The organism is Parabacteroides leei (assembly GCF_023369805.1).
Lineage (GTDB): Bacteria > Bacteroidota > Bacteroidia > Bacteroidales > Tannerellaceae > Parabacteroides > Parabacteroides leei.
The window spans coordinates 634,388-692,058 of the sequence record NZ_JAMBQG010000001.1; the positions used below are offsets into that span (position 1 = coordinate 634,388).

The window sequence follows — 57,671 nt, forward strand, 5'->3', positions numbered from 1 at the left end:
TGATACTCCGGGGACAACATCTGCCGCCCCCATCCCCATGCCTTTCAAAAGTAAGAGACCGTAGTCTTTTAGATTTCTGTTCATTTAATTGTTATTGTCTTTATTATTGAGGAATTCCTTTGTCAGATCTTCCGGAGGGATGTGTTTGCCCATCAGCTGTTGCTCCACATCGCTAAAGTCAATCCCGGAGTTTTCGAGATACTCTATCAACTCCTGGGGGGAGGTCTGTGAAAAATGCTCACCGAAATGTTTCATATCACCCTTGGCCAGATAGGCCATCGCCAGATGAAGATGCATATAAGGCATGTCGGGGTTCACCTCCATTACCTTTTGATAATATTTGAGTGCTTTCTCTATCTCTCCTTTCATATACAAAAACTGTCCTGCATGGAACAGGCTTTCGTAATCTTCCGGTAGATAATCACTTCCCTGATCCAGTACATCAAACAGGCGTTCGGTAGTGTCGATAGCAAGCTTGTCTTCTCCGTTCTCGACATAGGTTAGTGCCAGTAAAGATAGTATCCGGACATTATTCGGGAATAACTCAACAGCTTTTATCAGCGTATTGGATGCTTCTCGGTCACGGTTTGTTTCCGTACAGCACCGGATAAAGTTGATATAGGCCGCCGGTTCGTTGGTTACGATCTTTTTTCCGATAATATCTCTTAGCATACTGTATGCTCCTTCATAATCCTCCAGCTTAATATAACATTCTGCCATGAGCGGTTTGATGCGCTCCGTCATATCCGAATCAGTTTCGATCTCTTTATATACTTCCAATGCCTTTTCATAATTTTCATTCATATAAAGGCAATAAGCTTTCAGTATTTTCAGTTCGGGGTCCGAATCGTCGCAGGTAAGGGCAAAGTCGAATGCTTCGATTGCCTTGTCGAATTCAGCCTTGATGGAATAGAGACGCCCCAGTGAGAACCAATAGTCGTGCGAATAAGGATCTTTATCGATCAGTTCGTTACATATAGTAATCGCACCGTCGATATCGCCTTCCATTTCCAGGCTATAACATAACTCGTCTTTCAGGTTAAGGTTGTCCGGGAACAAAGCAATGCCACGTTTGATATAATCACGGGCTTCCTTATTCATTTCCATGTCACTTAAAAGAGGAGCGATGTATTCGAAAGCCAACTCGAGATAATCACAGTCTCTCGCCACGATGTCTTCCGTGTATTCGACTATTTTATCGTATTGGTCGAGCATACAAAAGCATTCAAGTCGTAATAAGTCGAGGTCCTGGCTGTCGGTTTCGGCAATGGTGTCGATCAAGGCAAGTGCACTGTCATAATCTTCATTATAAACATAAAAACGGCATTGTCTGATCTGCAAGTCAATATTACCCGGATGAAGTTTTAGCCCTAAGGCTAAAATTTCATCAAAGTATTTATAATCGTCCGATTCTTCAAAACTGTCCAACAGGTCACTTAGTTCGTCTGCATCGAAGTAGGGTTCTTTCCCTTTTTCGCGGGCGTCCAGGTAACGTTGTAACAGGCGTGAAATATCATCTTTTTTCATATATCAGGTAAATTCTCTTTTATCTTGTTTATTATGCTTTATCCTTCACTTTGCTCCAGGTATCTTTCAGGGATACGGTGCGGTTGAAGATCAGCTTTTCCGGCGTTGAATCTTTGTCTACGTTGAAATAACCGATACGCTGGAATTGCAGGTAATCATACGGTTTGGCATTTGCCAGGTATTTTTCTACGTAACAATTAGTAAGTATGTTTAATGAGTCCGGATTGATGATCTCTTTCATCGCATCCAGAACAGAACAGTCCTTTGCTTCGCGGATAGCAGCCAGTTCGTCACGTGGATTTTCTACTTTCCAGAGACGGTCGTATAAGCGGACTTCGGCAGGCAGGCTGTGGGCACAACTCAGCCAGTGCAGGGTACCTTTTACCTTACGGTTGCTATCGGGCATACCGCTTTTGGTATTCGGGTCATATTCGCAATATACTTCTACTACTTCGCCGGCATCATTCTTTTTGCAACCGGTACATTTCACGATATAGGCATTCTTCAGACGTACTTCCTGTCCCGGAGTCATGCGGAAAAACTTCTTCGGTGCATCTTCCATGAAATCGTCTCTTTCCATCCACAGTTCGCGGCTGAATTCGATCTGGTGGGTTCCTGCCGTTTCATCTTCCGGGTTATTGATGGCTTCCATTTCTTCCACTTTTCCTTCCGGATAGTTGGTGATGATCAGTTTGACCGGGTCAAGAACGGCCGATACACGTGTGGCACGGGCATTCAGGTCTTCACGAACGGCGCTTTCCAACAAGGCAAACTCGTTCAGGGCATCGTAAGTGGTGTAGCCGATCTTATCGACAAACTTACGGATAGATTCGGGAGAATAACCACGGCGACGGAATGCACAGATAGTCGGCATGCGGGGATCGTCCCAGCCGTCGACCAACTTTTCTTTTACCAGTGTAAGCAAGTTACGCTTACTCATCAGCGTATAACTCAGGTTCAGTTTATTGAACTCGGTCTGACGGGGACGGTTGTCGTCGAGGTCTTTACCTTCTTTCAACCAATCGATGAACAGGTCGTACAATGGGCGGTGTACCACGAATTCCAGGGTACAAAGTGAATGCGTAACGCCTTCGAAGAAGTCGCTCTGTCCATGTGCAAAGTCATACATCGGATACACTTTCCACTTATCACCTGTACGGTGGTGATGTGCGGATGTTACCACACGATAGATGATCGGGTCGCGGAAATGCATATTTGAATTAGCCATGTCGATCTTGGCACGCAATACCATAGCACCTTCTTCCACTTCTCCGTCACTCATCTTCTGGAACAAAGCCAGGTTTTCTTCGATGGGACGGTCGCGGTACGGACTGTTGATACCCGGTTGGGTAGGGGTTCCTTTTTGCTGGGCGATAACTTCCGAACTTTGTTCGTCGATATAGGCTTTTCCTTCCTTGATCAGACGGACGGCAAAATCCCATAACTGCTGGAAATAGTCGGATGCGTAATAGATGTTATTCCAATGAAATCCGAGCCATTCTATATCTTCTTTTATTGCATCGACATACTCTACATCTTCCTTTACCGGATTAGTGTCGTCGAAACGAAGGTTACAAACCCCGTTGTAACGTTCTGCCATGCCGAAGTCCAGGCAAATTGCTTTGGCGTGTCCGATATGCAGGTAACCGTTGGGTTCGGGTGGGAAACGAGTTTGTACGCGTCCGCCGTTTTTACCTTCTGCTAAATCCTTCTCAACATTTGCTTCAATAAAATTCAGGCTCTTTTTGCCTTCTTCTTCGTTCGTTCTGATATCGCTCATATCTGTTATAAATATGTTATTTCTTTTTAACGGAGCAAAGGTAGCGATTTCTTTACTTGCTACATAGCGATACAAGTTTTTTCCTATATTTGTGGCTTAATTTTATCGAACAGATTATAATACATCCGTATGGAATACTTCAATCTTCTGGTTGATTTTGTACTGCACATCGATGCTCACTTGGCAGCACTTGTATCGACTTATGGCATTTGGATATATGCCATTTTATTCCTGATCATTTTTTGTGAAACAGGACTGGTAGTAACTCCTTTTCTTCCTGGCGATTCATTGTTATTTGTGGCTGGAGCTTTAGCTGCTTTGCCGGGTAACCCGATGAATGTGCATCTTATTGTAGGGGTTTTGATCGTTGCGGCAGTGCTGGGGGATGCCTCTAACTATATAATAGGCAGACTGTTCGGGGAAAGGATGTTTAGTAATCCTAACTCAAAGATCTTTAAACAAAGTTATCTGGAGAAGACACATAAATTTTATGAAAAGCACGGGGGGAAAACAATTATTCTGGCACGTTTTGTCCCTATTGTAAGGACTTTTGCCCCGTTTGTAGCCGGTATGGGACATATGAGTTACCGGCATTTTGCTTCATACAATGTGATAGGAGGGGTGATCTGGGTGGTTCTCTTTTCGTATGCCGGTTATTTTTTCGGCGGAATGGAGATCGTTCAGAAGAATCTGGAACTTTTGATTGTCCTTATCATCTTTATCTCCATTCTGCCGGGAGTTTTTGAAGTTGTCAGAAATAAATATTTCGTTAAAACAAACTGATCAATAAGGCAATATTCAATACCGTAACCAACGTTCCCAATAATAGGAGAAGGATGGTGGTCGAACGTGAATTGACGTATACACCCATTACTTTCTTGCTCGAGGTAAGATACACCTGTGTAAAGACTGTGATCGGTAACTGTACGCTCAATAGCATCTGTGAAAGGATCAGTCCTTTGAACGGGTCACCGATCACAAAAATAATAAATAGTGCCGGGACGAACGACAGGATAACTCCTAACTTGGAGTGTAAGTCTTTATGATTATATGCTTCCCCGTAAAAGCCGGCAAAGATGGAAGCTCCTGCAATACCGGATGTGATGGTGGATGAGATACCTGCCAGTAACAGGGCAGCTGCGAAGATAACACCGGCATTGCTTCCAACGAGAGGAACCAATAGCTGTTGTGCCTGGTCGAGTTCATCGACCGTTACTTTTTCTTTGAAGAAAGTGGCGGCGGCCAGGATGATCATAGCTGAGTTGATAGCCCAACCGATCACCATCGAAAGAAGTGTATCGTAAAACTCGTATTTCAATTGTTTCTTGATCACAGACTCGTCTTCGAGGTTCCATTCGCGACTCTGGATCACTTCCGAGTGTAGGAAGAGGTTATGCGGCATGACCACGGCGCCGAGTACACTCATGATGATCAACATAGAATTCGGTGGAAACGATGGCTTTACCCACCCTTGTATGGCTTCTCCCCAATGAACGTCTACCAATGCCAGTTCATAAAGAAACGACAGTCCGATGATGGAGACGAACATGATGATCCAGCGTTCTATTTTGCTGTATGTGTTGCTGAGCAACATAATCAGGCAGGCCAGGGTAATAATGACTGCTCCGATCTTGATCGGCATGCCGAACAGCATACGCAGGGCGATAGCGCCACCCAGTATTTCCGCCAGCGAAGTGGATATACTGGCCAACATAGCAGAGCCGAGGATAGGGCGGCTGAGTGTACGGGGCAGGTATTTGTTGGTTGCTTCCGACAGGCACAGCCCGGTTACGATTCCGAGGTGGGCCACGTTGTGCTGGATGATGATCAGCATAATGGAAGAAAAGGTAACTACCCATAACAGGGCATATCCGAATTCAGATCCGGCAGCCAGGTTGGTCGCCCAGTTTCCGGGATCGATGAAGCCAACGGTGACCAATAGGCCGGGGCCAATGTATTTCAGTAAGTCTAATCCGCCGGAACGCGGTTTGTGATTGATTTTGAGTTTGTCTAGAAGTTTCATTTTTAGTCTTATCTTTTTGTTATCATTTTGCCTCGAATCCCTTTAGGGGAATGTCAGAACGAACGACGTTCGGTTTATAGCCGGATTGCTCTTTAAAGCAATGCTACCTCCTGAAAGACGCATGATCTGCCGTGAGATAGAAAGTCCGATGCCGCTTCCACCTTCCTTAGTGGTAAAGAACGGAACAAAGATATGTTCTGCTTCTTCCGGTGGGATAACCGGACCGTTATTGCTGACTTCGATGACCACGGATTCATCCGGATTGCAATAAGCTTTCAGTTCGATATGTCCGTCCGACTGTTCTCTGCCTATAGCCTGCATTCCGTTTTTCAGCAGATTTAAAACCACCTGAGTGATCAGGTTCTCGTCGGCATAAACAATCAGGTCGGCCGGTTCTATACTTATATTAATCGTTATATTAGGATAATTGTTGTGATGGCGTGCCAGATTTATCATTCTTTCTGCGAATTTCTGCACATAGAACAACGAAGGTTCCGGGGTTGGTATGTGGGTGAATTTGCGATAAGACTCTACGAATGATATCAGCGTCTTACCGGTCGTACTGATCACTTCCAACCCGTTACGTATTTCGCTGTCGGCATCTTCATGCAGAGAGAGTAGCGTGTCGCTCAGGGAGGTGATAGGGGTGACGGAGTTCATGATCTCATGGGTCAATACACGAGTCAGGCGTATCCATGAGTCGATTTCCTTGTCGTCCAGTTCGCTGTTGATGTCGTTGATTGCCAGGATGCGCACATGTTTATCCTGTAATGTCATTTCGGAGACGCGAATCGACAGGTTGACGGTTCCGCGTTCATTGATAAATGAAATCTGGTGCTTGTCTCCCGGACGTATATCGGTGATCGTCTGTTGCAGTTTTTCGTCTATGCGTGTCAGTTGTTTAACATGGGTGAATACGGAGAGACCGAGTAAACGCAAGGCCTCGTTGTTGGTTTGATAGATATTCCCTATATCATCCAGCACTATAATACCGGTATTTACAGAGTTCATGATCAACTCGTAGTACTTTTCTTTTTGCACGGCATCTGCTTTTGCCTGGAAAAGTATTTGAGTGATACGGTTTAGCGATTCGCTTACCAGTTTGTCGTTCGATGAACGTCCTCGGGTGGCATACTGGAAAGCATAATCACTATTGTCGATTGCATCGAACATAAAAGCAACCTTCTGGGCATTTCGTTTGAACAGGCTACGCATCATCTGCATGGAATACAACCAGCCGATAAAGACAAGGATGAACCATTCCCATTTATGGGTGATTGCCGCATAGGTCCCGGCTGCGGTTAGTATTCCAAACAAGCCCAGACGGAAAGTGAGACTGTGGTAGATGCCTTTTAACATAAGAATGATTGCCTGTTAGACATTATAATTCGTAGCGTTTTATTTTGTTGTATAATGTCTGACGGGAAATTCCCAACTGGCTTGCAACAAGTGACAGGTTACCATTGTACTTATCCATGGCATTTTTAATCATGTTGTATTCCATCTCCTCGAGGGTAGTAACTTCTTTCATCGGTGAATCCTTCTTACGGGGGAAATCGAAGTCGCTACTTTCAAGTGTGTCGCCTTCACTGATTATGACCGCTTTTTCGATGGTATGCTCCAGTTCACGGATATTACCGAACCAGGGCTGTTGTTTCAGCTTCTCTTTGGCCTCGGAGCTGAGACGCATGGATGGTTTACCATATATATTCGTGTATTTAGCCAGGAATATTTCGGTAAGAGGAACAATGTCTTCCGGTCGTTCACGGAGGGATGGTATTTCCACATGGATTGTATTGATACGATACAAAAGGTCTTCGCGGAACAGTTCTTTCTGTACCATCTCCTGCAGATCACGGTTCGTGGCGCAGATCAGGCGGATATTGATAGGAATAGGGGTGTTGCTTCCTACGCGGACGATACTTCTGCGTTGAAGGGCAGTCAATAGTTTAGCTTGTAAATGATAAGAAAGGTTTCCTATCTCATCCAGGAACAATGTGCCGTTGTTAGCAGCTTCAAATTTACCCGGACGATCGGCACGTGCATCGGTGAAAGCTCCTTTCATATGACCGAACAACTCACTTTCGAACAGTGTTTCGGTAATAGCTCCCATATCTACCGGAACCATTGCTTCTTTTTTACGGTTCGAGAGGATATGGATTTCCCTGGCCAGCATTTCTTTACCCGTACCGTTCTCACCGGTGATCAGAATATTGGCATCTGTTTTGGCAACCTTCTCTATCAGGTTACGGAGTTGTTGCATAGCGTTACTTTCTCCCCAGAACATACCGCTTTCTTTGGAAATGACTTGTTTATTATTTTCATGAGGGATGCCTTTGCGGTTTGCCATCCGTATGTCGTAAGCTGTTTTCAACGTTTCCAGTAACTTGGCATTGTTCCAGGGTTTTACAACGAAATCGGTTGCTCCTTCCTTTATTCCTCTTACTGCCAGGTCGATATCGGCGTAGGCCGTGAATAAGACGACCTGAACCGACGGTTCTTCTTTTTTTATTTCGGAAAGCCAGAATAACCCTTCGTTTCCGGTATTGATCCCCGCACTGAAGTTCATATCCAACAACACCACATCTACATCTTCATTATGTAATGTAGTCTTTATTTTGTTGGGGGTAGAAATCGTTATCACTTTTTCAAAACAGGTACCTAACAGCATCTGTACTGCGGTCAGAATCCCTTTGTTGTCGTCTACAACCAGTATGGTGCCTTGTTTAGCCATCGTAATAATGTATTTAGTAATGCAAAGATACAGGTTCGGTTTTATACTTCCTAACCTGTGTCTAATATTTAGACAGATAAAGTAGGAGGGGCAAACGGATAATTATCGTTTGTCTAATATTTATACACCACTGTCTAATTTTTTTACACTTCAGAGAATTAGATAAATTGTCAATCTGTTGATAAATAAAGTATTATATAGTTTGGCACGCTCTTTGCCCTTCTATAGGCAGAAAATAACACAAAAATGAAACAGATAATATTGACATCGGTTCTTTCGTTTAGCCTGGCAACAGTTGCCGTGGCCCAGGAAAAACTCTGGACAATGGATGAATGTATGCATTACGCCGTAGAAAACAGTCCTAAGGTAAAAAAACAAGCTTATACGAGCGACTCTTATAAGGCTGAGTTAAATTCGGCAGTTGCTTCATTTTTCCCGTCTATGAGTGCAAGTGTAGGAGCAAAGTATGGTTTTGGACGTTCTATTGACCCCAAGACAAATGCCTATAATAATACTTCTACCTTTAATAATGGATATGGGGTAGATGTTTCCATTCCTATCTTTAATGGTGGACAGTTGGTGAACCAGTGGCGGATGGCAAAAGCAAATCGTCAGTTGGGTATGAACGATATCCAAAAAGAGAAGGATGATTTGGCCATTAATACTATGACTGCTTTTATGGATGTGGTATATTATCAGGGAACAGTCAAACTGGCTGCCCAGCAATTGGAAGAGAACAGCCGGATCCTGTATAGAACCCGTCGCCAGGAAGAGTTGGGACTGAAAGGAAAAGCGGATGTGGCGCAGATCGAAGCCCAGGTAGCAGCAAACGATTATAACCTGACTCACCAGCAGAACTTGTTTAATACAGCTTTATTGACTTTAAAACAAAATATGAATTTCCCTTCGGATATGGAGCTGGATGTCGATACCCTGTTGCTTGATAAATCCTATGCAACCATGATGGAGTCTGTAGACGAAATTTACGGTTATGCATCCGACAATAATCCGGTTGCCTTACAGGCCAAACTGCAATTGAAATCGTATAAGATGCAATATCTGATGGCTAAAGGACGCTTGTTGCCAAGTATCTCTTTTAGTGCGGGTATTTCTACGAATTACTTTGAAGATTTAAAAGTAGACAAAACGGTTGAGGGCTACGAACCGTCTCCTTCATTTGGTAGTCAGTTCAAGAACAACCGAGGTGAATATATCTCTTTTAACCTGAGTTTTCCGCTTTTTGACGGTTTGAGCCGTCTAACCAATGTACGTAAAGCACGTAATAGTGTACGTATCGCCCAAGAACAGCAAACCGAAGTGCTTCGCCAGTTACAGACCGCTATCGAACAGGCCATCCTCGACCGTGAAGGGTATGCCAAGGAAACGATACAGATGGAAAAGAAGGCCAAGGCTGATGAAATTGCTTATCAGGTTACACTTCGCAAGTTCGAAGAAGGTCTGATGAGTCCGATCGATTTGCAAACCAGCGCTAATACACTACTCTTGTCGAAAGCAGACCTGTTGCAACGGAAACTGATGTATCTGATGAAATGTAAACTGGTTGACTATTATAAAGGTAAACCTTTGATTGAAGGCATAAATTAAGAATCAGACAGAAAAGATAGAACAGATAATAAGAAATAAAAAACATACAACCATGGATATTCAATTAGAAAAGAAAAGAGGCATTCAGAAGAAACATTTACCTTATGTGGCAGGTGGCGTTTTATTCCTTGTATTGGTCGGCTGGATCATTTTCGGCGATCATGCATCGACACTGAAAGTAGATGCCCGCGGTATCAGTATCGGTAATGTAACCCGCGAACAGTTCAATGATTTCGTCCGCGTAGACGGACAGGTACAGCCGATCACTGTCGTGCAGCTGAGCCCTGAAGAAGGGGGAATCGTGCAGGAGAAAGTAGTGGAAGAGGGAGCCCAGGTAAAGAAAGGGGATGTGATTGTCCGTCTTTCCAATTCAGGCCTCGATCTTCAGATCCTGGACGCAGAAGCACAATTGGCAGAGAAACAGAACTTTCTTCGTAATACCCAGGTGGCCATGGAGCAGGACAAGTTGAGCAACCAACTGGAAAAAGCCCAGTTGGATGTAGACATGAGCCGTGCCCGCCGTGCTTATCATCAGCAACAAAAACTGTATGAAGAAAGCCTGATTGCCAAAGAAGACTATCTGAAGGCCAAGGAAGATTACGAACTGGCAACAAAGAAATACGACTTGGTCGTGCAGCGTTTGAACCAGGATTCGATTTCCCGTACGATCCAGATGGAAGAGATGGAGACCAGTTTGGCTAATATGCGCCGTAATATCCAATTGGTACACGAACGTAAGGAGCACTTGAATGTACGTTCACAGATCGACGGTGAACTCGGTTTGCTGGATGTCGTATTAGGACAGAATGTATCTGCTGGTTTGAAGATCGGCCAGATCAACGACCTTTCTGATTATAAGATCGAAGCAATGATCGACGAACATTATATCGACCGTGTTAAACCGGGATTGAATGCAGCATTCGATCGTCAGGGTACGAGTTTCGACCTGGCCGTACGTAAGGTTTATCCGGAGGTACGCGACGGTAAATTCCGTACTGACTTTGTGTTTACCGGCGAACGTCCTGACAATATCCGTAGCGGACAGACTTATTATATCAGCCTGTATCTGGGGCAACCGACCGAAAGTATCATCATTCCGCGCGGAACGTTCTTCCAGAGCACCGGTGGTAGCTGGATCTTCGTACTCGACAAAGATGGAAAGAAAGCTTATCGCCGCAAGATCAAGATCGGCCGTCAGAACCCCCAGTTCTACGAAGTAACAGAAGGTCTGGAAGCAGGCGAAAAGGTAATCGTGTCGAGTTATGAAAGCTATAAGGATAATGAAGTCCTGATATTGGAATGATATAGCAAAATGTGAAACATGCAATTCTGACAATAACCGAATTAAATATACCCATTATAATGAAGAACATCCGCATAGCAATTCGAGGCCTCTTTAAGAAGGGCAGACATAATGATATTAAGATCCTGTCGCTGGGTATCGGACTCGCCATGGGATTGGTCTTGATAGCAAAGGTTTGCTTCGAGTTGTCGTACGATAACTTTTACCCCCAGTCCGACCGGATTTTTGCTATCCAGGAGAACTTTGGCATCGGGGGGAAGAGCCATGACGGCTACCCCCACGTCAGCGGTGGTATAGCCCCCGGTATGAAAGCCGAGATCCCCGGTGTGGAAGCGGCTACCCGTTGTGATAAAATGGGTGAACTGGTCATGAAAACACCCGATAAGAAGAAGTATACGGCTACCTTCCTGATGGCCGACTCCTGCTTCTACGACGTACTACCCCGCGAAATGCTGGGCGGTGATGCCAGGGAGACACTTTCGCGTCCCCTTTATGCCCTTGTTTCGAAAGAACTGGCCGACAAGATCGCCCCCGACGGAGCAGACGTGATCGGTAAAACTTTCGAAGTGGAGACATTCCCTGGCGTTCAGATCACCGTCGGCGGTGTGTTTAAGGATATTCCGAAGAATACGCATCTTTATTACGATGTACTTGTTTCCCTTTCCTCCTTCAAAGCCATCGCCGGATGGACGAAGGAAGATGAATGGCTGGGCGGAGACAGCTTCAACGCCTACGTCCTTCTGCAACCCGGCCTGCAGGCAAGCGATATGCTACAACCTATGGCCGAAATGCTCGACCGTCATGTCGATTCGGAGAAACTGAAGGAGCAAGGTATCACCTACAGTATCTTCCTGCGTCCCCTTGGCGAGCTCTACGCAAACTCACCGGCCACCAAGCGTATGGCCGTGATGCTGACCGCCATCGCTTTCGCCACCCTTTTTGCCGCCCTGATGAACTATGTGCTGCTGGTTATCTCTTCGATGGTGACCCGCTCGAAGGATGTGGCAATCCATAAATGTTACGGTGCGACAGGCTGGAACATCACCGACATGATCTTCTCTGAGACATTTCTCAATCTGTTGATATCCGTAACCCTCTCTACGCTCCTCGTATTCGGTTTCCGCCGGATCGTGGAAGAGCTGCTGGGCACCTCGCTGGCGTCGCTTTTCACGCCCGACACGCTGGTGATCCTGCTCGGCGTCTGCGTATTGGTGTTTCTGGTTGCCGGCCTATTGCCTTCGCAGTTGTTCGCCAGGATTCCTGTGGCGTTGGTATTCCGTTCGTACACCAACTCTCGGCGGACGTGGAAGAAAGCCTTGCTGTTCATCCAGTTCGTTGCGGTAGGTTTCCTTGTATGCCTGTTGATCGTTATTGGCTGGCAGTATAGTTTCATGGTGAATGAGAATCCCGGATACTCATACGAGAGGTTAGCTTTCTGCAACCTGGAAGGTGTCTCCCAATCCTCCCGCAAGGCACTGTTGGATGAGATCCGTAAGCAGCCTGAAGTGGAAGATGTTACGACCTGCTATGAATTGCCGGCCTTTGCCGGTTCGGGTGATATCGTCTACCGTCCCGGCACGGACGATGCCGTGGCACATTTCCAGGATCTTTACGGAACCAATGCCAACTTCGTCTCGCTGCTGGAGATGAAAGTGATAGAGGGAAAGGCCTTCGACGAATCCTTCTCCGACTCCATGCAACTCGTCATGCTGAGCCGCCAGATGGCCACCGAACTGGCCAACGTCTTCGAATGGAAAGACGGCGTGGTGGGCAAGAAGCTGGATATCGGCGGTCACGGTACGAACGATCCTTTCACCGTAGTCGGCGTTTACGATGACGTACGCATCGGCCGGATCGATCACGAAGGCATGCTCAACTCCGCCATCTTTTTCAGTAAGAGAGCCGAGCAGACCCTTGTTGTCAAATTCCATCAAAGGGATGCGCAGAATCTGGCCCATATAAGTAATGTAATAAAAGAATTTCTGCCCGACCGTGACATTAACCTTGTCGATTACCGTTTCAGCTTCACGAAGCTCTACGATACTTCGCGCATTTTCCGCGACTCGGTGATGGCCGGTGGAATCATCACCCTGGTCATCGCCTTGATCGGACTGATCGGTTACATCAACGACGAGACGAACCGTCGCGGGAAAGAAATCGCCGTACGCAAAATCAACGGGGCTACCGAGCGTGATATCCTCCGTTTGATATCGTCGGACGTTGTATGGATGGCATTGCCGGCTATTCTGATCGGTGCGGGCGCTTCGTGGTTTGCCGGTGAAAAATGGTTGCAGCAATTTTCGGAGAAGATCCCGATGAATGCGGGTCTGTTTGTCGCTGGCTCCGTGGCTGTATTGTTGGTAATCCTTGTCACAGTGGTCTACCGTACCTGGCTGGTGGCGAATGCCAATCCGGTGCTGAGCCTGAAATCGGAATAGAAATGCTAGAAAAAGGTGAAGCCAAATGACAGGTTTTGTAGGGGTGGGGTTTGCCCACCCTTTGCGACAATAATATAACAACCGGTGAAGAAGGGCGGGCAGACCCCGCCCCTACGGCCGAACCTGCCTGTTCCATTGTGACGGCGCCTGTAAGGGCGGTTCGCGAACCGCCCCTACCAACGACACTACATTCAAAACTGTCAATAACTGAACTATAAATAAAGATAGATATGAAGAATTTCAACATGGCACTCCGCTCCCTGTTCAAGAAAGGGAGGAGCAACGGGATCAAGATCCTTGCGTTGGCAGTCGGTCTGGCGATGGGACTGGTATTGGTAGCGAAGGTATGCTTCGAACGTTCGTATGATAATTTTTATCCCGACAATGACCGGATTTACCTGGTCAGATCCGACATCAACAGGGATGGGAAGAAAGACTCCTGGGGACAAGTGAGCGGAGCCATCGCTCCGGGAATGAAAGCCGAGATCCCGGAAGTGGAGTTTGCCACCCGCTACACCCGGATCGGTGAAAACAACGAGTTGATAATGACCCCCGACGAGCAATACTACACCGCCACGATACTGCTTGCCGACACCAGCTTTTTCGACATCTTCCCCCGTCCCGTATTGGTGGGAAACCCGAAAGACGCTCTGGCCCGTCCCGGCTATGTGATGATAAGCCGTTCGCTGGCCGAGAAGATGGGCGGCGTGGGTGAAGCGGTAGGTAAAACCTTCGTCCGCGACACCAACCACGGCTCCCCTTTCACCATCGGCGGCGTGTTTGAAGATATCCCCGAAAACAGCCACCTGCGCTACGATGCGGTAGCCTCACTGGCTGCTATGCCCGAATGGAGCACGACCAACTGGCTGGGAAACGACCGTTATATCGCTTACGTGAAGCTCGTGCCCGGTACCGATCCCGATGGACTGACCCCTGCTATCCAACGCATGCAGGAGCGCAACCAGGATATGGAAGGATTGAAGAAAGCCGGGGTCGACCTGTCGTACTCCATCTTCCCGTTGCAGGACATCCACAATAATAACAAGGATGTGAAGGATATGAACTATATGCTCCTTTTCATGGCAATCATACTCATCTCCATCGCCGTGCTCAATTATATACTGGTCGTGATCTCCACCCTGATCGGGCGTGCCAAGGAAGTGGCCGTGCATAAATGCTACGGAGCGTCGGGGAAGAATATCTTCGGAATGATACTCTCCGAGTCGCTTCTGCACCTGTTGTTGTCGCTGTTGCTGGCGGCTCTGCTGATCGTTATTTTTAAGGGAAAGATAGAAGATCTGTTGTCGGCCTCGCTGTCGGCGCTCTTCACGTTGCCTACCATGTCGATCCTGTTGGGCATCTGCGTGGTGGTATTTGCGGTGACAGGCTTTGTGCCGACCTGGCTTTTCATGCGCATTCCGGTGGCCTCGGCCTTCCGTAGCGTGAAAGAGTCGAAACGCTACTGGAAGCTCTGCCTGCTGTTCGTGCAGTTTGTCGCCACCGCCTATCTGGTGGCCTTGCTGGTCACCATCAGCCGTCAGTACGATACGATGATTTCGAGTCATCCCGGCTACGCTTACGAGAACCTGGTTTATTGCAATACCCGCGGTGTAGACCGGCAGGTCCGCGACCGTGCGATGGCCGAACTGCGTCGCCTGCCGCAGGTGGATATAGTATCGTGCAGCACCGAACTTCCCTTTAGTTACCCGTCCGGCAATAACGTAAATCTTCCGAACGACGACCGCGACCTGTTCAACATAGCCGACATGTATTTCGTGGGCGACAATTATTTCGACCTGATGGAAATACCTGTTGTCGAAGGCCAGGCCTTCCGTCCGGATGAGGCGAACGCCGACAAGATAATGGTGAGCCGCAAGTTTACCGAACTGATGGAAAAGACGGCCGGCTGGACGGGAAGTGCCATCGGCAAAGGCGTCATGATATCCGAGCATAGCAAGGGAACGCAGGTGTTCACCATCTGCGGCGTATTCGACGATTTCCGTATCGGCTCCCTGAAAGGCCCCGATACGCGTGCTTCCGTCTTCTTCTATGCCACCCCGGATTGTTATAATCCCCCTTCAAATATCCTGATAAAGATGAATACGATGTCGTCGGACAACCTGGCGGAAGTCAACCGTATACTTTCCGAAGCGATCCCCGGTAAGGTGGTCGAAGCCTCTGTATATAAAATGGATGTTGTCCGCCAGTATCAGGACGACCGCGACTTCCGCGATGCGATCATGATCAGCGGCATCGTCACCCTGATCATCGCCCTGATCGGACTATTGGGCTACACGGCCGACGAGACGAACCGCCGCGGCCGCGAAATAGCCATCCGCAAGGTGAACGGGGCGACGGCTGCAAGTATCCTCCGCATGCTGTCGAAAGATATCTCCTATATCGCCTTTCCCGCCCTTACTGTCGGTGTGGCAATAGCCTATATCAACGCCTCCGGCTGGCTGGAGAAATTTGCCGAACGCATTCACCTGAGTTTCTTTATGTTTATCGGTGCAGCCCTGCTGGTGTATGTAATTATCATCACTTGCGTATTGGTGCGAGCCTGGAATGTAGCCAATGAAAATCCGGTGGATAGCTTGAAGGCGGATTAGAGGGAAAAACTGCGGAATGCTGTTGTAAAATGCGCAGGGGAGGTGTATCGCCGTCACACCCCCTGCGCATTTTGCACTGGCGCTTCGACAGTTTATCAATTAAACCTGTAATTTATTGCAAACATATAATTCTGTTTAAAAATATAATACTTATATTGTAACGTCTTAAAAAACTGATATTATTAAACTGAATTTAAACATGGGAACATTATAAACAACCATTCCGTTTGCCATCGATTGATTAAATAATTCGGAATTTACGAATTATTTAACCCGTTTCCGTATTCCTATCCCTCAAAAGGATGAGGATGACCGCCCCGTAATAGAAAGTGCAGACCTGACCGGTCCTGCACCCTCGGCTATACTGACAAAACGACTGCTTTCGTAGTCTCCCTTAACTCATTGATCGAAGAAACGAAAACACGCTATAATCAGCATATAGGCTTCGCCAAAGCAAATAAAAATAAGAATGCTACTGTCTAATAAATTTACACCACTGTCTAATATTTTGACACATCGATAAAATAGCATTTGTTCTAGTTGTTTGTTTATTAATTAATTACCACTTTTGGCACACTATTTGATCTTATATAGGCATAAGAATCAACTCAAATAGAATTGTATAATTTAATAATAAAATAGCCATGATTAAAATTGAAGGATTAAGTAAGCATTTCCGTACAGAAGAGGTAGAAACAATTGCATTGAACAATATATCGATGGAAGTGAAGGACGGCGAATTCGTCGCTATCATGGGACCTTCCGGTTGCGGTAAATCTACTTTGTTGAATATTCTGGGTTTATTGGATAATCCGACTTCAGGAGATTATTATCTGGTCGATAAGGAAGTCGGCCACCTGAAGGAAAAAGAACGTACACAGGTGCGCAAAGGTAATATCGGTTTCGTATTCCAGAGTTTTAACCTGATCGATGAACTAAATGTATATGAAAATGTAGAGCTGCCTTTGACGTATCTGAAAGTGAAAGCATCTGAACGTAAACAGATGGTGAACGATATTCTGAAACGTATGAACATCAGCCATCGTGCTGCCCACTTCCCCCAGCAGCTCTCCGGAGGTCAGCAACAACGTGTTGCCATTGCCCGTGCCGTGGTTTCCAATCCGAAGATCATCCTTGCCGATGAGCCGACAGGTAACCTGGACTCAAAGAACGGCGCTGAAGTAATGCAGTTGTTGACGGAACTGAACAAAGAAGGTACTACCATCATTATGGTGACCCACTCCAAACACGATGCCAGCTTTGCCCATCGCATTGTTAACCTGTTCGACGGTAGCATCGTATCTTCAGTAAGTGAATTTATTTAATTGTGATTTTCCAGACACACATATAGTTAAATTTAAATAGAATAGACATGGACATATCCTACCTGTGAAGGCGGGATATGATTTTTACTCTCGCCCTGATTTAAGAATAATAATCCAACTAAGAATATGAATAATTTATTAAATATAAAATCGTTCCTGAAATTTCTCAGCAGGAATAAAGCTTATACAGCCATCGATGTATTCGGATTGTCCGTATCGTTGATGTTCGTTATCCTGATCGCCGTTTATACCGTGCAGGAATTGTCGGTCGATAATATTCATAAGGATAAGGATCGTATTTATGTCCTGTTTAATGATAAGGGGCCGACTACTGCTTTGCCAATAGCTTATCGCCTACAGGAACGGTATCCGGAGATAGAACAAGTCTGCCCGGTCATTACCAATAACGTGGGAAACCAGATCGTAACAAGAAACGATAAAAAACTGAGTGCAAAACCTATTCTTGTCGATTCCTGCTTCTTTAATTTCTTTTCTTTCAATTTGTTGGAAGGAGATAAAGACCGTGTGTTGGAAGACAAGGGTAATATTGTCCTTTCGCAAACCTTTGCCAATAAACTATTCGGAACGGATGATCCGGTGGGGCAAAGCATTATTATCGGCGATTCGACCTCTTATATGGTAAGCGGTATTATGGAAGATATTAAAAATTCGACCTTGCCTTATGCCGATATCGTGTTCCGTGTTGAACGGGCTAATGAATATAATTGGTCGATCAGTATGGATAATCCGGGAAATGCCGGATCGACAGTTGCTTTCCTGAAAATGAAGCCGGGAGCCGATCTGCGGCCTAAGATACCCGATATCCTCAGTTATTTTCAGGAAATGTTTTGGATTTACAAACAGGGAATGTCAAAAACGGTAGATCTGGTACCGTTGGATGAGTTATACTTTAATGATTCGAATGAATTCGGAGCCATTAATACCGGTAACAAACGTTTTGTAATCGTTTTGTTATCTGTCGGTATCCTGATTTTGATCTTTGCTATTTTCAACTACATTAATCTGACGGTTGCCCAGGCTGGTCAGCGAGCTAAGGAGATGGCAACGAGACGTCTGTTGGGATCATCGCGCGGAGAATTGTTTGCGCGTCTGATGGTGGAATCGACTTTGCTGACGGTTATCTCTTTCGGAGTAGGCTGGTTGCTGGCACATGCAGCAGTGCCTTTTGTGAACAACCTGTTGCAGACACGGATTGAATTAGGATCTACTTTTACATTTGTCTGGGTAGTAGGGGCGATCGCACTGATCTTGCTGATCAGTTTGCTTTCCGGTTTGTTGCCGGCCATATTGATCTCGTCTGTGAAGCCTATCGATATAGTACGTGGTACGTTCCGCCGGCAGACAAAGATGGTTTTCAGTAAAGTGTTCATCACTTTCCAGAATACGATAACAATTGCGATGATTGCTGCTTCTATCGTAATGATCCTGCAATCGTTCCATCTGATTAATGCACCGCTTGGATATAAAACGAAGAATATCTTGGAAATAGGTAATAACTTTGCAAATGCATCCGATCGTAATGCCGCCATCGACGAGTTCGGGCGTCAGCCGTTCGTGAAGCGTGTCGGCCTGGTTGCCGGAATGCCTCTGAGCGGAAGTAATAATTCATCCAGTGATTATGAAGGTAAGTTCCTGGGTTTCCAGCAATTTATCATGGATAGTACCGCATTTAATATGTTGGGATATGAAATTATCCGAGAGAACCATTTAGCCGAAAAGAGTTGGTATATTACCGAAAAAGGCATGAGAGATATGGAACTGCCGCAGGATGCTCCTAATTTTAGCTGGAATAAGAATGCGACTCCAATTGCCGGTATTGTCCGCGATTTTCAACAAGGTAACATTACGGATGATACTCGTCCGGCCATGCTTCGCATCGATAAACGGAGTGAACTGTATCCTTGGAGTATCCTTATCGAAGTGGAAGGGAATCCGTATACGGCTTATAAAAAAATACGTGAGATCTATAACGAAGTGTCCGGAGGATTGGATTTCGATGCTACATTTCTGGATGAACAGGTGCAGAAATCGTTTGAAGCCGAGGTACGTACCAGCAAGATCGTATCTATTTTTGCCGGGATAGCTATCTTGATATCTATGTTGGGCTTGCTGGCTATGTCGACTTATTTTATCCAGCAACGTTCACAAGAGGTTGCTATTCGTAAGGTGTTCGGTTCGGATAATCAAGGCATTTTATATCGCCTGATCAGTTCGTTCCTGATTTATGTCGGTGTTGCATTCATAATTGCAACACCGGTTATCTGGTACTTTATGAATCAGTGGTTATCCGGCTATTCATACCGTATCTCCCTGAACCCGCTAATCTTTATCGCTTCCGGTATTTTCTGTCTGTTGATTTCGTTTGTAACTGTATTTTTCCAAAGTTACAAAGCTGCCAATACCAATCCGGTGGATAGTATAGCAAGTAAGTAACTTAAGATAACTGTTTATCGAGAAAGTGGCTTCATGCCTTCATTCTATCTGTTTATCCATGATATGCAATAGGTGTAAGTATGAAGGCACTTTCTTTTTTGCCTTTATCACGATGAACCCGCAATTTTCAGGTAAAAAGCGTAAGTGTTTTTCTATAGTTCTATGTAAGCCGACACTATAGGACTATACCTGTTAGCATTATAGTCCTGCACCTGCTAGCACTATAGTATCAGTATAGGTAATACAAGCATGTTGAATTATCGAGCTTTGTTACTCCAGAGGCACCGGCACATGTAAAAAAACTAGACAGGACTGTCCAATATTTTGACAGATGTTGAATTAAGCCTGATTGTATATGGTTGATAATTAATTGTTTGTTGTTTTGGCACGCAATTTGGTTATTAGAAAGTATAGAAGATGAAATAACAAAAAACATTGTACTGATGAGAACGATATTGCGAAACTTTATTAATGTACTGCGCCGTTTCAAGATGGCGTCCTTTCTGAATATAGTAGGGTTGACTGTTGCTTTTACGGCTTTCCTGGTGATTATGATGCAAGTTAAATACGAGCAGACTTTCGACCGGTGCTATCCGACGGCTTCACGTATCTGCCGGGTGGATGTGAATCATGGAGAAAAAGATGTTTACGCATCCATATTACCCCGTGCATTGGCTGATGCTGTATTTACCTCATCTCCCCATATCGAAGGCTCTGTATTGCTAAGCCCTTCTGGTGGGGATGCGTATGTGACTGTAGGAGAGGAGAGTAACCGGAAAGGTTTTAAAGAATCGATAATTGCTTGTTATCCGGGTTTTGTCGATGTATTCCAACCTTCTATGGAGGAAGGTATTGCCACCTGCCTGGAAGATCCAGAGAAGGTACTTATCCCCGAAAGTATGGCTAAACGAATGTTTGGTAAAGAATCGGCCCTGGGAAAAGTCATTTATTGTCAGGACTATATATGGTACATGGATCAGAAAAACTTCACTGTCGGTGGTGTTTATAAAGATTTTCCTGAAAACTCACAGATGACAAATGCGATTTATACCCGGATGAAGGACGATTGGGGAAAAAACGATTGGTATTCCCAAAACTTCATGGGCTACCTTTTGCTCGATTCACCCGCATCGAGACAAGAGGTGGAAGATCAATTCAATAAGACCTTCGACTTTTCTAAATATAGTGACGGCGACCAGACTAAAATGCACTTGATCCCTATGACCGATATTTATTATATGCCCGGCCAATACGAAGATTTAACCAAAACCGGTAATCTCAGTACCATGCGGTTACTGGTATTGATCGCTATACTAATCATTATTATTGCCGGGATCAATTTTACGAACTTCAGTACCTCACTGGCACCGATGCGGATCAAGAGTATCAATACACAGAAGGTTTTGGGAAGTTCAACCGTCAGTCTGCGGACCAGCTTAGTAGTCGAGGCGATCGCTATCTGTCTGTTTTCCTGCCTGCTTTCTTTCCTGCTCACTTGGATGCTGCACAGGGCAGGTGTTCTTTCATTCGTTGAAGCGGACACGAACCTGTTTAACTACACCTCCCTGATATTTATGATGGCAGGAATAGCTGTCTTGTTAGGTACAGTAGCCGGTTTATATCCGGCATGGTACATGACCTCTTTCCAACCGGCATTGGTCTTGAAAGGTAGTTTCGGGCTATCCACTTCGGGACGGAAGTTGCGCATGATTCTGATCGGTTTCCAGTACGTCGTCTCTATCGGTTTGATTATCGGCTCCATATTCATACAACTTCAGAATAACTATATGCGTTCTTTTAGGCTCGGATTTGATAAAGATCAGATAGCTATGGTTTTTCTGAGTACCGATATGGTCGAACAGTCTGGCGATCTGCTGATGAACCGTCTTAAAGAACATGTCACCATCGAAAACGTAGGTTTTGCCAGCGACAAGGTTGGTGCCTCAAACAATTATTCGGCAAACAACTTCACCTGTAATGAAAAAGAGTTTAACTCGGAAATAATCTATTCTTCCTGGAACTTACTCGACGTCTTGGGAATACCTGTTATCGAGGGCCGCGATTTTAACCGTTCGGATGCACAGAGCGACTCCACATATACCTGTGTCTTCACCCGCAACGTACAAGAACTTGTTCCCGATATGGAACCCAATCATTTACTGAAGAAAAGCTGGATGGGTACCGGGCATGTGGCCGGCTTTATCAATGACGTAAAGATATCTTCGTTGCGTACATTCACCCGGCCGCTGGTTTTCATTGTCACCAAGCGACAGGTAACCCCGGTCTGCTACATTCGTCTGGCGGCTGGAAGTAATGTGGAAGACGCCGTAGCTCATATCCAACGGGTTATTGCCGACATCGACCCGGCGTATCCGTTCACGATAGAGTTTTACGATACTGTATTCAATAACCTCTATCATAAAGAACAGTATCTGAAAAAGATGATAACTTTGTTCAGCCTGTTGGCCATCATCCTTTCCATTGTAGGTGTCTTTGGCCTGGTTGTCTTTGAAACACAATATCGCCGGAAGGAGATCGGAGTACGTAAAGTATTTGGTGCGACAGTGGGCGAGATATTGAATATGTTCAACAAAGCTTATCTGAAGATTGTCGGTATCTGTTTCGCTATCGCCGTTCCTTTCGCCTATTACGGTGTACACAAATGGTTGGAGAACTTCTCCGACAAGACACCGATCTACTGGTGGGTTTTTGCCCTGGCCTTTGTCCTTGTGGCGGCGATCACCATGCTGACGGTTACATTCCAGAACTGGAAAGCGGCGAATGAGAATCCGGTGAACAGTGTAAAGAGTGAATAATTAAACAATAATATATTATGAATAATCTGTTAAATTTGAAATCCTTCTTTAAGTTTCTGGGGCGGAATAAAGGATACACCTTGATTGACTTGTTCGGTCTGTCAGTATCATTAATGTTCGTTATCCTGATTGCTACTTATGTGATCGGCGAGTTATCGACCGACCGCTATCATGAAAACGTTGATCGTACCTATGTGCTGACTGATGGTGATTATATGGGTTCTGCTTATCAGATAGGTTACCGCCTGGAAGAACGTTATCCGGAGATTGAAAAAGTATGTCATGTTATGACACGCATCTTTGACAAGACACCGCTTCAGAAAGGTGATATGAACCTGACTGCCAACTTGATGCTTGCCGATTCTACCTTTTTCGACTTTTTCAGTTTTCCACTGGTAAGAGGAGATAAGAATACCGTGTTGGCAGCCAGAAACTCTGCCGTGATCTCCCAGTCTTTTGCTAATCGTTATTTTGCGGATGAAGATCCGATGGGTAAAATGATTCGCATCAACGATAGGCTATCGCTGACGGTCGACGGGATTATGAAGGATATCAGCAATTCCGTTATTCCATACGAGGATATCCTTTTCCGGGTTGAAAATATCCATCTTCTGACAGGAGAGGAAGGGATGTTCGGTAACTATAACAGTTACGGGGCTACCAACGTTTTCGTGATGCAACGTGAAGGAGCCGACCTTACTGCCCGCTCGGCCGATATCCGTGAATATTTTGCAACTTTCCTTCGGTCATTTGAACAGGATAAATCGAAAGGTGTCTACTTTGTACCTCTGAAGAAACTTTATTTCTGGGAACAAAACAGCCCCTGGGGTATTTACACCATCGAACGCGGTAACTGGCAGTTCGTTATGATCCTGATGTCCGTAGGCCTGCTCATACTGATCTTCGCCATCATCAACTATGTGAATCTTACAGTGGCACAAACCGGCTTCCGTGCCAAGGAGATGGCTACCCGTCGCCTGCTGGGCTCGTCGCGTAAGGAACTCTTCTCGCGTCTGATCATGGAATCGACGTTGATGACAGCTGTTTCTTTCCTGTTCGGCCTGCTGCTAGCCTTCGTATTTTCCCCCTATGCAGGTAATCTGTTGGAAAGGAAGATCGATCTACCGGGCATGTTCACTCCATTGAACAGTATAATTATGATACTTTTGATCGCCTTCACCGGCTTTATCTCCGGGTTGCTGCCGGCTATTGTGATCTCCAATGCAAAGCCTATCGAGGTAGTACGCGGCACGTTCCGTAAGCAGACGAAGATGGTATTCAGTAAGTTCTTTATTGTTTTCCAGAACACTATTACCATCTGCCTGATTGCCGCTTCTCTTACTATGTTTTTGCAGGTGAAATATATGATTAAGGCACCTCTGGGTTACAATACGACTAATATTATCGACATAAACGGTATGGAGCTGCCTGACGAACAGACCTGTTTCACGCTTATGAACGAGCTGGAACAACTAGCCAGCGTCAACCGGGTCGGTGCCGGATTAGGTACGCCTTTCAATATGGGGATGAATTACACCTCCCGTTACCCGAACGGTAAGACGATCAGTTTCCAGATGATCCGTTGCGAGAAAACGTTTGCCGACATCCTTGGCTTCGAATTTCTGCGTGACAATCATGTGGCTAATTCCGAACGATATTTCCTCACCGAAAGCACCATGCGTGCTTTGGAATTGCCTGACAATGCCACCACCATCGATCTTACCAACTGGGGAACCCATCCGCTAGCTGGTATCGTACGTGACTTCCAGTTGCGTAATATCCTGCAAAAGAACAGCCCGATGATCATCATCCTGAAAGATAACCCGAAAAACCTCGGCGATAAGCCTTGGAATATCCTCGTAGAAGTAAATGGTGACCCTTACATTGCCCGTCGGGAAGTAGCAGACATTTTCAAACAGGTGACTGGGATGGACTTTACTGGTAAGTTTATGGATGAGCAGGTAGAAGAATCGTTTGCCATTCAGGAAAAAACACTGACGATCGTAATGATCTTTGCCGGTATCGCGATCCTAATCTCGTTGTTGGGGTTGTTGGCAATGTCTACTTACTTTATTCAGCAACGTTCATCCGAAATAGCAGTGCGAAAGGTATTCGGTTCGACCAATGCACAGGTACTGATCCGGTTGGTAAAAGCTTTTCTTACCTATGTGGCGGTTGCTTTTATTATCGCTATACCACTGATCTGGCATTTCATGAATGGATGGTTGACCGATTATTCGTATCGCATCGAACTTTCCCCTTGGATATATATCGTTGCCGGACTGTTTTGCCTGATCATTTCTTTTGTCACAGTTTTTATACAGAGTTATCAGGCTGCTATATCCAATCCGGTAGAAAACATAAAAGATAATTAGACGGATTCATGGTTTGTTTGGTCTAATTATTGTACATCAGTGTCCAAATTTTAGACACATCCGGCAAGGTACTATATTTGTAACATGTGTTTGTCTGTTTTTTGACACAGTGTTTGGATCAAATCAGTCATAAATAAACTATTAGATATGAAAACTATTATTCGGAATTTTATTAGTGTATTACGTCGTTTCAAGATGGCAACCATACTTAATATCTTGGGATTATCTGTGGCTTTTGCCGCTTTTATGGTGATAATGATGCAAGTGGACTATGATAAGAACTTCGACACGTTCCATAAGAAAGCGGATAATATCTACCGGGTCGAACTACAATGGGATAAGACATCGACACAAGCTGTCGTGTCGCGTCCGATAGCTGATGCTTTTATCAATTTTTCCCCGCATATCGTTGCAGGGGCGCTTACTTATCCATTTTATAATGAAACATTTTATTCTGTTGATAAGGGAGGGGAGAAAAGCTCCTATCTGGAACCAACCATGACTGTTTATCCTTCCTTTACGGATGTCTTTGATTTTGAAATACTGGAAGGTTCGGTAGAGGTCCTGAAAGAACCGGGAAAGATGCTGATCCCTGAAAGTATGGCACAGAAATTATTTGGAAACGAGCCGGCGGTCGGTAAGCAGATCACGGCAAAAGAGAGTAAAGGGAGGTTAGCCGGCCTTTTCACTACACCGGAAGGCAATTACACGATAGGCGGCATTTACCGCGATCTTCCTCTTAATAGTATTATCCAGAATGCTGTTTTTATAAAAATGGATGATAAACAGGATTTACATGATTGGGGTAATTCGAGTTATAATTTTTATATCCGGCTCGATAATCCTGAGTCGGCAAAGGATCTGGTGAGCGATTTTCTGGCCTATTATAAAGAGAATGATCTGGGGAAAAATATGTCGTGGTATTCCGGTGAGCCTAATTTCCGTCTGACCCGTTTGCCGGATATACATTATGCTACGGATGTAACTTTCGATATGGCTCCCAAATCGAGCCGGCAAACGGTACTGGTGCTTTTTGCCATTGCATTGGTTATTCTGATCATTGCAGGTATAAATTTCACCAATTTCAGTACGGCGCTGACACCTATGCGGGTGAAAAGTATTAATACGCAGAAGGTATTGGGTAGTTCGGACGGTGTACTGCGCTTTTCACTATTAATGGAGGCTATTTGTGTCAGTGTGGTGGCTTATTTACTGGCCTTGTGGATGGTCTATATAGCAGGCAGTGGCCCGATAGCGAAGTTGGTGGATGCAGATATGTCTTTGGCCGCTCATCCGTTGTTACTTTCCGTAACGGCTTTGATCGCATTGCTGACCGGACTATTGGCAGGCTTGTATCCTTCTTATTATATGACTTCTTTTTCTCCGGCGTTGGTTCTGAAAGGAAGTTTCGGTTTGTCACCGAAAGGTCGAAGGTTACGTAATGTACTTATTAGCGTACAGTTTATTGCCTCTTTTGCATTGATCATCGGTTCGATGTTTATGTATCTGCAGAACCATTTTATGCAAAGTAGTCCGCTAGGCTATGATAAGGATGAAGTGATCGTGACGAACCTGACGGCACCTGTTTTGAAGAGTTCGGATGCTTTCAGCAGCCGGTTAAAGTCTTTTTCGGGTATAGAGGATGTCACTTATGGCGAGTTTATGCTGTCTAGCCAGGATCAGTATATGGAGTGGGGACGCGAATTGAATGGCGAGATTATACAGTTTCAGTGCATGCCGGTAGATCCATCGTTTCTTAAGGTTATGAATATATTTGTGATTGAGGGGAGAGGTTTCCGTGAGGAGGATGCTTTAACGACTGACGGGGTTTATATCTTTAACGAGAGGGCAAAAAAACTATATGATATGACTCTGGGGGATAAGATATATGGAGCTGAGATAGCAGGTTTTATTCCGGATATAAAGTTCGCTTCGTTCCGTACGGAAGTGACTCCTATGGCTTTTTATGTACGTGGTAAAGGATATAGCGGAGGTGCTGCGTATGCTTATATTAAGGTAAAGGCCGGTTCTGACCTGCCGGCAGCAATGAGTCATGTAAAGAATGTATTGAATGAGATTCATCCGGATTATCCATTTGATGTGAAGTTCTTCGACCAGGTCTTAAATACTTTGTATGAAAAAGAGGAAAGTCTGAGTTCATTGATTACGCTGTTTAGTCTGATCGCGGTGTTTATTTCAATGGTCGGGGTGTTTGGCCTGGTGGTATTCGACAGTCAGTACAGGAAGAAGGAGATCGGCATACGGAAAGTAATGGGCTCGACTACCTCCGAGATCCTTGTGATGTTTAATAAAACATACATATATATATTATGTATCTGTTTTGTTTTGGCTGCTCCGGTTGCTTTTTATGCAATTAATAAATGGTTGGAGAATTTTATGTACAAGACTCCTGTTTATTGGTGGGTGTTTATTCTTGCTTTCCTTTTGGTTTCTCTGATTACGATCATTACGGTGACTTTCCAGAACTGGCGGGCGGCCAGTGAGAATCCGGTGTTCAGTATCAAAAGTGAATAATATATTGATGAATATGCAACGTTCCAGAATTTATTACGTTTCTATATTACAGATAGAGTTGTTTTGACTGACAACCTTAAATTGGAATAATAATTTGGGTGTATATGAAAACTATTTTAAGGAACTTCATCAGCGTACTTCGCCGTTTCAAGATGGCGACACTTCTAAACGTATTAGGATTAAGCATCGCTTTTACTGCCTTTATGGTGATAATGATGCAGGTGAATTATGACTACACATTCGACTCCTGCCAGCCGGAGGCCAATTCGATCTATCGGATGGATATGGATTTCCAGGGGAGTATGAGTGCGGTTATCAGTCGCCCGTTTGCAAGGGGATTTACGGAATCATCTCCGCATGTGAAAGCCGGAATGATCATGTCGTCTTGGAACTCCGAGTTGTTTTATAGCGTGGAACAGGGAGGAGAAAGGAAGAACTTCAAGGATCCCGTTGTAAATACGACATCCGGAATTACCCGTGTCTTTCATTTTGATATGGTGGAAGGGAATGAGACGGCGCTCGATCAACCGGAAACAGCTATAATCCCTGAAAGTATGGCACGCCGCTTGTTCGGAAATGAATCGGCCATAGGTAAGCGGCTGATGAGCGCGGAATCCGAAAATACGCTGGTAACGATCAGCGGTGTCTTTAAAGACTTCCCTCGTAACTCCTCTGTCCGGAATATTATTTACCGGCAAATGTCTGATAAAGAAAATTATAATGAGTATGGCAACCAGAATTATTTCTTTTTCTTCCGTCTGGACGATCCTTCCAACATAGAAGTTGTCAAAGATAACTTCAAAAAGAACTTTGATGCCTCCCTGCAATTCGGGAAAGATTTCAAGTGGGAGAAAGATGGCATCGAGCTCCGTTTGACGCCGTTACCTAAGTTACATTTTCTGACGAATGTTTCTTTCGACTCCATGCCGAAAGCCAGCCGGCAGACGATGCATGTACTATTTGCGATCGCTTTTGTCATCCTATTGATTGCCGGTATCAACTTTACCAATTTCAGTACAGCCCTGACTCCGATGCGTATCAAGAGTATCAATACGCAGAAAGTATTGGGCAGTCCTGATAGTGTGCTCCGGACGAGCTTGTTGGCGGAAGCCGTCATTGTAAGTATCATAGCTTATCTTATTTCGTTGGGTTTGTTGTTTGTTGCCGGACATACTTTTGTAGCATCTCTGGTAGATGCCGACATGTCCTTTTCGGTGCAGTCGGTTCTCATTATGACAACGGCTGTTATTGCGGTGGCAGTAGGTGTATTGGCTGGTATCTATCCCGCCTGTTACATCACTTCTTTCCCGCCGGCGTTGGTATTGAAAGGCAGTTTTGGTTTGTCCCCGAAGGGGCGCGTGCTTCGAAGCGCGCTGGTAAGTATCCAATTTGTCGCTTCATTTATCCTGATTATCAGTTCCCTGTTCATGTATTTGCAGAACCGGTATATGCAAAATACTCCTTTGGGATACGATAAGGACGAACTGATCGTGATCGAATTGAACAGCAAAGTCAATAAAAACCAGAGCGTCCTGACCAGTGAGGTGAAGTCGTTTTCCGGAATAGAAGACATCACTTATGCGGAGCAGGTTCTGTCCAGTCGTGACTTTTATATGGGATGGGGACGTATGTATAAAGACCAGGATATCAATTTCCAGTGCATCCCTGTTTCTCCTTCTTTCCTGCGTGTGATGGGAATCGAGGTGACGGATGGCCGTGATTTCCGTCCCGAAGATGATTTGAAAGAGAACGGCTGCTATATTTTTAATGAGAAAGCCCGGGAGATGTATAATTTGGAATTGGGAGAGAAGATCGATGGCGATGAGATTGTCGGTTTCATTTCGAACGTCAAATTCGCATCTTTCCGTAATGAAGTATCCCCGATGACTTTTTACGTATGGGGTAAATACAGATGGGGACAGGAAGTCGACAGTAAATATTATGCAGCCGCCTACGTAAAAGTGAAGGCGGGCAGCGACTTGCGGGCTGCCATGAAACATGTGCAAGTCTGTTTAACCAAGATAGATCCGATTTATCCTTTCAAAATAACCTTTTATGACGAGATCCTGCAGCAGACCTATGAAAGGGAATTGAAGATCAGTAACTTGATCACCTTGTTCAGTGTTATTGCCATCTTTATCTCCATTGTTGGTGTATTCGGTTTGGTTGTATTCGAGAGTGAGTACCGTCGGAAAGAGGTGGCTGTCCGTAAAGTATTGGGATCGTCTACTTCTCAGATACTGGTCATGTTTAACAGAAGCTACCTGATCATTCTTGCTGCTTGTTTTGTGCTGGCTGCTCCGGTTGCTTTCTATGGTATGTATCGTTGGCTGGAAAACTTCGCTTATCGTACACCGATGTATTGGTGGGTATTCTTGCTGGCTTTTATGATCATATCTGTCATTACTTTCATTACGGTCACTTTCCAAAACTGGCATGTAGCGAACTCCAATCCGGTAGAAAGCATAAAGTCTGAATAACGAAGTCTTTATCCGCATTTCTTTTCAGTGTCTAATAATTTTACACTTGTGTAAAATTATTAGACACTGTTGTTTAGATGGTTTTGTGTAATATGTTGATATATAATTTAATATGTTTTTGGCATGCGATTTGAATGATTGAATGTAAATACAAATAATATGAAAACGATATTAAGAAACTTTCTGAGTGTATTACGTCGGTTCAGGATGGCAACCTTTTTGAATGTAGCCGGACTGGCTGTAGCCTTTGCTGCTTTCATCGTTATTTTGATACAGGTGAACTATGAACGTAGTTTTGATCGTTGCCATCCGACTGCCGATCGGGTATACCGTCTTGAATTGACCCAGACTGGTACTTTTGGATTGATCTTACCGCGTGCTTTTGTAGAGTCGGTCATCCAGTCGTCGCCCCATATCGAAGCAGGTAGTTTGATCTATCCCTACAACCCTGCTGTCTATTTTTCTGTTGTGGAGAACGGGCAGAAGATCGGTTACCGGGAGCTGGTACAAACTTGTCATCCGGATATAGCCAGAGTTTTCGATTTCCCGATCATCGAAGGGGATCGCGATTGCCTGAATGATCCGGAAAAAGTGATTTTGCCTGAGAGTATAGCCCGTAAGATGTTCGGTAACCAGCCGGCTGTGGGAAAAGCACTTCATGCGGAAGAAAGTGTACAGACGAAAGATAATCGTGAATTTACGATAGGAGCGGTCTATAAGGATTTCCCTGGTAATACTCAGATGCGTAACCTGATCTATACAGCTATCGGTGAAACCTATCAACGGGATAATTTCGGAGCAAGTAATTATGTTTGTTATCTGTTATTGGATAGTCCTGAATCGGCACAGACCGTAGTGGATAATTTCAATACCAACTTTGATTTCTCCAAAGTAGATAAGGGGGAGGATGTACGTATCAAACTGACTCCGTTGACAAGTATCTATTATATGAACGAGAGCCAGGACGGAACGATCTTCCGGAGTGGTAATAAAGAAGTGACCATGTTACTGTTCTTCATCGCTTTATTGATTATCATTGTGGCTGCTATCAACTTTACGAACTTCAGTACATCACTGACGCCGATGCGTATCAAGACTATCAATACCCAGAAAGTATTGGGTAGCCCGGATGCCGTATTGCGTCGTGCCCTGCTGGCGGAAGCAGCTATCATCAGTATAGTCTCCTGGCTGTTGAGCTTGTTCGTTGTGTGGATATTGGGACGTACGGAAGCCTTGCCTTTCGTGGAAGCAAACCTGGCAATAGTAAACAACCTGCCCGTTATATTACTGACCGGCGTTGTCGCTTTGTTTACCGGGATCATTGCCGGGTTGTATCCGTCATGGTATGTGACCTCTTTCCCACCGGCATTGGTATTGAAAGGTAGTTTCGGACTTTCACCTTCCGGGCGCAAATTGCGTACGGTCCTGATAGGTATTCAGTTTATCGTTTCTATTCTGTTGATCATCGGTGCCAGCTTTGTCCGCCTTCAAAACAATTATATGCGTGGATATTCTTTGGGATTCGATAAGGATCAGATCGCTATTGTCCGTTTGAGCGGAGAGATCTATAATAAGTCGCATGAAACGTATGTGAATCGTCTGAAAGAATATTCGGGAATCGAAGATGTGGCTTTTGCCATGGAAAAAGTAGGTTCGAAGGATGGTTATAGTACCAATGGCGGTTATGTAAAGGAAAAAGAGTTCCACTTCTTCATGATTCCTGTATCACATAATTTCCTGCGTGTCATGGGGATTCCGGTCGAGGAAGGACGTGATTTCTCGTCTGCAGACAAACTGTCGGAAGATTTTGTGTATATCTTTAACCATGCGGCTAAGATAGAAATGAACATGGAAGCCGGTGATCAGATCACATCGTGGGTAACCGGCCGTATTGTAGGTTTGACCGGCGATGTGAAGTTTACTTCGCTCCGTAACGGAGAAAATAATATCGCTTTTGTGACAGGAAATATACCTTATCCTTTGACTGTTTCTTATATCCGCCTGAAAGCCGGAACGGATATACGCGGTGCCGTCTCCCATATCCGTAATACGATGGCTGATATAGACCCGTCTTATCCGTATGATATAGAATTTTATGATGAGATATTTAACGAGTTATATCATAAGGAAGAGAATTTACGCAGCCTGATCACGGTGTTCAGTATATTGGCTATTATTATATCGCTTGTAGGTGTCTTTGGATTGGTTGTATTCGAAACCCAATACCGCCGGAAAGAGATCGGGATTCGTAAAGTACATGGTGCGACGAATAGGGAGATATTGGAGATGTTAAACCGCTCGTATATTTATATTGTCATGATCTGTTTCGTGCTGGCTGTTCCGGTAGGCTACTATGGCATTAAAAAGTGGTTGGAAAGCTTTGCCTATAAAACACCGATATATTGGTGGGTTTATTTACTTGCACTGGCCATTGTATTGGTTATAACTATTGGTACAGTTACATTCCAGAGCTGGCGGGCTGCCAATGCAAACCCGGTAAACAGTTTAAAGTCCGAATAAGAAATCGATCCCCCTATTTCTCTTCGAATGAGGGGATCGGTTTCTGATTATTCTTGTACCATTCTCTGAAAGTTTGTCCGACCTGTTGTTTGAAAGCACGGCTGAAGCTGGATGCATGCGTAAAACCGACCTTTTCTGCAATCTGCTCCTGGGTCAATTCCGGATGGGTGTGGATCAGTTCCTGCGCAAACTCGATGCGTTTCTGGTTGATAAAATCAGAAAAGCTACATTGATATTCCTGGTTGATAAGTCGTGAAATATACGTCCGGTTTGTTTTGAGCATCCAGGCGACATTTTCTATATGGAGGTTATTTTGCAGGAATATTTTTTCTTCATCGATGATTTGATTGAATCTGGGGAGAAGTTTGTAATGAGATTTTTGAGAAATATCCGTCTCGTCATCATTCTTATTTATTGGAGTAATATCTGATTTATGATCCGACAGTTCAACCTTATATTCTATGTGGTATATATCATATCCCAGATAATAAAAAATACCTGTCCACATAATTAGTAATAAGGATATTATAACCGGATTATGAACAAAAGACAGGTGATCTCCCACTTCTGCTATAAAGGAAATGAGGGCAGAAAGGAATATACCGGACAGAATAAGATACCTCGTATTAATATATTTGTGTTTTGTATCTGTGTTTAATTTATAATGACGACATTTACGGTAGATCAGATAAATGAAAATATAAGCCGCTAAACCGGTAACTTGTATACCAGTAAAGAATACTTCAGGAATTTCGGTTGTATGCGTGTAACCGGAATTTTCTTCATTTCCAAAGCGAAGGCCCCATATTAAGGCGTTGGCAGCAATCAACAAAGTACATACAATCCATCTATTTTGTGGACAAACGTTTCTTTTCCCATTACCAAGTAAGGTCAATGCCCAGAAAAGGCAGACAAAAAATGGTAATAACAGAATATAGTTATGTAGCATATACGTATACTGTTTATCAGATTTTACAGTGATAAGACTTATCCTTTCAGTTTCTCCAGATATTCTGTAGGAGACATTTTTTCGATACTCGAGAAATACCGGTAAAAACTGGAACGCGAAGTGAATCCACATTTGAACATAAGTTCTTTTACCGTGCAGTTTTTGTCTAATGCTGCCTGCTCCTTGAAATATTGGAGTCGTATGAAATTAACATACTCCCTGAAACCTGAAAAGCCATTGTAACGCAGAACATTAGTGAGCCTATGTTCGTTAGTCTCCAGATCGTTCAGCAAGTTCAACAAGGAATATTCCGGATCGATGAACGGTTTCCGGTCTTTCATCAGTGTTTGCAATTGCTTGCTCAGTTCAAGTGTCGTGATAGATATTTCTATATCCCGTACAGCTTCGACCTCTTCTGATTTCAGTTGTTCAACCGGATCAGGAGGAAGCGACAGCGGGTTTTCATTTCGTAAATAAAGAATATTCAGGCAGAGTAAAGGTACAATGACCAGATATCCGAATAAATTAAAGCTCAGTCCCGTTGTACCCAGCATCAACCATATATATCCGGACATGATAATTCCGAAACAACTCATATAAATAATAGTGGAACGGTTCTGTTTACGACGGATAGGTATCCAGCGTTTCAGGAACAGAAACAAAAAGTTTACGGACGGAGTGATGACGCTGATAATAAAAAGTATTATCCTTAATTTTACATCCGGCTTGTCAGAGTATTTCAGAATATCGGGGAAAGAATCCAGTTTCGTATACTGGCCGTTAAATAATTGATAACAGCAGGCAATGCACGTAATAAGTATAATCGGTATACAAAAGTTCGTGATTCGCGACAATGTCAGCCACCCCGGTTTCAGGGAAGCAAGAGGGAACAATGAAAAAAACTGGAAAAATATGACGGTGCGTACCATGTGCCATATCGACAGATGATCTAGTAATAATACAGCCCGGCCAGGTAGTCCGTCAACCCCTTTTACATACAGATAAATCCATTCGATATTGTCAAGTAACAATAATATAGATAAAGTAATTGAGAGTATACCCCATGCTCTTTGCATTTTGTTATCAGAAGCGTGTCTCAGGACTATCGACCCCATAACCAATCCTATTGCATCAAGCAGTATTTCGGTACATAGTACATGAATATTAACCATTATCTCTATTTTATTTCGGCTCACAAAGATAGTTGTTCCAATAAAAAAAGGAAATTTGGGACGGTCTAATAGTGTCCCATTTTGTTGGGATTTCTTGAAATGGGACACTATTGGGTATGAAATATAGTCTATACCATTCCATTTTCATGTGTGATGGCTAACGATTGGTGAAGGTATAAAACAAAAAAAGGATACTCTTGTGGAGTATCCTTCATACTGATATAATTAAATAATGTCAGTCAATTAATTTTTAGGAAGTGCTTCTTTCACTACCATTGCACGGCCTGCATATTCTGCACCGTTCAATTCGTTGATCGCTTTCTGTGCTTCTGCATTTTCGGGCATTTCAATAAAGGCAAAACCTTTAGATCTTCTTGTGTCACGGTCAACAATAAGTTTCACAGAATCAACAGTTCCATACTCTTCCATAACTTCTCTCAAATCTGATTCCCCAACATTATAACTGAGGTTTCCAATGTACATGTTCATAAATATAAATATAAAAAATTAATAATTCGACAATAAAACTTTAGGAGGGTCTTAATTAGAGATGGAAATGCTCAATGTTTATAACTGAGGAGATACATATGAAAATCAGATCGAAATAAATCTCTTATTGTTCGTGATGCAAAGGAACGGAAACAAATTGGATAAAACACTATACTTTCTGATTATTATCCGATAATACATTATTATTATGAAATAAGGCCATAAATTGTATTATTGTCCTGAAGGAGAGAGATTGTATATAAAACAAAAAAGGATACCCATTTCTGAGTATCCTTTATACTGATATATATTAAAATAATGTCAGTCGATTAATTTCTGGGAAGTGCTTCTTTTACAACCATTGCACGGCCTGCATATTCTGCACCGTTCAATTCGTTGATTGCTTTCTGCGCTTCTGCGTTATCCGGCATTTCAACAAAAGCAAAACCTTTAGATCTTCTTGTGTCACGGTCGATAATTAATTTTACAGAATCAACAGTTCCGTACTCTTCCATAACTTCTTTCAAATCTGATTCCCTAACGTTATAGCTAAGGTTTCCAACATACATGTTCATAAATATAAAAATAAAAAAATTAATAATAGCGGCAACAGATGTTCAATATGCTTTCAAACTTCTTGTTGTTCGCGTTGCAAAGGAACGGAAACTATTTGGATAATGAACTATAGTTCCTCAATATTATTTCGCAAATATATTTTTTTGTGAAATAAGACCATTAATTAAGAGGCGGTTTTGAATTTGTTGTTTGGTTCAATCGTAGAAAAATATGAACCTACTTTTGGCTTGATCCAAAAGTAGCCAAAAGATCAAGGCTGCACCTGGTTCGCTACTCCGCATCCTGCGTTCGCTGTCGCCTCCGAACTCGCTTCGCTCAGACAGCGGATGCTCCGGCCGCTCACTCCGGCTGCTGCGTTTAACGCTCGCCATCTGAGGCCTTTCATAGGAAGCGGAGCTTCCTCTTTGGATTGCCGATACCGTCTGTTAAAGTCGAAAACACCTGTTGTATTATAAAGGTGTCGGTATCGGCCATCCCCAAAGAACGCTTTGCGTTCTCTGACAGGCCTTCGGCGGGTGAGCGTCCGCGAAGGGGAAAGACGAAGCGACTCGGAAAAATCCGCTGTTTGAGCGAAGCGAGTTTCGGATTTTTCAAGCGTAGTCTTTCACCGTAGCAGCGAAGCCGGTGCAGCCTTGAACTTTTGGTTACTTTTCTTTCAAGAGAAAAGTAACATTCAAATCTGATAAAAGATGAGTTAAATGTAGAATGTGGGCTATCGGAAGTAGTATCCAAACAAGGTAATACAATGATACTGCACCGATAGCAACAGTTTTTTTACTATAAACATATTTGTTTTGTTAGTAATCGCCATGTGTAAGCAGGAAATTTGACTGGGCGTGATTTACATTGACAAACAGATTATTGTTAAAGATCCCGGATGCAACGAACATAGTATGAAGAAGTCTTACTGGTGCTGCTCGCGAAACCATTGATGAATAGCATGTTCCACGCGAGGTTAGCGCTGTACTCCGAAGAACTCCAGTAGTAGTTGGTGCTGTACGTAGTAAAGCCGCCTTTTCCGATTAACTGAGGGTACAATATCCATATCATCAGAAGTTCACGCTGAGTAGGTAAACGCCAATCACCTTCATTACCACCTTCTCCTTTATATGCCTTACAAGCCTTCCAGGCAGAAGCCCAGTTGGTAGCAGCTCCCAGATTAGCCCGCATCACCTGATGTTTTATTGACATTTTGTCATTTTACCATTTTGATAATTCTCTCATGAAATCCTTTCGTTGTATGTACTTACGGTCAGAGGTATATTCAAATATCCCGCTGTGCCGGAGTTGTGCGTTGACATTTTGATTGCATATATACAGATAAAGATTGCAGATGGATTACCGGTGAGAATACTTCCTGCAGGCAATTAAGGAAGAAGGTAATAAAAATGTAGTTTGAGCAACACAATGTTAGTCGTAAAAGTATCAATCGACAATGGCTTCCAGAAGAAAAAGAGTCATTTAATATGCCGTTTTTGTATCTTTTTAGCACTTCCCGATCCGTCTGCTCCAACTACCTCGGACTTAATTGCCATCAGCTGGGACTTCATTCAGATTAGCTGGGACTTCATCTGCATTTACCTCGGTCTCCATCGCGATTAGGTCCCAGTTGATGGAAGCAAAGTCCGATTTCATCCCCACTAACTGCCGGATATTCATAGAAAAGTAAGCTGTCAGGAGCATTTGCTTCTTAGCCCCTGTTATGCAATGTGGTTTGTTCGTAACATTTTGCTAATAATTGAATGTATTTAGTCGCATAACGTACGGTTCTCCTTTTATATAAGCTGTGCCTTATTAAAGACACAAACCTGGATTGTGAACCTTTATTTTATGAAGGCGGCTTGTCATGGCGGGCTTGCCCCGTCAACTTATATTACTGGTTGATTATTAGTTGAGTATGAGCTTTTTGGTCAAGCCCGGAATGATAGAACAGGTGCTCGAATATAGAAAAATGTGAGTCCATCTGACAAATGGTGAAAAACTATTTCTATTTTCGTTTGTGAGGGAGGATGTTTGATTTGGAAATCGCTGTACTTTGTAGTACCTTTGATGGTTGTTTTTTCAATACAGATATATTATGAACGCATTCCTCTCTGATTTATTTACCCGGAAAAAGCCTCTGTGGCCGGGCATGACCGATGTCCATTCTCATTTGCTACCGGGGGTAGATGATGGGTTTTCGTCGGAAGAAGAGAGTCTCGATATGCTCTCGTTCCTGGGTGCATGCGGGGTGAAACGCCTTTTTCTGACGCCGCATATAATGGCAGATCTGGTAAAGAACCGGAGAGTATATCTTCAGGAGAGGTTCGACCTCTTCCGCGGTAATTGTATGGGTATAAACATCGACCTTCGTTTGGCTGCCGAGTATATGCTGGACGAATGTTTTTACGACCGCATGAACGAAGGGTTGCTCTCGTATGACGGAAAGCATGTATTGGTAGAAGTATCCTTTATGCAGGCACCCGGCGATCTGTTTGAGAAACTGTATGATTTGCAGCTGAACGGGTATATCCCGGTCCTGGCTCATCCGGAACGTTTCGGTTTCTGGAATATAAATGAGTTGCTAAAACTAAAAGAACATGGATGTAAATTCCAATTGAACCTTTTCTCCCTGGCCGGCTTCTACGGGCCGTTACCTCATAAAACTGCCTCTTCTCTACTGAAGAAAGGTTGTTATGATTTCGTCGGGACCGATATCCATTCCCTCAATTACCGCAGTCTTTATGACTCCCTCAAACTCAAAAAAGACCAATTTGAATCGGTGGAAAAACTGATGCAGGGGAATGGTTTGTTGTGGGAGTGATTACAGCGTACTGTAAATATACTCCATATCCACATGCTTCCGTATCAGATCCGCCAGCTTTTCATATTGTTCTTCCTTGAAAGCGGCGTAATCGAAGGGGGCGGCATCAGTTTCTTTGTCGAAACCTTCCGCCAGGCAATCCAATACAACGGGGTTATCCAGTATGCCGTGCATGTAGCTGCCCCAGCAACGGTTGTCGAGGTAATATCCGTCCAGTCGTCCGTCTTCGAGGCGGGCCACGGGACTTTCCGGAGCATTGCCTAACAGAGTGGTGCGTCCCATATGTATTTCGTATCCCCGGCAGGTAGAGTCGTTACCCGGCAGAAAAGTGAATGCGCTTTGCTTCGTGACTTTCTCTTGTTCGATCACCGTGCATTGTGGTAGTAATCCCAGTCCCGGAACTGCAGGCAGGTTACCTTCTATCCCTTCAGGATCTTCCAGGCGGGCACCCATCATCTGGTAGCCGCCGCAGATGCCGATCACCTTTTTCCCTTTCTTGTAAGCCCGCACGATTGCATCGGCAATGCCGTTGGCACGGATGCTTTGCAGATCCGACAATGTGTTTTTTGAACCGGGCAGAAGGATGATATCCGCTTTCTCCACTTCGTCGATATTGCTTGTGTAGTAAGGATTGAAGCGAGGATCCATGTCGAGTACGTCGAAGTCGGTGAAGTTGGACATACGTTTCAGCAAGATGATCGCCACGTTGATCTTGCCTTCCTGCCAGGTATTGGTTTTCATATCCAGGGCAACCGAGTCTTCTTCCTCTATCTTGATATCGCGGAACCAGGGAATGACGCCGACCACCGGGATACCCGTCAGCTCTTTCAATATCGCGCGTCCTTCTTCAAACAACGAGGCATCGCCACGGAATTTATTGATGATGATTCCTTTCATCTGTGCCCGTTCCTCCGGCCTGAGTAGTGCGATGGTACCGTAAACGGAACCGAATACGCCTCCGCGGTCGATATCGGCCACCAGATAAGTGGAGGCATCCGCCTGAATAGCCATGCGCATATTGGTGATGTCGCGGTCGCGGAGGTTCAGCTCCGAGATACTTCCCGCACCTTCCAATACGATCGGGTTATAGCGCGACTCCAGGCGTTTGAAAGAGGCGATGGCTTCCCTGAATAACTCTTCTTTCCGGTTCTGAATGCCGAAATAGTCTTTGGCAGACATATTGCCGACCGGGCGACCGTTCAATACGACCTGAGAACTTTTATCGTTGGTCGGTTTCAGCAGAATCGGGTTCATATCCGTATGCGGAGCGATACCGCATGCTTCGGCCTGCACCACCTGGGCACGGCCCATTTCGCCGCCTTCGGGGGTAGAGTAGGAGTTGAGGGACATATTCTGCGCCTTAAAAGGAGCAGGTCGGTATCCGTCTTGCTTGAAGATACGGCAGAAAGCTGCGTTGATCACACTTTTTCCGGCATCGGAACAAGTGCCAACGAACATGATCGGTTTCAGGTGTTGTTTTATCATGGCTGCAAAACTAATGAAAAAGCAGGATAGTTTTATTACAATATTTCTTATATTTGCTTCTTTACAATCTAAATTCTAATTTCAATACGATGGAAAAACAAAAACAACTCCAGCGGCTCCAATCGCTGGATGCCTTGCGGGGATTTGATATGTTCTTTATCATGGGAGGCGGTTCCCTTTTCGTAGCACTGGCTACCCTGATCCCGACTCCTTTCTTTCAATCGGTGGCAGACCAGATGCATCATGCACGATGGGGAGCCGGATTTACGTTCGAGGATATAATCTTCCCTTTGTTCCTGTTCATTGCCGGGATCTCTTTTCCCTTTTCTCTGGCTAAACAGCGGGAACGTGGAATGTCGGAGGCGGCCATCTACAGGAAAATTATTCGCAGGGGCATTACCCTGGTTATCCTGGGCTGTGTCTACAACGGCCTGTTGAACTTCGACTTCGAGACACAACGTTATGCCAGTGTATTGGCACGTATCGGTCTGGCTTGGATGTTCGGAGCCCTGATTTTTGTAAATACACGGACCGTTACGAGGATATGGATCGTAGTCGCGATCCTGGTCGGTTACTGGTTGTTATTGACTTTTGTCCCGGCACCCGACGGAAACGGAGCGGACGTGTTTACCCGTGAGGGCTGCTTTGCTTGTTACATCGACCGATTGTTATTGCCGGGGCATTTGCATGGCGGAAACTATGACCCCGAAGGCATCTTGTCAACCTTGCCGGCTATCGGAACGGCGTTGCTGGGAATGTTCACCGGAGAATTTATCAAGCTGCAAAAGAAAGGACTGACGGAGACGAAGAAGGTTCTTTATATGTTATGTGTGGGAGCTGCCCTATTGGTGATCGGATTGCTGTGGGGATTGTTTTTTCCGATCAATAAGTATTTGTGGACGAGTTCGTTCGTTTGTACTGTCGGTGGTATTTCCATGTTGTTGTTTGCCTTGTTCTATTATATCGTGGACGTGAAGGGGATAAGGGGCTGGACGCCTTTCTTTACAGTGATCGGCATGAATTCTATTACTATTTACCTGGCCCAGGTGTTTGTCAATTTCACTTTTACAGCGAATACCATCTTCGGCGGACTGATCGGACTGACACCCGAAGCGGCTCAACCCCTGTTCGGGGCGGTCGCCTATATCGCTGTCTGCTGGGGCTTCCTTTATTTCCTCTATCGTCAACGTATTTTCTTAAAAGTCTAAAATAATTTTCAAATGGAAAAAACTACTTATAAACGGCTGGAGTCGCTTGACGCACTTCGCGGTTTCGATCTTTTCTTTCTGGTGGCTTTAGGCCCGTTGGCACATTCACTGGCCCGTGCGGCTGATGTGGAATGGTTGCATAGTAGTATGTGGTTATTTAGCCATGAAGCCTGGGTGGGCTTTTCTCCCTGGGATTTGATCATGCCGTTATTCCTGTTTATGTCGGGGGCGTCTATGCCGTTTGCCTTATCCCGCTTTAAAGGGGTTTCTGACAAGAAAGCTCTTTTCCGCCGGTTGGGTAAACGTATCCTGTTGCTTTGGATATTCGGTATGATGTGCCAGGGTAACCTGCTCGGCCTCGATCCGGATCGTATCTATTTATATTCGAATACGTTGCAGTCTATTGCGGCGGGATACCTGATCACTGCCGTATTGTTTCTTTATACAAGCCGTCGTACACAGGTCGGTGTAGCGGTCGCCTTATTGCTTGTTTACTGGGCTGCGATGCAGTTTATCACGGTCGGCAGTTATGGAGGCGGTAATTATACACCCGAAGGAAACCTGGCGGAATGGATAGACCGTGCCGTATTGGGACGTTTCCGGGATGGAGCAAAAGTGGTGGACGGCGAAGTGGTTTTCTCTTCCGGATATTATTATACCTGGATACTGAGCAGTTTGAACTTCGGTGTAACCGTATTGACCGGATTGTTTGCCGGCTATATTGCCAAGGATAAAACGAGCGATGTGTATAAACTGAAATGGTATTTCGGGGCCGGAGCAGCTATGGTGGCAGCAGGATGGTTATGGGGATTGCAGATGCCGGTTATTAAAACGATATGGACAAGTTCTATGGTACTGGTCAGCAGCGGTTACTGTTTCCTGTTGATGGGATTGTTCTATTATCTGATCGATTATAAGGGATATAATAAAAATATTACCTGGTTGAAAGTGTACGGAATGAACTCTATCGTTGCATATATGCTGGCTAATATCGTTAATTTCAGCTGTTTGGGCGAGTCCTTGTTTTATGGGCTTCAGCAATATATGGGGAATTATTATTCCTTTTTGATTAGCTTGTCAAACATATTGGTTATTTATGTAATTTTGTGGTGGCTTTATAAACGTAATATATTTCTTAAAGTTTAAAAACACAAAAAACAGGAGAAACTGAAAAATGGAATCTATCAAACAGATATACCGGATCGGCCATGGCCCGTCGAGTAGCCACACGATGGGGCCGATACGTGCTTCGCGGATGTTTTTGGAACGTAACCGGCAGGCTGCACGTTTCAATGTAACGTTGTATGGTAGCTTGGCTGCTACCGGAAAGGGGCACATGACGGATGCCGGCATTCTGGAAGTGCTGCAACCCGTGGCTCCGACGAATATTACCTGGGAACCTAAAATATTCCTGCCGTTCCACCCGAACGGGATGCTGTTTGAGTCGTTCAACGATAAAGACGAGAGGCTGGAAGCATGGACCGTATACAGTATCGGCGGCGGCACGCTTGCCAACGAGATTTTTAACGAGTTGAAGACTGCCAAAGTCTACGAAATGAGTACCATCAAGGATATCCAGGCTTGGTGCGAAAAGACCGGTCATTCTTACTGGGAATATGTGGAGCAATGCGAAGGCCCGCAGATATGGGATTATCTGGCCGAGGTATGGGAGGTGATGCAACAGGCTGTGCTCAACGGTCTGGAAGCGGAAGGTATCCTGCCGGGTGGCCTGGGCATACGTCGTAAGGCATCCGACTACCTGATCCGTGCCAAAGGATACGGCAGTAGCATCAAAAGCCGCGGAATGGTATATGCTTTCGCGTTGGCCGTTTCCGAAGAGAATGCCAGCGGGGGAAGGATTGTGACGGCTCCTACCTGTGGCTCCTGTGGCGTGTTGCCGGCTGTATTGTATCACCTGAAAGATACCCGCGACTTCCGCGATTCGCGTATCCTGCGTGCATTAGCTACTGCCGGGTTGTTCGGAAATGTGGTCCGTACGAATGCATCGGTATCCGGTGCTGAAGTTGGTTGCCAGGGTGAGGTGGGAGTTGCCTGTGCGATGGCTGCGGCCGCTGCCAGCCAGTTGTTCGGTGGAACGCCCGCACAGATCGAGTATGCCGCCGAGATGGGATTGGAGCATCACCTGGGGCTGACTTGCGATCCGGTTTGCGGACTGGTGCAGATACCTTGTATCGAGCGTAATGCGTTTGCTGCCGCACGTGCACTGGATGCAAATACCTTTTCGAACTTCTCAGACGGAAAACACCGGGTGAGTTTCGACCAGGTAGTGGAAGTGATGCGTCAGACGGGTAACGACCTGCCCAGTCTGTATAAGGAAACTTCCGAAGGCGGCCTGGCCAAGAAGTACGGAGATTAAGACTATTATAGTAAACCTATATTTATATGAATAAAAGTTGTGTTATAGCTGTTTGTACCGCTGCCCTGATGTCGGCTTGCGGACAACCGAAACAGCAGTCGGCAGAGGTGGCGAAAAGTGGCAACCCTGTGTTTGAAGGATGGTATGCAGACCCTGAAGGTATTATTTATGATGATACCTATTGGATTTATCCTACTTGGAGTGATCTATATGAGAACCAGACCTTCTTCGACTGTTTCTCTTCTAAAGACCTGGTGAACTGGACGAAGCATTCTTCCATTCTCGATACGACCGAGGTGAAGTGGGCAAAGCGTGCCATGTGGGCACCGTCTGTGATCAGTAAAGACGGCAAGTATTATTTCTTCTTCGGTGCGAACGATGTGCATGAAGGGGAAGTGGGCGGTATCGGTGTTGCTGTCAGCGATCGGCCCGAAGGTCCGTACAAGGATCTGATCGGAAAGCCGCTTATCAACGAGATCGTCAACGGGGCGCAGCCTATCGACCAGTTCGTGTTTAAGGATGGCGACCGTTATTATATGTATTATGGCGGTTGGGGACATTGTAATGTTGTGCAGTTGAACGACGACTTTACCGGGCTGGTGCCGTTTGAAGACGGAACTATCTATAAGGAAATAACACCGGAGAACTATGTGGAAGGCCCGTTCATGTTTAAGAAGAACGGTAAATACTATTTCATGTGGAGCGAAGGCGGCTGGGGCGGTCCCGACTATTGTGTCGCTTATGCCATTGCCGATTCTCCTTTCGGACCGTTCAACCGGATTGCCACGATACTTCAGCAGGATCCGGCAGTAGCAACCAGTGCCGGCCATCATTCCGTGATGCATGTGCCGAATTCGGAAGATTATTATATCGTTTACCACCGCCGTCCGCTGAACGATACGGGACGCGACCACCGGGCGACTTGTATCGATAAGATGACTTTCGATAAGGATGGATACATCAATCCGGTAAAGATGACCTTCGAAGGGGTAGCGGAAAGAAAGATAAAATAAGTTTTCCTCCATTGTATAAAAGATATTAAAATAAGGGTGCAGTAGCTGCATCCTTATTTTTTTACACTACCTTTGACATATCTGTCAAACAAATGTGTCAAACATAATTGACAGACAGTAGTGGCAAATATAGTAAAAGCAAGATATACAATGAGTAAAGAAGAAGCAATCACGATGGAAAGCCGGATATTGGAAGCTGCAAAACAGGTCTTTGTGACGAAAGGATATGAAGCGACTAAGATGGGGGATGTAGCTGCCAAGGCAGGCATCGGCCGTACCGCCTTACATTATTATTATCGCACGAAAGAAATGCTGTTCGATGCAATCTTCGATCAGTTGATGGGAGCCTTGCTTCCCAATTTGGGAGCGATAATGGAAGAGAATACCTCTTTTATGGAGAAGCTACCGAAGATTATCGACCAGTATGTAAAGACATTACAGCGTAATCCGCTGTTCCCTATCTTTGTTATTAACGAGCTGCAGCGCGATCCGGAGCATATCTATCGTTCCATATTGAAAAACCCCGTCCGGGTACAGCCGTTCATTCGTATGCGCAGGCAGTTGGAAGACGAAATGGAGAATGGGGTGCTAAAGAAACTTCCCGTATATTATGTGGCTACTACTTTGATAAGCCTGCTGGTCTTCCCGATGTTGGTGAGAAACCCGTTTACGGCTGTTTTTATGGAAGGGGATGCAGGCAAATACGAAGCTTTTTTACAGGAACGTATCCCGTTCGTTACCGATATAATGATCCGGTTATTGACTCCGGACAATAATACACCGAATAAACAGATACTTCAATGAAACGGATTCGCATGATCTTATTCTTATGCTTTCCCCTGCTGTCGGGGATTGCGAAAGGGCAGGAGACGGTTACACTGGCACAATGTTATGAATGGGCCCGTGCCAACTTTCCCCAGATACGCCAGTATGGCCTGATCGGACAGACCGAGCAATATAACCTGTCTAATGCAGGAAAAGGATGGTTACCCCAACTGACTGTAAATGCGAAAGCGACCTATCAGAGCGAAGTGACCAAGCTTCCTTTCGACACCGAAAAGCTGTCGGTTGTTATGCCGGGACTCGATATCCCGACTTTAAGCAAAGATCAGTATCAGGTATTGGCCGAGGTGAATCAGAATATATGGGATGGCGGAACCATCCACACCACCCGGCAACTGACGAAAGCGCAGGCCGTCGCAGACCGGGAACAACTGGAAAGCGATCTTTATACCTTGAACGACCGTGTGAACCAGCTTTATTTCGGTTGTCTGCTCCAGGAAGAACTGATCCGCCAGAATGCACTGCTTCAAAAGGAGTTACAAATCAATATCGACCGGATAACGGCAATGATGGAAAATGGTGTGGCCAACCAGTCCGATCGCGAAAGTATGGAGGTCGAATTATTGAATGCCCGCCAGAAGGAGATCGAATTGAAAGCATCGCGGGTGGCTTTCGGCAGGATGTTGAGTGCACTGATCGGGAAACCTTATGACAAAGACAGGGTGCTGGAGATTCCTGCCGTGCCGGGTAATCCGTTGTCGGCTGAGATCGATCGTCCCGAATTACGCGCACTGGATGCCAGAAGCCGTTTGCTGGAGGTTCAGAACAAACAGATCACCAGTGGCCTGATGCCTCGTATCGGTGCATTCGTGCAGGGGGGATACGGCCGGCCGGGATTGAATATGTTGGAGGATAGCTTTAATCCCTTCTATATTGCAGGTGTACGTCTTTCCTGGAATATGGGTAAGCTATATACCTTAAAGAACGACCGCCGTAAGGTGTCGACCAATCTTCAGCAGATAGAAGTTCAGCGTGAAACATTCCTGTTCAATACCTCGTTGCAACTGATGCAGCAGAATACGGAGATACAGAAGATGGCCGACCTGATGAAGGCGGATGACGAAATAATCCGGCTACGTACCAGTATCAAGAATGCCGCGGAGGTGAAGTTGGCTAACGGCGTGATCTCCGTCACCGACCTGATCCGCGAGATCAATGCGGAAGACTTGGCTAAACAGTCTGCCGCCGCCCACCGTATCCAGCATCTGAATGCTGTCTATAATTATATGTACACGACGAATTAATTAATAATGAATAATGAGATGAAAGGTTTGAGTTATTATACATTGATGGCAACAGCATTGTTCTGTCTGGCAGCATGTAACAGAGGAGACAATAACTTCGATGCCACCGGAACCTTTGAGGCGACCGAAATACTGGTATCGTCCGAAGCTAACGGGAAGATTATGGAACTGAATATAGAGGAGGGCGACCGCCTCGATGCCGGAGCAATGTTGGGCTATGTGGATAGTACGCAGTTGTATCTGAAGAAGATGCAGTTGGCTGCCGGTTTGCGTTCCGTAGACGTACGTAAACCGGATATCCGTAAACAGATCGCCGCCCTCGAACAACAGATAGCTACCGCCCGTACCGAGCAGCAGCGTATGGAGAACCTGGTGAAAGCCAAGGCGGGCAACCAAAAGCAGGTAGACGATATCGTAAACAATATCAAATACTTGCAGAAACAACTGGATGCACAATATTCGACCCTGAACAAAACGACCGGAGGTGCCGACGCGGAAGCCGAAAGTATCCTTTACCAGATCATGCAATTGGACGACCAGTTGCAGAAAAGCCGGATCGTGAATCCTCGGGCCGGAACTGTCCTGGTGAAGTATGCCGAACCGGGTGAAGTGACGGCTGCCGGTAAGCCTTTATATAAAATAGCGGATACCGACCTGCTTTATCTTCGTGCCTATATCACGGCCGACCAGCTTTCTACATTGAAACAGGGACAGGCTGTCCGCGTCTTTGCCGACTATGGTGAAAGCGACCGCCGGGAGTATCCGGGCACTATCACCTGGATATCGGATAAGTCGGAGTTTACTCCGAAAGGCATACAGACCAAAGACGAACGTGCCAATCTGGTCTATGCCATCAAGATCGCCGTGAAGAATGACGGCTATCTGAAGATCGGGCAGTATGGGGAAACGGGGTTTAATTAATAATGAATAATTAATAATGAATAATGAGGTTGGGCTTGAGAGGGTGTCAAAGAATTATGGGGATGTGGAGGCTCTGCAGGAAATTTCTTTGAAGATTCATTCCGGAGAACTCTTCGGACTGATCGGGCCGGACGGTGCCGGTAAGACTTCTTTGTTCCGTATACTGACCACACTGTTGCTGGCAGATCAAGGGACGGCAACGGTTTGCGGTCTGGATGTGGTGCGCGATTATAAGAAGATCCGTACGATAGTCGGTTATATGCCGGGACGCTTTTCGCTCTATCAGGACCTGTCCGTCGAAGAAAATCTGAATTTCTTTGCAACCGTATTCAATACGACAGTAGAAGAAAACTATGAACTGGTGCGCGACATCTATGTGCAGATCGAACCCTTCAAGAAGCGGAAAGCCGGAAAACTATCGGGAGGGATGAAGCAGAAGCTGGCGTTGTGCTGTGCCCTGATCCATCGCCCGGAAGTCCTTTTCCTGGATGAGCCGACAACCGGTGTCGATCCTGTATCCCGTGTGGAGTTCTGGGATATGCTGGATCGCCTGAAGAAGCAGGGGATAACGATCCTTGTCTCTACGCCTTACATGGATGAAGCTTCCCGTTGCGATCGCATCGCATTGATGCGTTCCGGCCGGTGCCTGTCCGTCGATACACCGGCAGGCATCCGTTCCTCCTTCGGTAGGCAGCTGTGGACTGTGCGTTCGTCGGCTATGTATAAGCTGTTGGTCGACCTTCGCGCTTTCCCCGGAACGTATTCCTGTTATGCTTTTGGTGATGCACATCATCTCACCCTGAAAGAAAACGGGAAGGAGATGGATGCCTTGAAGCAGTTCCTGAGGAATAAAGGGTATACTGACGTGGTGATAGAACCGGTAATGCCTAGTGTGGAAGATTGCTTCATGGCTTTGTGATTTTGCCATTGGGAAGGCAATGTTTTGCCAATAGGATGGCAGGGCCTTGCCATAAGCATGGCAGAAGTTTGCCAATAGCATGGCAATGTTTTGCCAAAGGCATGGCAAAGTATTGGCAAAGCACTCTGTTGAATCGGAGTTCGCCTACTTTGTGTGAAATTCATTGCAACTATAAAAGAAGCATTAATATCGATATATAATGAACGTAATAGAAACAAACAATCTGACCAAGCGCTTCGGAACCTTTACGGCTGTCGATCATATCAGCTTCGAGGTAGGCCAGGGGGAGATCTTCGGTTTCCTAGGAGCCAATGGAGCCGGGAAGACAACAGCCATGCGTATGCTGTGCGGACTGTCCACCCCGACTTCCGGTGAAGCCCGTGTCGCAGGTTTCGATGTATATAAGGAGACCGAACAGATCAAACGGCATATCGGCTATATGAGTCAGAAGTTTTCCCTCTATGGCGATCTGAAAGTGTGGGAGAATATCCGTCTGTTTGGCGGTATTTACGGTCTGCCGGAGAAAAAGCTAGCCGCCAAGACGGACGAACTGCTTGCGGTATTGAATCTGGAAGCCGAACGGAATACGCTTGTCGATGCCTTACCTTTGGGTTGGAAACAGAAGTTGGCCTTCTCCGTCGCTATTATTCACGAACCCCGTATCGTGTTCCTGGATGAACCTACGGGAGGAGTCGACCCGGTAACCCGCCGTCAGTTCTGGGAGTTGATCTATCAGGCGGCTGAACGGCATATCACTGTGTTTGTGACCACCCATTATATGGATGAGGCTGAATATTGCAACCGTGTCTCCATTATGGTGGATGGAAAGATCGAGGCTCTCGACAGTCCGGCTGCACTGAAAGCCGCTTTCAAAGCCGATAATATGAACGAAGTCTTTCATGCCCTGGCACGAAAGGCCAAACGAGGTGAATAGTATGAAACAGTTTCTATCTTTTATACGTAAAGAGTTTTATCATATCTTCCGTGACAAACGGACTATGATGATCCTGCTGGCGATGCCTATTATCCTGATCATCCTGTTCGGCTATGCGATCACCACGGAAATAAAAAGCGTTCCTATCGCCATATTCGATCAGAGTCGGGATGAAGTGAGCAGGAAGATTACCGAGCATTTGGGTGCAAGTGAGTATTTTAACCTGTATAAGATGATCGGTAGCGAAGAAGAAGCCCAATCCCTGTTTAAGCAAGGCAAAGTGAAGTTGGTAGTTATTTTCCCCGTTCAGTATGCGTCGACTCCGGACGCATCCGTTCAGTTACTGGCAGATGCGACCGATCCGAATGAGGCAACACAGCTGACATCTTATGCAACCGCTGTTATCGCTTCAGCCAAAGCCGAAATACAAGGCAAATTATTGCAACCCTCAGACGGTAGCGGATTGTCTCAGGCCGGGATTGTCCCGGTAGTTCATCTCCTGTATAACCCGATGATGAAAGGAGCCTATAACTTCGTGCCCGGTGTGATGGGATTGATCCTGATCCTGATCTGTGCCCTGATGACTTCGGTCGGTATCGTAAAGGAAAAAGAGATGGGGACAATGGAAATATTACTGGTTTCTCCCATGAAACCAATTTACATAATTTTAGCTAAAGCAGCCCCTTATCTATTGCTCAGTATTGTGAATATCGCAACCATTCTTTGTTTGTCTTACTTCCTATTGAAAGTGCCGATAGCGGGCAGTCTGACGCTGTTGTTTTCCATCTCCATCCTGTATGCATTGGTTTCTCTTTGTCTCGGACTATTGATCTCCACGATAGTCGACACGCAACAGGCTGCTATGCTGATCAGTGCTATGGTATTAATGCTTCCTGTGATCCTGCTTAGCGGTATGATGTTCCCGATAGAAAATATGCCCGATATCCTGCAATGGCTCTCGAATATCGTACCTGCTAAATGGTATATCATCGCCGTAAAGGATGTGATGATAAAAGGACTTGGAGCCGGTGCGATTATGAAAGAGATCGGTATCCTCTTGCTGATGGCCGTTTTGCTGGTAATACTTAGTGTAAAGCGTTTTAAGACCCGTTTATGATAGAAAGTTATGAGAACATTACGATATTTACTTGAAAAGGAATTCAAACAGATCAAACGTGACCGGTTCTTACCCCGGATCATCTTCCTGGTTCCGTTGATGCAGCTGATTATCCTGCCTTTTGCGGCAAACTTTGAGATGCGTAATATCAATCTGGGAGTGATAGACAATGACCATACGGTCTTATCCACCCAGCTGACGGAGAAAATACTTTCGTCCGGCTATTTCCGTCTGACGAATGTCTCTTTCAGTTACGACCAGGCAATCGGCTCCATAGAGAGCAACGAGGCTGACGTTTTGCTGGAAATACCCGTCAACTTAGAAAAGGATCTGGGACGTGAAGGGCAGGCCGAAGTATTGGTTGCCGCCAACGCCGTAAACGGTACGAAAGGAGGGATGGGAAGCTCTTACCTATCCCAGATCATTCAGGACTTTAACCAGGAGAAAGGTTTTACTTCCGGTTCGGCTTTCAGTGGCGGTATTCGCTCCACGAATCTGTTTAACCCGCATCTGAATTATAAGAACTATATGGTTCCCGGTATCATGGTTTTTCTGCTTACGATTATCGGAGGTTTTCTTTCAGCGCTGAATATCGTCAGTGAAAAGGAAAAAGGGACTATCGAACAGATAAATGTAACCCCTGTCCCTAAAACCTTGTTCCTGCTCTCTAAATTGATACCTTTCTGGATTATCGGCTTTATACTGCTGACTATCGGTGCGCTTGTGGCTTGGATAATATATGGTTTGGTGCCGATAGGGAATATGGGGATTATTTACTTGTTTGCTGCTGTTTATCTGATCGCTTTTACCGGTTTTGGGTTGGCTATCTCGTCAATATCATCCACCCAGCAACAAGCTATGTTTACTGCTTTCTTTTTTTTGATTATCTTTGCACTGCTAAGCGGGCTTTTTACACCGATCAGCAGTATGCCGCAATGGGCGCAGAATATAACCTTGTTCAACCCGGTCCGTTATTTTGTGGAAACAATGCGTATGGTTTACCTGAAAGGAAGTACATTTTCAGACCTGAGCGGACATTTTATTATAGTTTGTCTTTTTGCTGTTTTATTTAATGTGCTGGCGGTTGTCAGTTACAGGAAAAAATAAACCTGACAGGTTTGAAAATAAAACTTTGACCTTTTATATGCTTTACAGCATACTTAACCAAATTTTACACAGATCATGGCTGTTTTTAACGCGACTCTTTTATATTTGATTCAAATCTGAAACAATATTTCAAATATGGAAAGCGTTATTCCAAATATGGAAAAAGGAGAAGAGAATTATAAGGTGCCTAATCTTGAAAAGGGGATTGCGGTGCTTGAATATCTTTCGCTCCGCCCACAGGGTGAGACGCTGCAGGATATTAAGAGTAAGTTGGATATCTCACAAACAACTGCTTATCGTATTTTGAATACATTGGTTCGTTTGGATTATCTTAACTATAATGAGGATACGAAGCGCTATAAGTTGTCGAGAAAATTGCTAACTTTGGGCTTCAGATCGTTGAATGAACACAATTTACTGGAAACAGTTTTGCCTCGTTTGCGTGAGTTGCGCGATAAAGTGGGGGAGACTGCCTGTTTTGGTGTACTAGGAAATGAAAAGGGTATTTTTATCGAGCAGGCACAGGGACATCATACGTTCCGCTTCGTCCTGTCGCCGGGGAAACCTTTTGAACTGCACTGCTCAGCACCGGGAAAAGCTATCATGGCCTATCTGCCGAATACGGTTCGTGACCGTTATTTGTCGTATATGACTTTTGCAAAGTATAATTCCCGAACAATAACTACACGTGAAGCCTATTTGGAGGAACTGGAAAAAGTTCGCAAGGTTGGTTATGCTATGGATAATGAAGAAGAGCTAAACGGAGTGATTTGTGTAGGCGCTCCCATTTTTAACTATACAGGTTATCCTTGTGGGGCTATTTGGATATCCGGTCCTAAAGACCGGTTGACTAATGAGATATTTCGTTCGACGGTCGCTAATATTAAGGAGGTAGTACAATCTATCTCTGCTGAGTTAGGATATAGTAAGAACATAAAAAAATAACATACCATGAACACACGGAAATACATGTTTAAAAGCTCATTGGTGGCTTGTTTTGTCAGCTGTTGCATCTCCTTTGCTTCAGCTGACAACCCACCATTTTTCACCACAGACATCAAGCTGAATGATAAGGGAGAAATGCTTCTGACGGAAAAAGGCTTGAAGCGGGTGGATATTTTCTCTGCCGATGGTAAACAATTGTTGCGCTCTTATCCTATGGACGAAACACCGACAGGTATCCTTGTCGATGGAGATAAGGCTTATGTAACAACTTTTGAAAATACGGGAAAGTTGCAGATATTGCTGTTGGAATCGGGTAGGATAGAAGCTGCTATACCGACAGGTTCGGGAGCCTGCCATCCGATGTTCGGACCGGATAAGAAGACTGTTTATGTTTGCAATCAGTTCGATAACAGCGTATCGGAGATCGATCCGGTCAATCATAAAGTGCTGCGTACGGTGAAAGTACTTCGTGAACCGAAGTCGGCTGTATTCAGTAAAGATGGTAAATACATGTATGTTACTAACTTTCTTCCGGCACAGCGGGCTGACTTGGATTACGTTGCAGCTTGTGTTTCCGTTATCGAGATGGACGGTTTCACCAAGATTAAAGATATTAAACTGGCTAACGGTAGTAATGCATTGCGTGGTATCTGTATCACTCCGGATGGTAAGTACATCTATGTTTCCCATAACTTGGGACGTTTTACCGTACCGACTTCACAGTTACAGCAGGGTTGGATGAATACCAGTGCTTTCAGTGTGATCGATACCGACAAGCAAGAGTTTGTGGGCGCCGTGGTTGTAGACGAACCGGAAAGGGGAGCTGCAGGAATCTGGAGTATTGATTGTAATGAAGAGTCTATCTTTATTTCCCATTCGGGAACCCATGAGATAAGTGTGATCGATCATCCTGCATTACGCGAAAAGTTTGAGAACTATCCAAATAAAGCGATGTTGGATTATGACCTGAACTTCCTCTATGGTATCCGCGAACGTGTTCCTTTGCAGGGTAACGGTCCCCGTACTATGGCGCTGACAGCCGATAAGCTGATCCTTCCGACCTATTTTGCGGACGTACTGAACGTAGTAAATATCAATACCCATGAGGTAACAGCTACCGAACTGAATCCGGGGCGTACGGAGTCTGACATCAATAAAGGAGAGAAATATTTCAACGATGCCTCTCATTGTTTCCAGAACTGGCAGAGTTGTAACGGTTGCCACCCGGGAGACGCCCGTACGGACGGTATGAACTGGGACTTGATGAACGACGGTGTGGGTAACTCCAAGAACTGTAAAAGTTTGTTGTTTAGCCATGTTACACCTCCCAATATGATTTCCGGTATCCGTGCCCATGCGGAGATTGCCGTACGTGCAGGATATAATTTCATTCAATTTTTTGATATTACGGAAGAAGATGCAGTGTGTGTGGATGAATATCTGAAATCGCTGCGTCCGGTACCCAGTCCTTATCTGGTGAATGGAGAATTGTCCGACAAGGCAAAAGACGGACGTAAGGTGTTTGACAAACTTGGTTGCGGCGACTGCCATAGCGGTCCTTATTATACGGATATGAAATATCATCGCATCGGCGAAGATATAGAATTTGAAAAGGGATGGGACACTCCGACATTGCGAGAAGTATGGCGTACGGCTCCATATCTTTTCGACGGACGTGCCGCCACAATGGAAGAAGTGTTCGAAGTGCATAAGCACGGTATCGACAAGAAAGTTTCCAAAAAAGATATTGAGGCCTTAACTGAATATGTAAACTCACTCTAATAGGAGGAATCGATGAATTATTGCGATAAGATAGAATACAACATTTACACTACTGAAAAAGCGGAATTTGGAGAAATGGTTGATAAGCTGCTTGCCCAGCTTCCGCAGGACAAACAAATATTTAGGCTGGCCTTTTTCGGTATGCCGAGTGATAACGAACAGTATGTTTCACGCCGTATATTGCTACGTGAGAAGGTTCGTAAGTATTATGGGAATCATGAGCCGGTATTGAGCTATGTGTCTCAACCGCCGTTGAACGGGGGACTGATTCTTGAAGCCCATACGTATACTCCCGATGCGGGAGATCATATTACGTATAAACATATCGGAACATTTCCGTATGTTGTGCTGGAAAATGGCAGCGGCCGTTTTCTGTTTGCTGGAGGTTTTCATGGCGACGTTATAAATTTTGGTATCGAGGTACAATCGAAGGAAGTATTCCGATTAGTGTCCGATTTGATGAGGAGAGAGGGTTTCCCGATCAACAGCATCATCCGTCAGTGGAATTATATCGAACAGATCACTAAATTCGATGGTGATGACCAGCATTACCAGATTTTTAATAACTCCCGTAGTGAGTACTATGCCAAGACGACCTGGGAGAATGGGTATCCTGCCGCAACGGGTATCGGTGCCAACCTGGGTGGTGTATTGGTTGATCTGGATGCTGCCGTGTTCTCGAACCCGGATTGTTTCGCAACTCCGATCGATAATAAGTTGCAGATTGCCGCACATGCTTACTCGGAAGGAGTGTTGGAAGCGGCTAACAGTAAGAAGACAACTCCGAAGTTTGAACGTGCAAAGAGCATGACTTTCGGTGACCGCGAGTTGATCTATATCTCCGGGACGGCTGCCATCCGCGGTGAAGAAAGCCTGATCGGAGTAGGGTTGGAGCGTCAACTTCATATCACGATGGAGAATATAGCCGAACTGATCGGTGAGGCAAAATTGAAAATGCTCCGGGTGTATCTGAAAGACAAGTCATTCTATGAGGAAGCGGAAAGACTGTTGAATGATTATAAGTTGAATATCCCCATCTCCTATATGTGGGCAGATGTTTGCAGGGATGAATTATTGATAGAGATTGAAGGGATTGCAGTGTTATGATAACCTCTGCCGGATCATGTTGACCGTTTGGCGAAAGAAAGCAAATATTACTAACATAAATTAAAAGCGAAATGAAAAAAGGATTAAGTGTTAAAACAATGGCTGTAGGACTTTTATTAAGTTCTATGGTTGCATGTACTGGCAACAAAACAAGTGACGCTACTTGTTGCAACGGAGAGGGCGGATGCACTGAACAATGCAAATGCGATAAAAATTCTAATTGTAAAACTAATAAAGAAATGACTTATTCTAAAAAGTACACAAACGCCGATTTCTATAAAGACGGCAAGTTCGATCAGGAAGTTGCTTTAAAAGCAATGAAAGACATGTTTGAATTCTATGGTGTTCCTTTCACCGACTTGATGGCTAAAGACATCTGGGTAACAGACTTCGGTTTGGGCGACTTTGAAAATGTAGGTATGGGTGGTATCTTCTGGATCAACGATGCAGAACACGGATACTTCGCTCACGCTATCTATCTGCTTCCGGGTCAGATGATCCCGGAACACGCTCACGTAAAAACTAAATTCCCGGCTAAACATGAATCATGGATGGTTGAAAAGGGATGGGTTTACAACTTCTCAGAAGTTGGTGATGAAACTCCTAACGCTCCTGCTATTCCTGCCGGCCACGGACCGATTAAGAGCAAGAATTTCGTTGTTCAGAAGGTTGGTGATGTATTGCGTTTGAAAGAACTTGAAACATTCCACTTCATGATGGCTGGTCCGGAAGGCGCTATCGTTGACGAATGGGCATGCTATCACGACAATGACGGTCTGCGTTTTACAAACCCGAAGGCTGCTCTGTAATCCAATTGTAGTTGTTAACACCTTATTATTAAAGATACATGAATAAATATTTTTTATTAGTATCACTCTTTTTATCCTCCTCCCTTTTTGCTTCGGCTGCCCCGAAGCCAAAAAAGGTGGATACTTGGATTGATGCCTCCATCAAAGCCAAGACGGAACTGCGCAACGAGCTTCAGAAGGCCAATATGCCTGTCATTTCCACCTGGAAGAAGCATAAGGAAAAAGCAGAACCGTTTGCGGTTGATTTGAAAGGCGTGGATAAGCTGGTGCTTATTACTGCCGGTGGTCCGGACGGTTCTGATTACGACCAGGCTGTTTGGGGTAATGCCCGCTTGATTGCTGCCGACGGCTCTTCCGTATGGCTGGATGAAGTTCCTTTCGAATATGGTGTGGCTGGTTGGGCCAAACCAAAAATGAATGTGAATGCTTACGACCATGAGATCTTTATTGCCGGTAAAGAATACAAACATGGTGTATTTTGTCATGCAAATGGTACATTGGTTTATCCGGTGAAAGGAAAATATGTCCGCTTTGAAGCTGAAGTCGGTATCGACGATACTTCTTCCGGTGGTAGCGTATATTTCCAGGCATTGAACGTAGTGCCTAAGTTCGTTGGCGACGAATTGATCGCTAAATATCCCGGACAGATCGGTATGTTAGGTGCAATGATGGACGGACTGGATACTTGGTTAATCACTCCCGATGCTTCTGTCGAGAAACAGGCGGTAGAATCATTGATCACCAAATTGAAAGACGGTTCATATTATAAAAGTGTTATCCAGCAGATCGCTTCCGAAAAGGATGTAAACACACAGATCCGTAAATATCTGGAGTTGTTTGAAAAGATTCAGGATGTTTATGCCGTTCAGAACGACCTCGAATGGTTGAACGTAGAAGCAATAAAACTTGCTTTTGCGGATATGAAAAAGCAGAAAGGTTTTGATGCTGCCAAATACGAACCGATGCTGAACGAGTTGGTACAACTCGAACAGAAAGGTTTCAGCGGTATTTATAAAGGCGACGAACAAGCATTGGCAAATGCCCGCAAGGCTTTGGGTAACAAAAAGGCTATCCTTTTGGGTAACCCGTTATTGGATGCAGATAAGATCGTAGCCGTTCGTTATAAGTTAGGTTCTACTGCCCGTCAGGCAATGGCACCGGATCTGGGAACACAAGCTAATAACTGGAGTAACCAGGAATCTGCACGCCGTAGCGGTTTCAATGCTGAGATCGTCGAGTTGAGCGATCTGCGTGGCAACATGCAGATGAAGAGTATCTTCCGCCCTTCAGTAGAAGATGCCTCTATCGCCGACCTGAGAATGCACTGGGATGCAGACCGTGTAATGT

41 protein-coding genes (2 of these 41 running past the window's edge) are annotated in these 57,671 nt (G+C 45.0%); 29 read left to right on the forward strand and 12 right to left on the reverse strand.

The features are described from left to right. The 3 genes in view from M1P97_RS02580 to M1P97_RS02590 are tightly spaced (at most 31 nt apart) and all read right to left on the reverse strand, a layout consistent with a single transcriptional unit that may run on beyond the window. Positions 1–84 carry the 5' end (the start) of a DUF368 domain-containing protein gene (locus M1P97_RS02580; protein WP_195372713.1) on the reverse strand. Its footprint begins 828 nt before the window's first position, so 84 of the gene's 912 nt are visible here — the first part of the coding sequence; its start codon is at positions 82–84; the stop codon falls past the left edge of the window. After that, complete coding sequence (locus M1P97_RS02585) at positions 85–1,527, reverse strand: tetratricopeptide repeat protein (protein WP_249388307.1); 1,443 nt, start codon at positions 1,525–1,527, stop codon at positions 85–87. It lies immediately after the preceding gene. Positions 1,528–1,558: 31 nt separating this feature from the next. After that, on the reverse strand, positions 1,559–3,307 hold the full coding sequence (locus tag M1P97_RS02590; RefSeq protein WP_195372711.1) for a glutamine--tRNA ligase/YqeY domain fusion protein: 1,749 nt from the start codon (positions 3,305–3,307) through the stop codon (positions 1,559–1,561). A gap of 129 nt (positions 3,308–3,436) precedes the next feature. Between M1P97_RS02590 and M1P97_RS02595 the strand changes: the two genes are divergently transcribed. Then, positions 3,437–4,090, forward strand: coding sequence for a DedA family protein (locus M1P97_RS02595; RefSeq protein WP_075558033.1), 654 nt, complete (start codon positions 3,437–3,439; stop codon positions 4,088–4,090). Here the strand turns inward: M1P97_RS02595 and M1P97_RS02600 are convergent. Genes M1P97_RS02600 through M1P97_RS02610 form a run of 3 tightly spaced genes read right to left on the reverse strand, consistent with a single transcriptional unit; the run spans position 4,077 to position 8,064 of the window. Further along, positions 4,077–5,330 carry an Nramp family divalent metal transporter gene (locus M1P97_RS02600; RefSeq protein ID WP_195372710.1) on the reverse strand — a complete coding sequence of 418 codons (1,254 nt, stop codon included), beginning with the start codon at positions 5,328–5,330 and terminating at the stop codon, positions 4,077–4,079. The genes M1P97_RS02595 and M1P97_RS02600 overlap by 14 nt on opposite strands. A gap of 42 nt (positions 5,331–5,372) precedes the next feature. After that, positions 5,373–6,689: a sensor histidine kinase gene (locus M1P97_RS02605; RefSeq protein WP_195372709.1), complete on the reverse strand. Its 1,317-nt coding sequence runs from the start codon at positions 6,687–6,689 to the stop codon at positions 5,373–5,375. Positions 6,690–6,711: 22 nt separating this feature from the next. Beyond that, positions 6,712–8,064, reverse strand: coding sequence for a sigma-54-dependent transcriptional regulator (locus tag M1P97_RS02610; protein ID WP_195372708.1), 1,353 nt, complete (start codon positions 8,062–8,064; stop codon positions 6,712–6,714). A 246-nt stretch (positions 8,065–8,310) separates the two neighbouring features. Here M1P97_RS02610 and M1P97_RS02615 point away from each other — a divergent pair, with 246 nt between their 5' ends. The 11 genes from M1P97_RS02615 to M1P97_RS02665 all read left to right on the forward strand — a co-directional run bounded on the left by M1P97_RS02615 (position 8,311) and on the right by M1P97_RS02665 (position 32,524). After that, positions 8,311–9,669, forward strand: coding sequence for a TolC family protein (locus tag M1P97_RS02615; RefSeq protein ID WP_249388308.1), 1,359 nt, complete (start codon positions 8,311–8,313; stop codon positions 9,667–9,669). 52 nt (positions 9,670–9,721) lie between these two features. Continuing rightward, positions 9,722–10,972: an efflux RND transporter periplasmic adaptor subunit gene (locus M1P97_RS02620; protein ID WP_195372706.1), complete on the forward strand. Its 1,251-nt coding sequence runs from the start codon at positions 9,722–9,724 to the stop codon at positions 10,970–10,972. A gap of 11 nt (positions 10,973–10,983) precedes the next feature. Continuing rightward, positions 10,984–13,410 (forward strand): FtsX-like permease family protein, encoded by a 2,427-nt coding sequence (locus M1P97_RS02625; protein WP_249388309.1) that lies wholly within the window; start codon positions 10,984–10,986, stop codon positions 13,408–13,410. Positions 13,411–13,640: 230 nt separating this feature from the next. After that, positions 13,641–16,019 carry an ABC transporter permease gene (locus M1P97_RS02630; RefSeq protein ID WP_249388310.1) on the forward strand — a complete coding sequence of 793 codons (2,379 nt, stop codon included), beginning with the start codon at positions 13,641–13,643 and terminating at the stop codon, positions 16,017–16,019. Between the two features lie 644 nt (positions 16,020–16,663). Continuing rightward, positions 16,664–17,344, forward strand: coding sequence for an ABC transporter ATP-binding protein (locus tag M1P97_RS02635; protein WP_195372704.1), 681 nt, complete (start codon positions 16,664–16,666; stop codon positions 17,342–17,344). A gap of 126 nt (positions 17,345–17,470) precedes the next feature. Beyond that, entirely contained in the window at positions 17,471–19,798 is a 2,328-nt protein-coding gene (locus M1P97_RS02640; RefSeq protein WP_249388311.1) for an ABC transporter permease, read from the forward strand. A gap of 443 nt (positions 19,799–20,241) precedes the next feature. Continuing rightward, positions 20,242–22,614 (forward strand): FtsX-like permease family protein, encoded by a 2,373-nt coding sequence (locus tag M1P97_RS02645; RefSeq protein WP_249388312.1) that lies wholly within the window; start codon positions 20,242–20,244, stop codon positions 22,612–22,614. A 17-nt stretch (positions 22,615–22,631) separates the two neighbouring features. Further along, on the forward strand, positions 22,632–24,989 hold the full coding sequence (locus tag M1P97_RS02650; RefSeq protein WP_249388313.1) for an ABC transporter permease: 2,358 nt from the start codon (positions 22,632–22,634) through the stop codon (positions 24,987–24,989). A gap of 147 nt (positions 24,990–25,136) precedes the next feature. Beyond that, positions 25,137–27,524, forward strand: a complete 2,388-nt coding sequence (locus M1P97_RS02655; protein WP_249388314.1) for an ABC transporter permease — start codon at positions 25,137–25,139, stop codon at positions 27,522–27,524. 104 nt (positions 27,525–27,628) lie between these two features. Continuing rightward, a complete protein-coding gene (locus M1P97_RS02660; protein WP_249388315.1) occupies positions 27,629–30,004 on the forward strand; it encodes an ABC transporter permease in 2,376 nt (791 codons plus the stop codon). Between the two features lie 159 nt (positions 30,005–30,163). Continuing rightward, a complete protein-coding gene (locus tag M1P97_RS02665) occupies positions 30,164–32,524 on the forward strand; it encodes an ABC transporter permease (RefSeq protein WP_195372698.1) in 2,361 nt (786 codons plus the stop codon). Between the two features lie 13 nt (positions 32,525–32,537). On the opposite strand, the gene M1P97_RS02670 is transcribed toward M1P97_RS02665, so the two are convergent. The 5 genes from M1P97_RS02670 to M1P97_RS02690 all read right to left on the reverse strand — a co-directional run bounded on the left by M1P97_RS02670 (position 32,538) and on the right by M1P97_RS02690 (position 36,901). Then, entirely contained in the window at positions 32,538–33,473 is a 936-nt protein-coding gene (locus M1P97_RS02670) for a helix-turn-helix domain-containing protein (RefSeq protein WP_249388316.1), read from the reverse strand. A 38-nt stretch (positions 33,474–33,511) separates the two neighbouring features. Further along, positions 33,512–34,645: a helix-turn-helix domain-containing protein gene (locus M1P97_RS02675; RefSeq protein WP_249388317.1), complete on the reverse strand. Its 1,134-nt coding sequence runs from the start codon at positions 34,643–34,645 to the stop codon at positions 33,512–33,514. Between the two features lie 243 nt (positions 34,646–34,888). Continuing rightward, positions 34,889–35,134: an RNA recognition motif domain-containing protein gene (locus M1P97_RS02680; RefSeq protein WP_195372695.1), complete on the reverse strand. Its 246-nt coding sequence runs from the start codon at positions 35,132–35,134 to the stop codon at positions 34,889–34,891. Between the two features lie 329 nt (positions 35,135–35,463). Continuing rightward, positions 35,464–35,709: an RNA recognition motif domain-containing protein gene (locus M1P97_RS02685; protein ID WP_028727320.1), complete on the reverse strand. Its 246-nt coding sequence runs from the start codon at positions 35,707–35,709 to the stop codon at positions 35,464–35,466. A gap of 865 nt (positions 35,710–36,574) precedes the next feature. Beyond that, positions 36,575–36,901, reverse strand: coding sequence for an Lcl domain-containing protein (locus M1P97_RS02690; protein WP_249388318.1), 327 nt, complete (start codon positions 36,899–36,901; stop codon positions 36,575–36,577). A gap of 886 nt (positions 36,902–37,787) precedes the next feature. Here M1P97_RS02690 and M1P97_RS02695 point away from each other — a divergent pair. After that, a complete protein-coding gene (locus M1P97_RS02695; protein WP_249388319.1) occupies positions 37,788–38,513 on the forward strand; it encodes a tyrosine-protein phosphatase in 726 nt (241 codons plus the stop codon). Here the strand turns inward: M1P97_RS02695 and M1P97_RS02700 are convergent, their stop codons facing one another. Continuing rightward, positions 38,514–39,995 carry a cobyric acid synthase gene (locus M1P97_RS02700; RefSeq protein WP_249388424.1) on the reverse strand — a complete coding sequence of 494 codons (1,482 nt, stop codon included), beginning with the start codon at positions 39,993–39,995 and terminating at the stop codon, positions 38,514–38,516. Between the two features lie 92 nt (positions 39,996–40,087). Here M1P97_RS02700 and M1P97_RS02705 point away from each other — a divergent pair, with 92 nt between their 5' ends. The 16 genes from M1P97_RS02705 to M1P97_RS02780 all read left to right on the forward strand — a co-directional run. After that, positions 40,088–41,206, forward strand: a complete 1,119-nt coding sequence (locus M1P97_RS02705; RefSeq protein WP_249388320.1) for an acyltransferase family protein — start codon at positions 40,088–40,090, stop codon at positions 41,204–41,206. Positions 41,207–41,218: 12 nt separating this feature from the next. Then, positions 41,219–42,352 (forward strand): acyltransferase family protein, encoded by a 1,134-nt coding sequence (locus tag M1P97_RS02710; protein WP_249388321.1) that lies wholly within the window; start codon positions 41,219–41,221, stop codon positions 42,350–42,352. 28 nt (positions 42,353–42,380) lie between these two features. Then, positions 42,381–43,583, forward strand: a complete 1,203-nt coding sequence (locus M1P97_RS02715; RefSeq protein WP_195374309.1) for an L-serine ammonia-lyase — start codon at positions 42,381–42,383, stop codon at positions 43,581–43,583. Between the two features lie 26 nt (positions 43,584–43,609). Then, entirely contained in the window at positions 43,610–44,596 is a 987-nt protein-coding gene (locus M1P97_RS02720) for a glycoside hydrolase family 43 protein (RefSeq protein WP_394803873.1), read from the forward strand. A gap of 150 nt (positions 44,597–44,746) precedes the next feature. Further along, positions 44,747–45,400, forward strand: coding sequence for a TetR/AcrR family transcriptional regulator (locus M1P97_RS02725; RefSeq protein ID WP_249388322.1), 654 nt, complete (start codon positions 44,747–44,749; stop codon positions 45,398–45,400). After that, a complete protein-coding gene (locus M1P97_RS02730) occupies positions 45,397–46,683 on the forward strand; it encodes a TolC family protein (protein WP_249388323.1) in 1,287 nt (428 codons plus the stop codon). Before M1P97_RS02725 ends, M1P97_RS02730 begins: the two co-directional genes overlap by 4 nt. Positions 46,684–46,728: 45 nt before the next feature. Continuing rightward, complete coding sequence (locus M1P97_RS02735) at positions 46,729–47,604, forward strand: HlyD family secretion protein (protein WP_195374316.1); 876 nt, start codon at positions 46,729–46,731, stop codon at positions 47,602–47,604. A gap of 16 nt (positions 47,605–47,620) precedes the next feature. Continuing rightward, on the forward strand, positions 47,621–48,523 hold the full coding sequence (locus M1P97_RS02740; RefSeq protein WP_249388324.1) for an ABC transporter ATP-binding protein: 903 nt from the start codon (positions 47,621–47,623) through the stop codon (positions 48,521–48,523). A gap of 199 nt (positions 48,524–48,722) precedes the next feature. Beyond that, positions 48,723–49,457, forward strand: a complete 735-nt coding sequence (locus M1P97_RS02745; protein WP_249388325.1) for an ABC transporter ATP-binding protein — start codon at positions 48,723–48,725, stop codon at positions 49,455–49,457. A gap of 1 nt (position 49,458) precedes the next feature. Further along, complete coding sequence (locus M1P97_RS02750; RefSeq protein WP_249388326.1) at positions 49,459–50,574, forward strand: ABC transporter permease; 1,116 nt, start codon at positions 49,459–49,461, stop codon at positions 50,572–50,574. A gap of 9 nt (positions 50,575–50,583) precedes the next feature. Further along, positions 50,584–51,681 carry an ABC transporter permease gene (locus M1P97_RS02755; protein ID WP_249388327.1) on the forward strand — a complete coding sequence of 366 codons (1,098 nt, stop codon included), beginning with the start codon at positions 50,584–50,586 and terminating at the stop codon, positions 51,679–51,681. A gap of 135 nt (positions 51,682–51,816) precedes the next feature. Continuing rightward, a complete protein-coding gene (locus M1P97_RS02760) occupies positions 51,817–52,626 on the forward strand; it encodes an IclR family transcriptional regulator (protein ID WP_195374301.1) in 810 nt (269 codons plus the stop codon). 6 nt (positions 52,627–52,632) lie between these two features. After that, complete coding sequence (locus M1P97_RS02765; protein ID WP_195374300.1) at positions 52,633–54,408, forward strand: YncE family protein; 1,776 nt, start codon at positions 52,633–52,635, stop codon at positions 54,406–54,408. Between the two features lie 12 nt (positions 54,409–54,420). After that, positions 54,421–55,515 (forward strand): chorismate transformation enzyme, FkbO/Hyg5 family, encoded by a 1,095-nt coding sequence (locus M1P97_RS02770; protein WP_195374299.1) that lies wholly within the window; start codon positions 54,421–54,423, stop codon positions 55,513–55,515. A gap of 71 nt (positions 55,516–55,586) precedes the next feature. Continuing rightward, positions 55,587–56,324 (forward strand): cupin domain-containing protein, encoded by a 738-nt coding sequence (locus M1P97_RS02775; protein ID WP_195374298.1) that lies wholly within the window; start codon positions 55,587–55,589, stop codon positions 56,322–56,324. Positions 56,325–56,362: 38 nt separating this feature from the next. Continuing rightward, on the forward strand, positions 56,363–57,671 hold the start of the coding sequence (locus M1P97_RS02780; protein ID WP_249388328.1) for an SUMF1/EgtB/PvdO family nonheme iron enzyme. Its footprint extends 2,696 nt past the window's final position; 1,309 of the gene's 4,005 nt are visible here — the first part of the coding sequence; it begins with the start codon at positions 56,363–56,365; its stop codon lies off the right edge, out of view.

What these genes read in the sequence shown, in the direction of transcription:
- M1P97_RS02765 (WP_195374300.1), top strand. Translation starts at nt 52,633, where the DNA reads ATGAACACACGGAAATACATGTTTAAAAGCTCATTGGTGGCTTGTTTT.
- M1P97_RS02665 (WP_195372698.1), top strand. Translation starts at nt 30,164, where the DNA reads ATGAAAACGATATTAAGAAACTTTCTGAGTGTATTACGTCGGTTCAGG.
- M1P97_RS02645 (WP_249388312.1), top strand. Translation starts at nt 20,242, where the DNA reads ATGAGAACGATATTGCGAAACTTTATTAATGTACTGCGCCGTTTCAAG.
- M1P97_RS02745 (WP_249388325.1), top strand. Translation starts at nt 48,723, where the DNA reads ATGAACGTAATAGAAACAAACAATCTGACCAAGCGCTTCGGAACCTTT.
- M1P97_RS02630 (WP_249388310.1), top strand. Translation starts at nt 13,641, where the DNA reads ATGAAGAATTTCAACATGGCACTCCGCTCCCTGTTCAAGAAAGGGAGG.
- M1P97_RS02735 (WP_195374316.1), top strand. Translation starts at nt 46,729, where the DNA reads ATGGCAACAGCATTGTTCTGTCTGGCAGCATGTAACAGAGGAGACAAT.
- M1P97_RS02675 (WP_249388317.1), bottom strand. Translation starts at nt 34,645, where the DNA reads ATGGTTAATATTCATGTACTATGTACCGAAATACTGCTTGATGCAATA.
- M1P97_RS02775 (WP_195374298.1), top strand. Translation starts at nt 55,587, where the DNA reads ATGAAAAAAGGATTAAGTGTTAAAACAATGGCTGTAGGACTTTTATTA.
- M1P97_RS02680 (WP_195372695.1), bottom strand. Translation starts at nt 35,134, where the DNA reads ATGAACATGTACATTGGAAACCTCAGTTATAATGTTGGGGAATCAGAT.
- M1P97_RS02685 (WP_028727320.1), bottom strand. Translation starts at nt 35,709, where the DNA reads ATGAACATGTATGTTGGAAACCTTAGCTATAACGTTAGGGAATCAGAT.
- M1P97_RS02695 (WP_249388319.1), top strand. Translation starts at nt 37,788, where the DNA reads ATGAACGCATTCCTCTCTGATTTATTTACCCGGAAAAAGCCTCTGTGG.
- M1P97_RS02660 (WP_249388315.1), top strand. Translation starts at nt 27,629, where the DNA reads ATGAAAACTATTTTAAGGAACTTCATCAGCGTACTTCGCCGTTTCAAG.
- M1P97_RS02770 (WP_195374299.1), top strand. Translation starts at nt 54,421, where the DNA reads ATGAATTATTGCGATAAGATAGAATACAACATTTACACTACTGAAAAA.
- M1P97_RS02635 (WP_195372704.1), top strand. Translation starts at nt 16,664, where the DNA reads ATGATTAAAATTGAAGGATTAAGTAAGCATTTCCGTACAGAAGAGGTA.
- M1P97_RS02605 (WP_195372709.1), bottom strand. Translation starts at nt 6,689, where the DNA reads ATGTTAAAAGGCATCTACCACAGTCTCACTTTCCGTCTGGGCTTGTTT.
- M1P97_RS02755 (WP_249388327.1), top strand. Translation starts at nt 50,584, where the DNA reads ATGAGAACATTACGATATTTACTTGAAAAGGAATTCAAACAGATCAAA.
- M1P97_RS02670 (WP_249388316.1), bottom strand. Translation starts at nt 33,473, where the DNA reads ATGCTACATAACTATATTCTGTTATTACCATTTTTTGTCTGCCTTTTC.
- M1P97_RS02610 (WP_195372708.1), bottom strand. Translation starts at nt 8,064, where the DNA reads ATGGCTAAACAAGGCACCATACTGGTTGTAGACGACAACAAAGGGATT.
- M1P97_RS02650 (WP_249388313.1), top strand. Translation starts at nt 22,632, where the DNA reads ATGAATAATCTGTTAAATTTGAAATCCTTCTTTAAGTTTCTGGGGCGG.
- M1P97_RS02640 (WP_249388311.1), top strand. Translation starts at nt 17,471, where the DNA reads ATGAATAATTTATTAAATATAAAATCGTTCCTGAAATTTCTCAGCAGG.
- M1P97_RS02705 (WP_249388320.1), top strand. Translation starts at nt 40,088, where the DNA reads ATGGAAAAACAAAAACAACTCCAGCGGCTCCAATCGCTGGATGCCTTG.
- M1P97_RS02590 (WP_195372711.1), bottom strand. Translation starts at nt 3,307, where the DNA reads ATGAGCGATATCAGAACGAACGAAGAAGAAGGCAAAAAGAGCCTGAAT.
- M1P97_RS02585 (WP_249388307.1), bottom strand. Translation starts at nt 1,527, where the DNA reads ATGAAAAAAGATGATATTTCACGCCTGTTACAACGTTACCTGGACGCC.
- M1P97_RS02715 (WP_195374309.1), top strand. Translation starts at nt 42,381, where the DNA reads ATGGAATCTATCAAACAGATATACCGGATCGGCCATGGCCCGTCGAGT.
- M1P97_RS02710 (WP_249388321.1), top strand. Translation starts at nt 41,219, where the DNA reads ATGGAAAAAACTACTTATAAACGGCTGGAGTCGCTTGACGCACTTCGC.
- M1P97_RS02595 (WP_075558033.1), top strand. Translation starts at nt 3,437, where the DNA reads ATGGAATACTTCAATCTTCTGGTTGATTTTGTACTGCACATCGATGCT.
- M1P97_RS02740 (WP_249388324.1), top strand. Translation starts at nt 47,621, where the DNA reads ATGAATAATGAGGTTGGGCTTGAGAGGGTGTCAAAGAATTATGGGGAT.
- M1P97_RS02600 (WP_195372710.1), bottom strand. Translation starts at nt 5,330, where the DNA reads ATGAAACTTCTAGACAAACTCAAAATCAATCACAAACCGCGTTCCGGC.
- M1P97_RS02615 (WP_249388308.1), top strand. Translation starts at nt 8,311, where the DNA reads ATGAAACAGATAATATTGACATCGGTTCTTTCGTTTAGCCTGGCAACA.
- M1P97_RS02760 (WP_195374301.1), top strand. Translation starts at nt 51,817, where the DNA reads ATGGAAAGCGTTATTCCAAATATGGAAAAAGGAGAAGAGAATTATAAG.
- M1P97_RS02655 (WP_249388314.1), top strand. Translation starts at nt 25,137, where the DNA reads ATGAAAACTATTATTCGGAATTTTATTAGTGTATTACGTCGTTTCAAG.
- M1P97_RS02690 (WP_249388318.1), bottom strand. Translation starts at nt 36,901, where the DNA reads ATGTCAATAAAACATCAGGTGATGCGGGCTAATCTGGGAGCTGCTACC.
- M1P97_RS02750 (WP_249388326.1), top strand. Translation starts at nt 49,459, where the DNA reads ATGAAACAGTTTCTATCTTTTATACGTAAAGAGTTTTATCATATCTTC.
- M1P97_RS02720 (WP_394803873.1), top strand. Translation starts at nt 43,610, where the DNA reads ATGAATAAAAGTTGTGTTATAGCTGTTTGTACCGCTGCCCTGATGTCG.
- M1P97_RS02730 (WP_249388323.1), top strand. Translation starts at nt 45,397, where the DNA reads ATGAAACGGATTCGCATGATCTTATTCTTATGCTTTCCCCTGCTGTCG.
- M1P97_RS02725 (WP_249388322.1), top strand. Translation starts at nt 44,747, where the DNA reads ATGAGTAAAGAAGAAGCAATCACGATGGAAAGCCGGATATTGGAAGCT.
- M1P97_RS02620 (WP_195372706.1), top strand. Translation starts at nt 9,722, where the DNA reads ATGGATATTCAATTAGAAAAGAAAAGAGGCATTCAGAAGAAACATTTA.